Source organism: Lysinibacillus sp. NPDC093712, assembly GCF_050280025.1.
In the GTDB taxonomy this organism is placed as follows: Bacteria; Bacillota; Bacilli; order Bacillales_A; family Planococcaceae; genus Lysinibacillus.
The window spans coordinates 100185-157855 of the sequence record NZ_JBNNUU010000007.1; the positions used below are offsets into that span (position 1 = coordinate 100185).

Sequence of the window (57671 nt, forward strand, 5' to 3'; positions counted from 1 at the left end):
GACTGGTTTACTCGGACCTACTGGGCCTACCGGTGCGACTGGTTTACTCGGACCTACTGGGCCTACTGGTGCGACTGGTTTACTCGGACCTACTGGGCCTACTGGTGCGACTGGTTTACTCGGACCTACTGGACCTACTGGTGCGACTGGTTTACTCGGACCTACGGGATCTACCGGTGCTACCGGCGAACTTGGGCCTACGGGACCTACTGGCGATACTGGTTTACTCGGACCTACTGGGCCTACTGGTGCGACTGGTTTACTCGGACCTACTGGACCTACCGGCGATACTGGTGAACTCGGGCCTACGGGACCCACTGGCGCTACCGGCGAACTCGGACCTACTGGGGCAACAGGACTTCTTGGACCTATAGGACCTACTGGTGCTACCGGCGAACTCGGGCCTACGGGACCCACTGGCGCTACCGGCGAACTCGGGCCTACGGGACCTACTGGTGCGACTGGTTTACTCGGACCTACTGGACCTACCGGCGATACCGGTGAACTCGGGCCTACAGGACCTACCGGCGATACTGGTTTACTCGGACCTACAGGGTCTACCGGCGCTACCGGGGAACTCGGACCTACTGGGGCAACAGGACTTCTCGGACCTACGGGGCCAACAGGACCTGCGTTTACAGAAGGATTCTCTGCCTTCTTAAGTACTTTATCCGTTAGTACCTCAGCTACTTTAAGTAACTGGAGTGTAGCTTCACCATATTTCACAACACCAGCATTTAATCCAACAACAGGCATATTTACAGTTCCTACTACCGGAAGATATGCTTTTGAGGCAACGATCAACTATTCAACAGTAGCTGCCATTAGTCTTGGTATTGGTGCAGGTGTTAACCCTTCCTTTGCAATCCGTAGAAATACAACGACTAATTTAATTACCGGTTTATTCCCTATATTAAATTTATCAGTTACCCTCTTAACTATTAGAGCAATTCTTGGAAGTGGCACCGTAACATTGGCTGGAGAAGTTAATTTAACAGCTGGTGATACAATCGATTTATTTTACGAAGCAAATGGCTTAACGCTCGCCTTAACACTAGGAGGCGCTAACTCAGGTGGTATTGTATGGTCATGTCATAGAATTTCTTAAACGTTGGTCATCTTTACACAATTAATGAGTTCAAAATCTATGACTCCATACATTCTACTGTTGAGAAATAAGTAGTACAAAAATAAGTTTGTACTACTTCAGCTTGTCGACAAAAGGGATTAAGAATAGAATTCTTAATCCCTTTTGTTATTTTTTTATTATAAAAATGAGTTCTTACTTTCGTCTTGACCATACTGTCCGGACTCGATTTATATTGGCGATACCCTTCCTTCGTTTATAGTAGACTGCTAGCAATACATATAAAGTTGATTGGAGTGGAGGGCGGGCGACTCCTGCTCAGAACGCACGGTACGTAAGACACAACAGACCGCGCGTTAGCGAGGGTTGCGGCTTACGATGTGCCCGCGGAAAGCGCCCGCCCGTAGCGGAAATCAACGGCAGTAGACCTCTAAATTTATTTAAAGATTAAAGCAGGCGACTATCATATATAATTATAAGTGCGATAATTGTACTGTATTTTCATCTTTTTCCTTCGAAAGAGCATGTTGACACTAGTTGATTGGAGTGGAGGGCGGGCGACTCCTGCTCAGAACGCACAGTACGTAAGACGCAACAAACCGCGCGTTAGCGAGGGTTGCGGCTTACGATGTGCCCGCGGAAAGCGCCCGTCCGTAGCGGAAATCAACGGCAGTAGTCATCACCTCTATATTAATTTTAAATAAAAAAAGGACTATAGACAAACTAGAAAATCTTCGAGTTTGTCTATAGTCTGAGTAATACAAATATAAGTTTGTACTACTTTTTTAGTCTTCCTGTATAAACATTTCGCTTAAAACTTCATTTGCAACTTTGCACCCTTGCTCTACGCATTCAGGAATTGAAATTCCTTCAAAGGAGCTACCTGCAAGTTTTACTGTCGGGAAGTGTTCATAAAGTTCTTTCTTCACCCGTTCAATTTTTGCCTCATGTCCTACAGTATATTGTGGCATAGCATTTTTCCAACGAGAAACAACCGTCGTCATGGGTTCCCCTTCGATTCCTATTGTATTCTTTAAATCTTGTAATACAGTCTTTTCAATCTCTGAATCAGATAAGGCAACAATCGTTTCATCGCCTACACGACCAATATAGCTCCGTAATAATACATAGTCTTGAGGGGTAGTATTAGGCCATTTCCGATTAATCCATGTACAAGATGTTATTGAAAAATCACTATTTCTAGAGACAAAAAACGACAATGCATCCAAGTCACCTAGCTGCTCTTTTTTAAATGCCATCGTCACTGTTGCAATTGTTGCTGCTTTCATCGTATTTAACTCTGTTAAAAGTTGGTGATTACTAAACATCATTTGCGCAACATTATATGGTGTTGCAATGATAACCGCATCAGCAGTTATATGCGAAAAATTATTTAATACGACCTGCACAGTACCATCTTTGCTGTGATCAATTTGCTCTACTTTAACACCCTTCATAACGGTCCCTGGAAGTAGAGATTCTTCTAGTTTTTCGATAAGCGTCTCAAGACCATTTTCAAAAGTTTGAAAAATCCCCTTATCCTTCGCTATCCGATTGTAACTTAAAAAATTTGTCCCTGACTGTTTCATACCGAAAAGCAAACTACGATACTTTTGCTCTAATTCGTAGAGCTGTGGAAATGTAGATCTCATGCTTAGTTGCTCAATATCCCCTGCAAATGTACCTGCAAGTAAAGGTTCAACGAGATTTTCTACAACTTCCGCACCAAATCTTCTTCGAAAAAATTCACCTAATGGCTGGTCGTCATCACGTGCTGAACGCGGGAGGACAAAATCCCCCGCTGCACGAATTTTACCGCTGAGTGAAAATAAACCTGATGTAATGAATGACGAGATATGTGGCGTTGCTCCAGACATCAAATTGCTCGGAATTGGGTATAATTTACTTCCAACGGCAATATAGGTTGGCCCCGAATCTCCAGTTATCATCCTATGTTCAATATTTAAATCCTTCGCAAGCGCCTGGACATGATTTTCACGGTCGAAAAAGGATTCTGGCCCACGCTCGATAATAAAGCCGTCTTTTCTAAGAGTTTGGATTTTCCCGCCAAGACGTAATGACGACTCGACAAGTACGATATCTACCGGCAATCCTTTTGCGCGCGCTTGTTTTTGCATATAGAACGCAGCTGTGAGGCCTGTAATGCCGCCGCCAACAACAACTACCTTTCGTCTTTTTAGAGTCACCAACATCATCACTTTCTTTTCGCTTAGCTTAATTTTTTATGAATGGCATCTACCATAGCATCGATAAATAACGGATCTGTATTAGGCATTGCTGGACGATAATAGTTAGCACCTATTTCATCGCAAACAACTTTACATTCATAATCGTTATCGTAAAGCACCTCTAAATGTTCTGTTACAAAGCCTACCGGTGTGTATACAAATGAACGGTACCCATTCTGCTCATAAAGGTCACGTGTTAAATCTTGAACGTCAGGACCGAACCATGGCTCTGGTGTTTGTCCAGCTGATTGCCAGCCCACTTTTACATTTTTCACGCCCGTAGCTTCTTGAATTAATCGAGCTGTGTCAATTAGTTGGTCTTCGTACGGATCGCCCATTTCTTTAATTTTTACAGGAAGTGAGTGTGCTGAGACGATTAGGCAAGCCTTTTCTCGTTCTTCTTCAGTCATAGAATCGAACGTTTCATTCACTTTACCTTTCCAATAATCAATAAACTTTGGCTCATCATACCAAGATTCAACAGATGTAATTTTCAGGCGATCACCTGCTGTTTCTTCTGCACGGCCATTATATGATTTAATAGAGAAAGTCGAAAAATGTGGTGCTAGCACGATAGAAACCGCTTCTTTAATACCTGCTGCAACCATTTCCTCAACAGCATCCTCAATGAATGGTTGGATATGTTTTAAACCAATAAATAGTTTGTATTCTACATCATCTTGAACTTCATTTAAACGCGCACATAAAGCTTCAGCCTGTGCTTCTGTTGCAGCTGCCAGTGGCGATAAACCACCGATTGCCTCGTAGCGACCACGTAAATCTTCTAAATGCTCGTCAGATGGTCTACGTCCGTGACGAATATGAGTATAGTAGGTTTCAATATCTTCCTCTTTATAGGGTGTACCATATGCCATTACTAATAAACCTTTAACTTTTTTCATAAACCTTTTCACCTCTAAATAATAGTTATACTATATTTTTTGTATGATTTTGTACGTCAACAGCAATTACACAGAAAAGGAGTGTAATTGCGTCAATAGAATTTGCTCTTTTCTTACTTTAAGAACGGGCTTGAATTTGTTGTGCACTATATTCATGAATAAGTGTTGTTAAACGTTTCAATACTGCTGGATCAACCTCTGGGAATACGCCATGGCCTAAGTTAAAGATATGACCTGGCACCTCTAAGCCTTGATCGACAATATCTTTTGTTCGTTTTTCTATTACTGACCAATCAGCAAGTAATAATGAAGGGTCTAGGTTTCCTTGCACAGGCTTTGTAATACCTTTTGCACGTGCATCTTTAATTGGTAATCGCCAATCTAAGCCAACAACGTCAATCGGTAAATCATGCCACTCTTTCACTAAATGGCTTGCACCAACTCCAAATTGAATAAGCGGTACATTTTCTTTTTTTAACTCGCCAAAAATACGAGTCATAACAGGTTTAATGAACACACGATAATCTTCTACACTTAAGGCACCTACCCATGAGTCAAATACTTGAATCGCTTTTGCACCTGCTTCTACTTGCGCTGAAACGTCCGCAATAATCATGTCTGCCAATTTGTCCATTAATGCAAACCATGCTTTTGGTTCCGAAACCATAAATGATTTGGTTTTATTATAGTTTTTAGAAGGTCCGCCTTCAATCATATAGCTCGCTAATGTGAACGGTGCTCCTGCAAAACCTATTAATGGTACATTAAGCTGTTCTTCTGTTAGTAATTTTATTGTTTCTAAAACGAAAGGTGTATGTTCCTTTGCATTGAACTCACCTAATTTCTCTACATCTGAAACTGTGCGAATTGGGTTTGAAATAACTGGACCTACACCAGCTTTAATTTTTACATCGATGCCGATACCTGGTAGTGGCGTTACGATATCTTTATACAAAATCGCTGCATCCACATTGTAGTTTTCGACTGGTAAACGTGTTACATACGCACAAAGCTCAGGTTGATGTGTAATTTCCTCTAATGAATATTTTTCTTTAATTGCACGATATTCTGGCTGAGAACGACCTGCCTGTCGCATATACCAGACCGGTGTATGTTCAGTCCTTTCCCCGCGTGCAGCACGTAGAAGTGTATCATTAAAAAGTGTTGTCATTGATTATTTCCTTCCCCTCGATGAATTTCATATCATAAAAAATCACTTGTTTATTCCATTATTATTGATATCCGTTTTCAATAGTAAACGCTTCCTCTGCTATTGTATAGTTTTCCTAGTGAATTGTCATAAAATTGTTCTTTCTACATGCTTTCTTTTTTGACAAAGCGGGTAACTTACACTTAAATGGAGTTAATCACTGATTATTAGACATTTATAAGGAGGGCAAAATAATGAATATTTATTTAACTTCTGGCACAGGAGAGTTTATGGAACAGGTGAAAAATAAGTATCCTGACGAACATATGATTTTAATGCATGGTGAAGGTAATTCTGTGCTCATCCATGAAACTGAAGGGAAATCTGTATTTGCTACACCTCGTAAATTTGAAGTGTTAGATTCGGTAAACGAATTAGAAGAACGCGGCTTCTTCGTCTTCAATAATATTCCTGTGACAGATGAAGGTAAACCTGTATTTGAACATCGCTTTTTAAATCGCGCACGTGCAATTGAGAACGAGCCTGGTTTTGTAGCGTTCCGACTATTGCGTCCATTAAATGGCGACACGTACATTGTTATGACACAATGGAATGGGCCACACTCATTTGAAGCATGGAAAAGCTCAAAAGCGTATAATACTGCACATGCACAACGTGAAGAACCAACTGGTGTGCGACAACAAAATATTTTCTCTGCCGCATCCTATGTTACAACCTATAGCGTTGTCCCTAAAGAAGACGACGAGGCATAATTTTTTTTACTAAAGGAGCACTTACTTATGAATCAACAAATACTCGATAAAATTGATGCTCATTTTGATGAAATGGTGGCCATTCGCCGCCATCTACATATGCATCCAGAACTAAGCTTCCAAGAGAAAGAAACAGCAAACTATATTATGGAATACTATCAAAAGCTCGGTGTCCCCGTTGAACCAAATGTAAGTGGCTATGGACTGATTGCGCGTATTAAAGGTAGCAAGCCTGGTAAAAGGATTGCCTTGCGTGCCGATTTTGATGCACTCCCTATTCAAGACGAAAAAGATGTTTCTTACAAATCAAAAGTAGCTGGTGTAATGCATGCTTGTGGCCACGATGGTCATACTGCTACTTTATTAATAGTAGGGAAACTTTTATGGGAAATGAAAGATGAGTTAGCAGGTGAATATGTACTGATTCATCAACATGCCGAGGAAGCAGACCCAGGCGGTGCTATCGGTATGATACAGGCAGGTGCACTTAACGGTGTGGACGCTATATTTGGTACACATTTATCATCCAATCATCCGACGGGTATGATTGGCTACCGTGTTGGCCCACTTATGGCCGCAGTTGATAGTTTCGAACTGAAAATTCAAGGTAAAGGCGGACATGGCGCTCATCCACATCAAACGAAAGACGCTATTGTTATCGGCTCTCAGCTTGTCATGAACTTGCAACAACTTGTAGCGCGTCGAGTAGCTCCAACTGAATCAGCAGTTCTTACTGTTGGCTCATTCGTTGCGTCAAATGCAGATAATATTATTGCAGATACAGCCTATTTAAATGGCACTATCCGTTCGTTTGACAAAGATGTACGTGCAACGATGGAACGTGAATTTAAACGCGTTGTGCACGGAACTGAAATTGCACAAGATTGTACAATTGAGCTAGACTATCGCAAAGGCTATCCAGCAATTGTGAATCATGAAAAAGAAACACTATTTGTTCGCGATATCGCGCAAGACATTTGTGATGTTGTTGAAATTCCAGCAACGATGGGTGGCGAAGACTTCGCCTATTATTTAGAGGAAAAACCAGGTACATTCTTCTTCACAGGGGCCGCTCCTGATGAATATGCACCACATCACCATCCGAAATTCGATATTGATGAAAAAGGTATGCTAGTAGCAGCAAAAGTGATGGTAAGCGCCGCGCTAGAATATCAAATCGTGGAATAAAACAAAGAAAGCTCATTTCGCCTAATGTTCTTAGGCAAAATGAGCTTTCTTTTTTAAATAAAATTAGAGTTACCTATTTAAGATTTTGACACCTTTGCCGTTATTTCACTAACTACAAGGATAATTATCGTTGTGACATAAAACATCGGCTGTGTCACGCCGCATAGAGTGACAATAATAGCTTGAGCAATCATTGTCAGACGCACTACTTGCTTCACAGCAGCTTTACGCGCGCCCTCTGGCAATGGATAAAGCATGTCCATGCGAAACTCACCGCTAGCTAATAATGCTTGCTTTAGCTGGATCGTCGTTGCAAAGCTTAGAGCACCCGCAACAATCCATGTAACAACTGGAATATCTACAAAAGCTGCAATCACAGCGGAAATAGCAGTTAATCGGAGCCATAAATAAAAATGATCATCTGTACGAATAAACGTACGGAACACTAAGTACTTTTGAGCATTCCCCTTTTGATAGGGGATAAAATTATAAAACCAGTCAAGCCACGCTCTACGTCGAATACTTCCATGTAAATGTGGTACATCGGTAAAATAATTCGCGAAACGATAGAAGCTCATCATTCGATTTTGTTCTAGTTTTACAAAGTGCTCATATGGTACAGGCTCGTTCGCACACTTTTTGCGAAATACTAATACATAGACACAACCAATTATCACTGCAATTAATGCTAGAATAAGTTGCATTTGTAGTCCCATATATACGGTTACACCAAATACAATAGCTCGTATTAGTCTATCTACCCATACATAATGACCTCGTTCACTATAACGATAACTAAATTCCCCCTGCACACTAACAAACTTTAAGGCGATAACAAGGAAAAACAGTGACCAAATATTAGATGTTGTTAGTTCCGTTACTGCTTTTAATAAAGGAATACTAATGATATAAACGATTGCCACAATCCAAACTTGTGACCAAAACGTCCACGCTATTGCCTTTTTTAAATACAGCGACATTTTTGATTCTAATGGCAATAAATACACTTGGTCTGGCTCACGCAATAATGTCGTTGGACGGCTAAATGCAAGTAATACACCAATTATTAAGGCAATTAGCCCTTCAGCAGGAAAATCAGACTCAACGATTTTCAACCACTCACTATATTGATAGCCCCCAGCTCCAACAAGAAACACAAGTACAAGCGCTATATGTCCAGTGAAAACAAACTGCATATATTTTTGTACTTCACTTATATAGTGCATGAAGCGCGAGGACCATACATCACGCAAGTTCTTCATGGTCCCGCTCCTTTGTCATTGCAATATAAAGGTCATCCAATGTTGCATGTGGCATGCCAAACGCTTGTCGTAAATCTGCCATCGTTCCTTGCGCTCGAACACGACCTTCATGCAATAAAATAATTCGATCACAATGTTTTTCAGCTGTCGATAAAATATGCGTCGACATTAAAATGGATGCACCCTCTTTTTTCTTTGTATCCATCTGATCGAGCAATGATTGAATACCAAGTGGATCCAGTCCGACAAACGGTTCATCAATTATATACAGACTCGGGTTCACTAAAAAAGCACACATAATCATTACTTTCTGACGCATACCTTTTGAGAAATGCGATGGAAACCAATTTAGGCGTTTTTCCATACGAAATTCCTTCAATAATACTTCTGAACGAGCCGCTAGTGTAGCCTCATCTAAACCATAAGCCATTGCTGTTAATTCTAGATGTTCACGCAATGTTAACTCATCATATAAAACCGGTGTTTCAGGGATATATGAAAATGCTGTCCGATACTTGTCCGTGTTTTCTTTTAACGTCACACCATTTAGACGAATGTTGCCTTCTTTCGGAAGCATTGTTCCTATTATATGTTTAATGGTCGTACTTTTACCCGCACCATTTAAACCAATTAGCCCGACAAGTTCTCCTTTACCTATTGTAAATGACAATTCTTTAATAACAGGCTTCTTAGTATAACCGCCTGTCACATGCTGCACTTCTAATACCGACATACCCTCACTCCTCTTCTTGTTATTATTTTATCAAAAATTAGCAAATGATTCAGTTATGAGTATGATAGAATAAACTTACATATAAAAATTTAAGGGGGATTTTACGAATGAGCGATTGCCTATTTTGCAAAATCATTGATGGATCTATTCCTAGTACAAAAGTTTACGAAGACGAACATGTCTATGCATTCACGGACATTTCACCTGTTGCAAAAGGTCACACATTATTAATTCCAAAACACCATTGCCAGGACTTATTTGAAATGCCAGAAGATGTAGCGCGTAATTTATATGCAGTCGCACCAAAACTTGCCAATGCCATTAAAGCAGCATTTAACCCAATTGGTATGAATACAATTAATAACAATGGTGCTGCAGCTGGACAAACCGTTTTCCACTACCACTTACATTTTATTCCGCGTTACGATGAAAAAGAAGGCCTAGGCTTAATTTGGCAAACACAAACATATACACCAGAACAATTAACAGAAGTAGCCGACAGCATTAAAGCCAATTTATAGTGCCAGGCACTCAAACAATTTAGTACAAAACAGCTTATTAACTGGACATTGAACGCTATTGTCAAACGATCAATTTTAGCGTACAATCACAAATAAGTTTCGCTAACGGTCAGGAGGACACGTTAGGAAACAAATAGATTAGCATAGTTGAGGAGAGATTAGAAATGAATACAAAAAATCTAGTGTTAATGGCACTTTTAGTTGGTGTCGGTGCTGCCCTTTATGTGGTCACACCAGGTATGGTAAATGGAATGAAGCCTGACTTCATGTTAACGATGATGTTTATCGGCATTTTATTGTTCCCTTCAATAAAAGAAACTTTTTTACTTTCTTTATCAACAGGGGTGCTTTCAGGTTTATTTACAACTTTCCCAGCAGGCTTTATCCCAAATATTATTGATAAAGCTGTAACAGGTTTTGTGTTTTTAGCAATCCTTATCGTGCTGAAAAAAGTTACGAATCATTTTGCTGTATCCGCTGTATTAGTTGGATTAGGTACGATTTTATCAGGTACTGTCTTTTTATCTGTTGCCCTATTTGTATTTAACGCTAACGTAGGCGCAACATTTGCAATGCTGTTTGTTGGGGTTGTAATACCAGCTGTTGCATTTAACGTCGTAGCATTTGTTATTATTTATCCTATCGTTGCGAAACTAGTGAAGCGTTCTAAATTCAACACAGCAATTTCGCAAGCAATATAAAACAGCACTAACCGCACAGTACTACTATGTAGTCGCGGACGTAAGACGTTTTAAGCCTTAATATAAGGGAAGAAGCTAAACAGTGAGACAAAATCACTCGTTTAGCTTCTTTTTTCTTTTTTTATCGACTGATTTCATGGTTTAATAGAAGAAAGATAACAAATATAGAAATGAGGTATTTACTATGAAAGCACAACCATTTTTAATCGGATTAACTACAGGTATTATAGGAGGCGCAATTGCTGTCCTTTTCTCAACACCTAAATCGGGCCAACAATTACGTTCTACAATACTTTCCAATACTGATAGTGCAAAACTAAAACTTCAAGATGTAAAGCATCAAGTTAACAACGTTAAACAATCTGTGGGCACATTAACAAATGAAGCAAAAAATAATATACCGCAAATAATAAATGATCTAAAACATTCGATTACTATCTTTACGCAAGAAATCGAACCGACAAAGAATAATTTACAACAAGAAATAGAAGCATTACAGAATTCAATTAACGAAATCGAGAAAAACGTTGCACAATTCACAGATAAAAAGAAAAAACCACAAGAAAAAGTGCAGGCATAAAGTTTTACACAAGGATATCAAAACCTATTTTTTTACCAAAAATAATCATCAAAATGTTATTTTTTAACCACTTTTCAATTTTTTAATTTTTCTAACTTTAAACTTTTTTTCTTTATTGCTATAATAATTTTAAAACGTTAAAGAAAGCAGTAGGTGATGGCTTTGTCAGAGGAATTATACACTCAAAAAGAAGCAATGCTATACAGTCAAAGAATTGCACAATTATCAAAAGCTTTATGGAAAGCAGTTGAAAAAGATTGGCAACAATGGATTAAACCATACGATTTAAACATTAACGAGCACCATATATTGTGGATTTCATATCATTTAAAAGGGGCTTCCATTTCAGACGTAGCAAAATTTGGTGTAATGCACGTTTCAACAGCATTTAACTTTTCGAAAAAGTTAGAGGAACGTGGATTACTGAAGTTTTCAAAACGTGATGATGACAAGCGTAATACTTATGTAGAGCTAACTGAAACAGGGACAGACCTTATTATTGAAATGAATAGCAATTATCATAACACATATCATTCTGTGCTTGAGGGCTCGCTAGCTTTGAAAGATTTGTATGGTCGTTTCCCAGAATTTTTAGATGTGATGGCTGTTATTCGTAATATTTACGGTGAAGATTTTATCGATATTTTTGAACGTTCATTTCAACACTTCCGTGATTCCTTTGACACGTTAGAAGAACGTTCAACTGTAAAAGGATAATTTATGCTAAAAAAGGAGGCATTTCAGAAACATTTCTGAAATACCTCCTTTCTCTTGCAATCTTATAGAAATCAATTTACATTGAATAGGAACCTTCCCTATTATGGAGTTGATATTTAACGTGCACTGTTGGAAAATCTTAAACCTTGAACATCATTATGGAACAACACGTATTGTAATGATGGCTGTCATTGTTTTTCTCACTGTCTTTTCCGTGTCCTATGTGACATTTAATTTATTTAACGATGAGTATTATACTGATCATTTGTTCTGGCTATTTGTCATTGCCGTCCTTGCGCTTTATCCTATTCATAAATGTTTACACTTTCTAGCATTATATGACTTACGCCAGCATCTCAAATTACGTATAAAGAGACAGTTTTACTTTATTCCTGTACTGCACATGCGTATCCGTGAGCCATTATCTAAAAACCGATATATTTTCGCATTACTTGCACCATTTATCGTGTTAAATACAAGTATCGTTATTGCTACATGGCTACTACCTGCCTATACACATTACGGTACATTACTTTTAGCGTATCATTGTAGTTTATGTTTGATTGATATTCTTTACGTGAAATATTTGTTGAATTCACCTAAAGATGCCCAAATTGAAGAAACACCGAAGGGCTATGAAATTTTAGTACCACCTACAATTAACTGATTCGCTTGTACTTGTGTTTTATTGACGTTTTTTGATATGCTAATAATACTGAAAGAGGGGAGGAATAGACTTGCTATTAATGATTGTAGTTCTATTCTCGGTATTCTATTTATTTCAAATCAATCGCATGACCTACGCACTGTGCATGCGACGTGAAATTCCCGAAGAAAACCAACCAAAGATATTCCGAACTATCAATATACTTATCACAATTTTACTTGTTTCATTTTATGTTGAAATTTTATTCGCGGTCTAATGAAGATGCATCCGCGCCAGTCCGCACGCGGGTCATGTATTTAAAACATCCATGCAGCAATGGGAAATTAATTGACGCCAAATTTTTTGGCCTCGACCCTAGCGTGCGGAGCGAATGCCTAGATATTGATAAGAAAAGCTAAGGAACATCTCCTTAGCTTTTCGGCATTTTATTAATTAGTATAGGAACGCTGCACCAACAATAATTAATAAAATAAATAACACTACTAATAAAGCAAAGCCTGAGCCGTAGCCACCGCCACCACCGTATCCTCCGTTGCTCATAACTTCACCCCCTTTCTTTTCTATATCCTATGCGCTTTGAAATTTGAAATTTAGGCTATACTCAAGGGGGAACCATTTTGTTTTTAAAACGTTTATGTTATAGTAAAAAATGGACGAAATGAATTAAGGAGAGAATATCCATATGAAAAAGACTGTATTATCTTTAACATTAGCAGCCTCAATTTTAGCTCTTGGTGCTTGTAGTGGAGCTGATAGCAAAGCATTAGTTACATCTAAAGTAGGCGATATTTCAGTATCTGATTTTAACGAAAAAGCGAAAACTTTAACAGGTTCTTATGTATTACAACAGATGGTGACTGAAAAAGTATTAGCAGACAAATATGAAGTGACTGATAAAGAAATTAAAGAACAATATGATGCAACTGCATCTCAGTTCGGCGATAGCTTTGCACAAGCATTAGCAGAAAATGGCTTAACTGAACAAGGCTTTAAAGATTCTTTACGCGTACAACTACTTCAAGAAAAAGCTTTAAAAGACAAAGCAATTAAAGAAGAAGACGTAAAAAAATATTATGAGCAAATGAAAACAGAATTAAATGGTCGCCATATTCTTGTAGCAGATGAAAAAACTGCGAAAGAAGCGATTGAAAAAATTAAAGGTGGCGCTTCTTTTGCTGATGTTGCAAAAGAATACTCAACTGATACTGGTTCTGCAGCAAAAGGCGGAGAGTTAGGTTGGTTTACAGTTGGTTCTATGGTAGATGAATTCAATGATGCGGCTTATGCCCTTCCATTAAACACATTAAGTGAGCCAATTAAATCAAGCTATGGCTACCACGTAATTGAAATTACGGAAAAGCGCGATGTAAAAGATGTAGGCGCATTTAAAGATGAAGAAGAAAAAATTCGTACAACAATGTTAAACAAGCTTACACAAACTGGTGAAGCACAAACATTGTTAAAAGACATCATTGCTCAATTAGCAAAAGATGCAAACTTTAAAACTTCTGATAAAGAATTAAAAGAAGCATTAAAATCTTTTACAATAACAAGTGAAGAACAAGCAAAAGCAGATGAAGAAGCTGCTAAAAAAGCTGCAGATGAAAGTAAAGACAAAGAATCTAAATAGTAATTATTTTACTATATGAAAAAGGGTTACGCCAATACAGGCGTAACCCTTTTCGTTTTACTGAATATTCGGCTTGTAAAATGATCGATTATCGAGAGGAAATAGTCTCTCTGTAAATTCTCCAGGACCCGTTTTACCTAATGCGCGCGTAAGCATATTCATTTTTGCATCAATATTATCAATATAATGTAAGATTTCCGCTTCTTGAATCATTGGTTTTTTCGGGCTTCCCCATTCCTCTTTCCCATGATGCGATAACACTAGATGTTGTAAGAGCATTACTTCTTCGCCTTCGATTTCAAGTTCGCTTGCAATTTTAGCAATTTCATTGACCATAATTGTAATATGACCAAGTAAATTACCTTCTACAGTGTACATTGTCGCCACCGGACCAGATAATTCAACGACCTTACCAATATCATGTAAAATAATTCCTGAATATAATAGATCCCGATTTAGCGTTGGATATAAATCAGCAATGGCTTTCCCTAGCTTTAACATCGATACCATATGGTCTAATAAGCCTGATGCATAATCATGATGGTTTTTTGTTGCTGCAGGATATACTAAAATAGCATCCTGATGCTTTTTAATAGCTGCACGCGTGATACGTGAAATATTTGGATTTTTAATATCAAAGAAGAATTGTGTCAATTCCTCATAAAGCTCTTCTTTTGGAGTAGCAGCAGAAGGAACTAAATCATTAACGGCAATTCCCTCCTCCGGCTTTGCCACACGAATTGTTTTAATACGTAATTGGTTTTTCCCACGATAGTCATGAATTTCTCCACCTACATGCACTATCGCCTCTGCATGGTACATTTTCTCATGATCTTCGTTTGTATCCCATAGTTTCGCCTCAATGTCTCCACTTTTATCTTGTAGCAACAGTGACATAAATGGCTTCCCTACAGTGGTAACCCCTTTTGTCGATTGTTTAATTAATAAAAATTGATCAACTGATTCTCCAACTTGGAGCGTCGTAATACCTTTCATGTTGACGTCACTCCCCTTTCATTTGCTAGTGCTCCTAGATCGACAATTTGCTCTTTTTGCCAAAGTGCGAGCATCCCTTCATGGCAAGTAAAATATAAAATTTGACGTTCATATCCTACTTCTTTCATTAATTGTACCATTTTGTTTGTACGGTTTCGATCAAAATGGACAAAAGGATCATCCATTATAAACGGAAATGGCGCTGAAGTTGCAAGGGTTTTCGCTAATGCCATTCGCAATGAAATATAGACCTGCTCCTTTGTAGCTTGTGATAATTCTGCTACATGATAGCGTAAGCCAGAAACTGCTTGCGCCTCAAAATAGCCTTCCTCATGAATGAAAAGTTTATCGTAACGACCACCTGTTAACGAATGGAATAGAGCATTTACCTGTGTAAGTACATGTGGTAATTTTTCTTCACGTAAACGGAATAATGTTTCATGAATAGCTGTTGCTAACGCTTTTTTAGTAGCCCATTGCTCCATTAGCTGTTGCAACAATGCTTTTTCTTGCTCAAACTGTTGCAACAGTAGACCATATTGTTCGTCGTTAAGCAAATGTTCCTTTTCAATCTGCAAGGCAGCCCGCTCTTCTAAGCAATGTTCAATTTCTATTCGAACGGTATTGCGTACTTCTTCCAGTGCTTGTATTTTTTCATGAAGTTGTTCCGCACTTAAAAAGCTCTCATGCTGTTGCATATCTAATGAGGCTAATTGATATTGAATCGCTTGTAGTTCGGACTGAAGCTTTTGCTGATGTTGAAATTGTTCAAATGCCTCGTAAAATGCGTTTTCTGATTCTACATTCGCGTCATGAAATAATTGCGCTATTTCCGATTCATAATTTTCCAAAAGCGGTTGTACTTCTTGTTTCTTTGAATGTATTTGAGCGAGTTGTTCCTTTGTTTGCAACATCTGTTGTTGCTCCTGCTGAATTGCTAAATATGTTGAGCGTAGATGTACAAAAATTTCCTGCTCACTATACTCATTTTTTAAAACTTGCTGTAGTGTTTCATAAAGTTCGTTTTTTTCAGATTGTATAGCATGTAAAAGCTTATATATGCTTGTTTTTTTAACTACCAACTCTTGTACACCACGAATACGCATAAATAACTCTGGTAAAAGTGACCGCGGTACACTTCCCTCTAAGCGAAAACGTTCCAAAAAGCTTTGCAGCATATGTGTTGCCTCGGCGCTAACTTGTTCAGCTTGTTGAATTTTATGTTCGAGCTGTGCATACTGTCGTTCTTTATCAAGCTGTTGCTCGTTGGCTAGCATCCAACGATCTTCTAGCCGTTGTTTTTTCACAAGTAACACTTGAACAATATTCTCTTCTTGCTCTAGTTCTCTCAGTAATTGGCTATTATGCTCAGGAGGCCCATCATCAGCTTGTTTCGCTTGTTTTAAATACAATAAGAATACTAGCGATAAGATGGCACCAATAACCATTACCGCCCAATTCTTTTCTAAAACACCGTAAATAAGCGCAACAATACTTATAGCTAACACAAGGACAACAAAAAGTGTTGGCTGCTTCTGTTTTGAGCGTTGCGATTTAACATGACGCAATTGTTCTAAGCGCCTTTTTCTCTGGGGCCACTGTGCTAAAATATGTTCTTCCTCAGCTGTTAATGACTCCTGCTGAAGGTGCTTTTTCTGTCGAGAAATGCTATCTAGTTCCTCATGTATTCGCTCTAACGATTGTAGATAAAACTTTAGCTCTTCCTCAGCTTCATGTAAGACAGTCAACTGTCGCTGAAATTGTTCCTCTTGTTGCAAAGATACAGTTCCCTCTAAAAGGGTTGCTTGAGCTTCCAATTCCTGCACGCCTAATAAACGAAACTGTGCTTCAATGTCTTGCTCTAGCACAAACAGCTCGTCCTTCAAGTTCTGCTCTTTGACGAGGAGCTGATTCCAAGTTGCTTCTTTATTCATCAGCCTTGAAATCTCTTCAATTGCTTGTTCATCTGTTGTCAATTGAAGCTTCCTTTTTAAAGCTTGATATTGTTCTTCTAGTTGAGTCAGCTGTAATGTTTCGTGCGTCAGTCGATCTTTTAACTGTTCGTAACGTCTAATTCCTTCAGGTGGAAATTGAACATGTGCATAGCTTGTATATGATTGCTGTAGCGTTTCTTGCTGTTCAATAAGTGGCATTGCCTGTTTTATGACCGTAAGTTGCTGCCAATCTTGTTGCAGTGTCTTTTGTTGTTTATTTAAATCCTTCAGTCTTTGCTCAAGTTGCTGTAATTTGAGTGATTTCTCTTCGAATGTATGGATTGTAGCCTGTTCTTTCTTAATTGTCTTTTCAAGTTGCTTTAAATACTCGATTTTTTGATTGATGAGCGGAACTTTACCAGATTTTTTAAAAAGCTCTCCAGCGTCTTTTTCTAGTTTTTTTTCAAGCGCAGATAGCCGATGAATGCCAGTTGTCCCTGAAGCAAGCAATAGATGTGTCAATTCATCCTCTGACATTTTTTCGATACCTTGCAGTTCATGAATTGAAAATGAAAAAATCGCTTCAAATGATGCGCGTGAATAGCCATACAAAAGCTTGGCTAAAAGCTCGTCATGCCCCTTCATACCTTCTTCTGTATATACAGTAACATCACCAGTAGCCTTTCCTTTAACACGTTCAATTGTACATTGACCATAGATTGGGTGGAGAATCGTCAGCTGACCCCCAAATTTCGGTGATGTTTTTGGCTCGTATTTTCGCTGGCTTTGTTGCTTTGTCGGAAATCCAAAAAGCATCTGTAAAATAAACTGCTGTATGGTCGTTTTACCAGCTTCATTCATGCCATAAAAAATAGTTACACCGTCTTGCAAAGAGATTGTGACATTTTCATGCTTACCAAAGCCGTAAATGTGGATTTTCTGTATCGTTAGCAAAGTTTTCACGCCCTTTGAATTTCATCGGTTAATAACTCCTGCGCATCAAGCTTCAAATGTTCAATTTCTCGTTCTGTTAAAGGTTCTACAAATCTTGCCCCATTCGCATGCTGGTACAAATCCTTTAAAATATCTTTCCAATCAGAAATATCCCACTGCTCCATAACACTTATTACTGATTCAGTCATAGCAGTCGACTCATACGACGAAGAAACTTTATGCAAAATAAGTTTTTGCACCCAGCCCATCGGCTCAATCCCATCTTCTGACTCCCGAATTGTTTCAAGCCATTCTTCTACCGAAGCATGCTCAAATAATGCTGCAGCTTCTTCATCTATATTTTTCAAATGAAGCTCAATTACAGATGCTCCATATTCCATTCGATTATGAGCGATTGCCTCTTCACATTTTTGGAGTAACTCATTTGCATGAAGTACATTTGTACAATCCACCTCCACCATATTATAAACAACAGCAGAAGTCGGCATAAATGTTAAATCAGCAGATGTTTGCGATAAAGTTACATCATAAAAACCTTTCACTCCTTGTTCATTGCGGTGTCTACTTTGAATATTACCTGGATAAACAATCGGAGGTTCGTCGTGTAATAGCTGCCGTTTATGAATATGGCCAAGCGCCCAGTAATGGTATCTTTTTTCAAGAAGTTGCTCTTTTTTAAATGGTGCATATACCGCATGTGTAGAATCACTTGCTTCACTGCCATGCAGCATACCTATATGAATTGCATGTTGATCTTGCGCAACAGGATAACGATCAATCATCGATTCCTTAACATGACGCTCACCATAGCTAAAACCATAAATATTTACTTGCTGACCACGTATTTTTAATTGTACAACACTCGTATCAGCTGGTAATTCGTAAACATTACTTGGCAAAGCAAAACGTGTCCACGAACCATGTAAGTGGTCATGATTGCCATAGCTGATAATGACGGGGATGTTATGTTCAAATAGAGTCTCCATCGCTGCCTGAAAACGTCTTTGTGCCTGTAAACTGCGATTTTCGCCATCATAAAGATCCCCTACAATGAGTAGGAAATCTGGTCTTTCTTCAATTGTCTTCTGAATAATTTTATCAAATGCTTCAAAAGTACTTGCTCGAATTTTTTTTAGATTCTTTTCAGGTAATCCAAATAAGCCTTTAAAAGGACTATCTAAATGTAAATCTGCCATATGGAAAAAACGAATTGCGGACATCCAATCACCTCTACTAATTAATTAAACCTTTGTTCATCATTTCGTCTAGATTTTCATTGTGCTTGTATAAGGCTTGGTAGCTTTATGCCCTATACAAAAGGATCAATCGAAAGCGAATATTTGTTCTATTTTATCATACTTCATGTTAGTTGAGAAACGAAATCATAGAACTATTGATCTTCATGTTGTACTAAATTTTCCACATTTTTCGTAAATTATCGAAATATTCGCTAGATATACCGTGAAGTTTATATTTCTTCTATGTATAATAGATATATATTCAAGTAAAGGGTGGGGTTTGTTTATGAATAATTATCGTTTTACAGCTTTTGAAAAAACTGGGGAAACACTTTTTGATGAAACTTGGACTTTTGAAAGCGATGAAGCTGCAAAAGTAAATGGTCAACAGCAAATCGTAGAAAAGGGCGTTGCCGAAAAAACACATCGCCTTGTTAACTCTTCTGGAAAATTAATATTATTCCATGTTTAAACTATGAAATTAGAAAGACATGTAGAAAATGCTCTAGGCGTCTCACACAGTAACAAAGTTTGCAAATAGTTATATAATTGATAAATCGGCAAGCCCCACCACTTCACTTTTGTGGACGAGATCGAGCATCCGAAATGGAATCTCTCTTTTCTCGTAACAGAAGTCTATGTGATGGGGCTTGTGTCGTATTAAAATCCATTGGGATCAATATTTAATGTTTGTATTCAGCTTGTGGACAATGCTAAGTGCCTTAATGTCCGACAAAGACCGGCGTTCTTTTTTCAACAAATGCATGGATGCCTTCTAAATGATCAGCCGTTTTACGCATAGCAGATTGGCCTTGTGCTTCCATCGCTAAAACGCTCTCTAACTGCGGCAAGTTTTGTGCATGTAAAATCTTTTTAGTCATAATCATTGAAGCAATTGGTGATGCTAGCATTTTGCCAACTAATTGATCAGCCACTGCAAAAACCGACCCTTCAGGCGCAACATAATCGATTAAGCCTATATTGTGTGCTTCCTCGGCTGTTAGCACTTTGCCTTCCCAAATCATTTGTTTTGCTTTCACAGTGCCAAGTCTTTCCTTCATAAAGAAATGACCACCACCATCTGGAATTAACCCAATCCCTATAAAATTCATAGCAAGTTTACTATTTTCACAGGCAACTACGATATCAGCACCTAGTGTTAAACTAAAGCCTAACCCTGCTGATGCACCATGAACCGCAGCAATCACAATCATTGGTAGTTGGTAATAAGCTTTGACGATACGTGTTAAATATACCATTGCCTCATCGATATTTAGCGGCTTATTTGGATCAAGCATTGCTTTAATATCACCACCCGCAGAAAAGACCTTTCCTTCCCCACGAATAACTAAAACCTGTATTTCTTGCTCCTGCTGTAATGCTTCAAAACACTCTGCTAATTCACGCATCATCACATCATCCATCGCATTCATAGCATGTGGTCGATTTAGCGTTAAAGTAGCACGACGCTCTAATTTTTCTAATGTAATTGTTGAAAATTCCATGTCCTACACCCCCAAATATGAATAGTCATTCACTATGTACTATTCGTGCTATTTCTGAAAACTCCTTCTCTCCTACTCAAAATAGTCGTTGTTATGCTATATTTAATGTCGAATAATGAAATTAAAGGTGGGTATTTTTGTGACACAAAAGGGCTTTCGTGTATTACTTTATTATAAATATGTTGCTATTGAGGACCCAATAGCATTTGCCGAAGAGCATTTAGCATTTTGTAAAGGAATCGGTCTACTTGGTCGTATTTTAGTAGGATTAGAGGGCATAAATGGTACAGTTTCTGGTACGATCGAGCAAACTGAAAGCTACATGAATCATATGAAAGCGGACCCTCGTTTTAGCGATATTATGTGGAAAACCGATGAGGTAGTAGGGCATACTTTTAAAAAGATGCATGTACGACCTCGTACGGAGATTGTACACCTCGGCTTAGAAAATGATATTAATCCTTTAGAAATAACTGGGGATTATTTAACACCAATAGAATTTATGACTCGTATGCAAGGAGACAATACAGTTATTATCGATGCACGTAACGATTATGAATTTGATTTAGGACATTTCCGCAATGCGGTGCGCCCTGAAATTGAAAATTTCCGTGATCTTCCGGCTTGGATGGAGGAACATAAAGAAGACTTTACTGGTAAAAACATTTTAACTTATTGCACAGGCGGCATTCGCTGTGAAAAATTTTCTGGCTGGTTAAAACGTGAAGGCTACGGTGAAAGTGTCGGTCAACTACATGGTGGTATTGCAACGTATGCTAAAGACCCTGAAGTAAAGGGACAATTATGGGATGGCCAAATGTTTGTTTTTGATCGCCGCCGCAGTGTGCCTATTAATCAGGTCGAGCATGTGGTGATTGGTAAGGACTATTTCACAGGCGAACCAACAGAGCGCTATACAAACTGTGCTAATCCTGAGTGCCACAAATTAATGCTATGTGAGGAAAAGCACGAGGCATTTTATATGCGTAGCTGTTCAGACGATTGCCGTCGCGCAAAACATAATTTTTTCGTTGAAGAAAATGAATGGACAAAAGAGCAAGTAGAACAACAAATAGCAAAAATTGCACAAGTTCAAAAATAAAATTGTTTGAGTGCCTGGCACTTTCGCGCAGTATAAAGTAAGCCGCAACAAGGTCTGTTGCGGCTTACTTTGCGTGCCTTCCTACAGGTTCTTCGTGGATTCTGGCTATGCATAAGAATTCAGAATTGTTTGAGTGCCTGGCACTTAAGATTGTGCTAAAAAGCGGCCAACTTGTCGTCCGCTAAATAAACATCCTCCGACAAACGTTCCTTCCAATGCGCGGTAACCATGTACACCGCCCCCTCCGAAACCACTAACTTCTCCTGCTGCAAATAATCCTGGTACCGGTTGTCCATCCATGCCAAATACAGCTCCATCTAAATTCGTTTGTAATCCCCCTAATGTTTTGCGGGTTAAAATATTCAAACGTACTGCAATAAGGGGCCAATTTTTTGTATCTAAAATTTTATGTGGTTTTGCAACCCGAACTACTTTATCACCAATATAATTTCTTGCTCCATGTATTGCATTTACCTGTATATCTTTCGTAAATTTATTGTCCATTTCACGGTCTCGTGCTAATATTTGCTCTTTAATTTTAATAAAATCAAGCAATTCATTTCCTGCAAGCTTATTCATGCCATCTACTAGCTGCTTTAAATCGTTTGCAATAACAAAATCCTCACCATGATTTTTAAATGCTTGAATCGGTGCAGGTGGACCCGGCAAAATGCGTTTCATTAACTCTGATATGCTTTTATTCGTTAAGTCAGGATTTTGTTCTGAACCTGATAAAGCAAACTCTTTTTCTATGATTTTTTCCGTTAAAATAAACCATGAATAATCATAACCTGTTTTTTGTATGGCCTCTAACGTACTTAATGTATCAAACCCTGGAAAGTTCGGTGCTCCAAAGCGATTTCCCTCGGCATCAAACCATAAAGATGATGGACCTGGCAGAATACGAATACCGTGGTTTGGCCAAATTGGGTCCCAGTTTTTTAAACCCTCTGTATAATGCCACATCCGATCACGATTGACGATACGACCACCCGCATGTTCAGTAATTTCTAACATGCGACCATCTACATAAGCGGGTACGCCGCATACTATATTTTTTGGCGGAATGCCAAGACGAGCTGGCCAATTTTTGCGTACTAAATCTATATTTGCACCAATGCCCCCACTTGCGACAACGACTGCCTTTGCTTCATAGGAAAAAGCACCTACCCCAATGCGTGAACTTTGCTCTCCTCGTTGTGCAAAGCTTTCAGCTAAAATTGTGCCACTAATGCCAGTAATTCGACCATCCTGTTGTATAAATTCATCCACACGATGTCTCGGCTTAAAATCAATAATTCCTTCCTTTATCGCTTTTTTCACTTTATCTGCAAAAGGTTTTACAATCCCTGGCCCAGTTCCCCACACAATATGAAAGCGAGGAACAGAATTACCGTGACCTCCAGCTAATGAGCCACCCCGCTCAGCCCAACCAACAACAGGGAAAAACTTTATACCTAATGATTTAAGCCATGCATATTTTTCACCTGCAGCAAAATCTACATAAGCCCTCGCCCATTTGTAAGCCCATGAATCCTCATCTTCCAAACGATCGAAGCCAGCAGTCCCTAGCCAATCCTGCCATGCAAGCTCTTTACTATCTTTAATACCAAGCCTTTTTTGCTCTGGTGAATTGACTAAAAATAGCCCACCAAAAGACCAAAATGCCTGTCCTCCCATTGAATTTTCAGGCTCTTGGTCCACCAGTAGTACACGTTTCTTTGCATCTATTAATTCACAGGCTGCAACTAGTCCCGCTAAACCAGCTCCGACAATTGCTACATCATATTTCATCCCAACACCCCCGAAAAATCTAAATCTATCTTTCTTTACATACATTCTTCTCTTATTGGCACTTTACCTCCTTATCGTTTTATAATTTCGACAAATATATGGCATTAACGAAATGTTCGCATTCCGTCTTAAATCAAAGGAAGTTTTATGTAAATAATCTAGTTTAATATAATTATCCTCCAAAAACTTTTTATCTTTTTACACTCGCTAAACCCCTATATTCTCTGTCTTGACACATTCGTTAGCGCTTACATTGTCCTCTGTAAAAAGACGAACAATAAAAACGTCAAAAGCATAAATAGTTCGTATATAGGCAGTTTTCAGACTTTCGAAGGGAGTAATTTTAATCTTTTTTTGAATAATTGTTGACAAAGGTGAACAATAGGGATTATGATGTTAACAAATTTAATCACACAAAAATATAACGACGGAGACACGCTAGTCGAAAGAAAATCCAAAGAGAGCTGATGGTTGGTGTAAATCAGTGATTTCTACGATATAGTTCCACTCCCGAATAGACGAGCCGAAAACCAAAAGTAAGCCTGTCCGTCACATGCACGTTACGCATATAGCTAAGACTGCAACGAAAATCTTTCGAGCAGTAATTAAGGGTGGTACCGCGAACCTAAATTTTTCAGCCTTTCGCCCCTTACGACACAATACTTGTGTTCGTAAGGCGCGGAAGGCTTTTATATTTTTCGAAAAAGAAGATTGTTTGCATGATGTAGGAACCCACAATTTAACAAAATGCGGACTGCACATATAAACATCACTAATAATTTTAATTTAAAAGGAGCTAATTACAAATGACTACTGCAACAAAAACAATTAACGTATTTATCGCTGATCCACTAAGTGAAGATGGTATTTTCCCATTACGCCAAGAAAAAGATTTAGATTTAAACGTAATTATCGACACTGGACTAGCACCTGAGGAATTAATGGCAAAAATTGCTGATATTGATGTTTTACTCGTTCGTTCTCAAACAACAGTAACACGCGAAGTAATTCAAGCTGCGAAAAGCTTAAAATTAATCGGACGTGCTGGTGTAGGTGTAGACAACATTGACCTAGCTGCTGCAACAGAACACGGAATTATCGTTGTTAATGCACCAGATGGTAACACAAACTCTGCCGCTGAACATACAATCGCAATGATGACTTCTCTTGCTCGTCACATTCCACAAGCTTTCAATACATTGAAAAATGGTAAATGGGATCGTAAATCATATGTTGGGGTGGAGCTTAAAAATAAAACTCTTGGTGTTGTTGGCTTCGGTCGTATTGGCGTAGAAGTAGCTTACCGTGCAAAAGGTCAACGTATGAACATTATGGCGTACGATCCATTCTTAACTGATGAACGTGCAAATGAGCTAGGTGTTACAAAATCTACTGTCGAAGAAATTTGTGCCGCTGCGGATTTCATTACAGTACACACACCATTACTACCAGAAACACGTAACCTTATTAACAAAGAAAAGTTTGCGATGATGAAAGATGGCGTACGTATTATTAACTGTGCTCGTGGTGGTATCATTAATGAGGATGACCTATATGATGCTATTGTTGAAGGTAAAGTAGCAGGCGCAGCTCTTGACGTTTTTGTTTCTGAGCCAGCGACTGACCACAAATTACTAACGTTACCACAAGTAATTGCAACACCTCACTTAGGTGCTTCTACAATTGAGGCACAAGAATCTGTAGCAGTTGACGTATCAAACGATATCATTAAATTCTACAAAACAGGTACGGTGACAAACCCAGTAAATATGCCATCAATTCCGAAAGAACTACTTGCACAAGTAGAACCTTTCTTTGAATTAGCTGAAAAACTTGGTTCTTTCTTATCTCAAATAACAGCTGAGCCAGTTAAAGAAATTAACCTATCTTATGCTGGTGAAGTTGCAAACTATGACGTACGTCCATTAACTTCTAATGCTCTAAAAGGTTTATTAGCTAAAAACCATGGTAATCACGTTAATGACGTCAATGCTCGTTATTTATCTGAACGTATTGGTATGAAAATTAACGAACATAAAACGACTACTGCGAAAGGCTTCACAAGCTTAATTACAGTTGAAGTAAAAACGGCTAATGAAACACATACTGTTGCTGGAACATTATTAAATGGCCTTGGCGCACGTATCGTAAAAGTCGAAAACTACGTAGTAGACGTTGTACCAGAAGGTCACCTTCTTTACATTAAAAACACAGATAAACCAGGTGCGATTGGACGCGTAGCAACAAAACTAGCTGAAAAAGATATCAACATCGCAACAATGCAGGTTGGACGTGCTGAAGTTGGCGGAACAGCTGTGATGATGCTAACAGTCGATAATGTTGTTACGGAAGAAGATTTAACATACGTTTCACAACTGGAAAACATCGATGAAGTAAAAGCAATTGATCTTTAATCATTAAATTTCGTTAGCAGAGAGTTTCGCACTCTCTGCTTTTTTGCGCACTTAAAAGCTGGTGCTATTAGATACTTTTTATTTTTCATTTAAAAAAGTACCTCAGAAAGACAATTCTGAGGTACACACTTCTAAATTGGTCTGATAAATAGTTGATGTACATCATTTCAATGCAATACAAATATTTTTTGCTTCCGTGAAAAATTCTAAGCTATGGTGACCACCTTCTCGCCCTACACCACTCTTTTTAAAACCTCCAAACGGTGCACGTAAATCACGTACAAACCAGCAGTTGACCCAAATTGTTCCTGCACGAACATCGTGCGAAATACGGTGTGCTCTTTGTAAATTTTCTGTCCAAATTACAGCATTCAATCCGTATTCTGTGCCATTTGCAATGGCAAGTGCCTCTGCCTCTGTATCAAATGGAATGATCGTAACAATGGGACCGAAAATTTCCTCTTGGCAAATACGTGCTTGCGGGTTTTCCTGTAAATAAATAGTTGGTTGTAAGTAATAGCCCGTACTCAAATGTGCTGGTAATTCAGGGCGCTCCCCCCCGTAAATAAGCGTAGAGTTTTCATATTCAGCGATGCTTAAATAGCTCGTTACTTTGTTATAATGTGCTTGACTTACGACTGGCCCCATATTCGTCTTGGCATCTTGAGGATCGCCAACAACTAATGCTGATGCCGCTTCTTTAAAACGTCTAAGGAATTGATCTAAAATAGTACGCTGCACTAAAATGCGAGACCCAGCTAGACAAACTTGACCAGAATTCATAAATGCCGCCTGAATTGATACAGGAATGGCTTTGTCCAAATTCGCATCTTCAAAAATGATGTTCGCTGCCTTTCCGCCTAATTCAAACGACACCTTTTTCAATGAATCTGCCCCATTTTTCATTATGGCTTTACCTGTTGTTGTTTCCCCTGTAAAAGAAATTAAATCGACTTCAGGATGTGTAGTCATAAATTCGCCTGCTGACTGTACACCAAAGCCATGCACAACATTAACGACACCGTCCGGGATTCCAGCCTGTTGTGCAATCTCACCAAGTAACGATACAGTTAATGGTGTAATTTCTGCTGGTTTAATAACTGCTGTATTTCCTGAAGCTAGACATGGGCCAAGCTTCCATGTTGTGAGCATAAAAGGTAAATTCCACGGTGTAATTAATGCAGCAACCCCAACTGGCTCATAGCGCGTATAATTTAAATACGCATCGTCCATTGGGTATACTTCGCCACCTTGGTGCTCCATAAAATCTGCAAAAAATTTCAAGTTTTCCGCTGCCCTAGGAATTTCACGTTCTAATGCAACCTGGTAAGGCTTCCCTACATCTAATGCCTCTAAGCGTGCTAACTCCTCTTTACGTTCAACAATGATTTCTGCCATCCGCCGTATTTTTGCACAGCGCTCCGATAATGGCATTGTTCGCCAAGGCCCTTCTTCAAAAGCTTGACGCGCAGCTTCACAAGCACAATCTACATCCTCAAAACTTGCTTCGTGGACCTTTGCAATAATTTCCTGAGTAGCAGGATTTTTCACCTCGAACAATGTTTGAGAAGAAGATTCTACATATTCCCCATTAATAAATAGTTTCACTTCTTTCAATTTCGTTTGTGTATTCGCCATGATAGACCACTCCTTACTCTTCATTTTGTCGACGTTGGATGGACTTTCCTGAAATCCCCCAATGAGAACTTGGGATTTCATTTAAACATACACGAACCGTTTCAAGCGGTGAATCAAACACCGATGAAACAGTTTTACTGATTTCTTCAATTAACTGTTCCTTTTGTTCAGCTGTACGGCCCTCAATGAATGTTACTTGAATAAATGGCATATCGTCTCCTCCTTATCTATAGCTCGACTTGAACAGATAATGGTTCCATACCGTCAAAACTTACGCTAAAGCTATCGCCTGAACGCATTGTCGCAGAGCCTGTTAGTGCGCCACTTAGTACAACATCCCCTGCTCGAATGTGCTGGCCACGAGCAATTAATTTATTTGCCATCCACGCTATTGCTCTTGCTGGATGCCCCATAACAGATCCTGCCGTACTCGTTGCAATAATTTCATCATTTTGTGAAAAAATACACCCCATATTGACTAGATCAACTTCACTTACCGTATATTTTTGCGAACCCACTATGTAGCGAGAGGAAGAGGAGTTATCAGCAATTACATCCGGTAATGTAAAATTGAAGTTCAAATAGCGACTATCAATTATTTCCATGGCAGGAGCAATATACTCAGTCGCGGTCAGGACTTGTGCCACAGTAACTACCGGACCAATTAAATCCTCCTTAAACACAAAGGCAACCTCAGGTTCAATTTTCGGATGAATACATGATTTTAACGATATCGGTTGTTGTACATTTAACGCCATATTCGCTAATAGCACACCGTATGAAGGCTCATGAACCCCCATCATTTGCTGTTTAGCTTTACTTGTTAAGCCAAGCTTAAATCCTGAAATGGTTGTCTGCTCATGTTTACACTTTAGTTCAATTAGTTTAGCTTGAATTTCATAGGCAGTTTCTACAGTCAATTCTGGATATTGCTCAACAAACTTCGTAACCTCATAGACATCCCGCTCTGCTAGATATAGTTCATACGCAATTTGCTCTAGCGTATCGGTTTTCATCATTGCGAGTTCCTCCATTCTACTTAAACTGTCTGCTTAGCATTTGCTAAATTACGAGCTATTTCTGCTATTAAATCCTCTTGACCACCAACGGCTTTCATTTTGCCAAGCTCCACTAAAATTTCACGCTCATCTACGTTATATTTTTTCGCAGCTTCCTGAGTAAATAATAAAAAGCTTGAATAGACACCTGCATAGCCCATCATTAAGCTAGACCCTGTTATTTCCTGTGACCGTGGCATAAATGGCGCTACTACTTCATTCGCAACATCTATTGTTCTATATAAATCAATGCCAGTTTCATAACCTAGCCGATTAAAAACTGCCACCATTACTTCAGTTTGAGTATTGCCACTACCTGCTCCCAAACAGCGTAAACTACCATCCACATACGTAGCACCTGCTTCAACGGCAGCCATCGTATTTGCCATAGCTAGTGATAAATTATTATGCGCATGAAAGCCAATTTCACAAGAAACATGAGATTTTAGCGCAGCTACCCGCTCCTTCACTTCATGGGGTAGCATAGCACCTGCTGAGTCCGTTACATAAATAATTTCAGCCCCATAGCTCTCAAATAATTTCGCCTGCTCTACAATTACTGAAGTTGGAGCCATATGTGCCATCATTAAAAAGCCGACTGTTTTCAATCCTAACTCTCGACTTAAATAAATATGTTGACCAGCAACATTTGCCTCGGTTACATGAGTTGCAACACGCGCCATTTTAGCGCCCGCCTTCACTGCATTTTTTAAATCTTCCTTTAGCCCAATGCCAGGTAATATTAATACTGAAATCGCAGCATCGCCACATTCTTCTTTTGCTGCTTCAATTAGCTTCAGTTCATCCACTTTTGAAAAGCCATATTGCAAAGAAGAGCCACCTAATCCATCGCCATGGGAAACCTCAAAGTACTTCACTTTTGCTTCCCCTAAACCTCTAGCTACGTCTCTTACTTGCTGCTCTGTAAATGCATGCCGCATAGAATGACTGCCATCCCGCAATGTAACATCTAACACTGTTAGTTGTTTTGTCATCATGCTCACCTCCATTAGTTCGACTTAACTGTTTCATGTTGCTGCTTAGCCATATGATTACCAACTTGAACAGCTGCCGCCGTCATAATATCAAGATTCCCTGAATACGGTGGGAAGAAATCCCCCGCCCCCTCAACTTCTATAAAAATCGAAATTTGTTTACCGTCAAAAATTGGCGCACTTGTCATACGATAACCAGGTACATATTGTTGTACAGCGCGCACAATATCTTCAATCGCTTTTGTAATCTCTTCTTCCTTGCCTACTTCATTTACTAATACATGTACGGTGTCGCGCATCATCATTGGTGGCTCCGCAGGATTTAAAATAATAATAGCCTTGCCTTTTTTTGCTCCGCCTACTTCTTCTATTGCCCTTGCTGTTGTCCGTGTAAATTCATCAATATTAGCCCGTGTGCCCGGTCCTGCACTTTTACTTGCAACTGTTGCAACAATTTCTGCATAAGTGACATCCACCACTTCGTTAATCGCATAGACAATTGGAATCGTTGCTTGCCCCCCGCAAGTCACCATATTGACATTGTCAACGTCCATATATTTTTCTAAGTTTGCACAAGGCACAACAAATGGCCCGATAGCTGCTGGCGTCAAATCGACTATCTTTTTGCCAAGAGCGAGCACCTGCTCACTATGCAACGTATGCGCATTGGCAGTTGTCGCGTCGAACACAATATCAAAAAGCTCAGGACATGCAACTAAGCCCGAAATCCCATTTGTGATTGTATGATAACCACGATCCTTTGCCCGTTGAATGCCCTCCGATGTGGAATCTATTCCAACCATGACACTCATGGTTAAATACGCACTTCGCTCAATTTTATACATTAAATCTGTACCAATATTACCGGAGCCTAAAATTGCGACTTTCAATTTGACCATCTTTACTTTTCCTCCTTCCTTCTAAACGTAGCAGACACAGCCCCAAGGTGAGCGAACTCAGCTCTAAACGTATCTCCACCTTCTATCGTTACTGCCGATGTTAATGCGCCTGCCAAAACGATTTCACCAGCCTGCAGCCCGATATGATATTTGCTAAGCTTATTGGCAAGCCAAGCTACTGCACGCAGTGGATTTCCCATTACAGCCGCCGCAGCCGCACTATCAAAAAGCTCACCATTACGGTAAACATTCATACCTATATGAGGTAAATCCACCTGCGTCAATTTCGTTGGTGTTCCCCCAATAATGACCATAGCGGAGGAACCGTTATCTGCTACCGTATCTTCAAAGTTAATTTTCCAATCGATGATACGACTATCAATAACCTCTAGGGCTGGTACTATATAATCTGTCGCCTCGATGACATCATTCACAGTAATAGTTGGTCCATACAAATCTTTCTTCAGAACAAACGCAATTTCAAATTCCAATTTTGGCTGTATAAAATGATTGAGTAATATTGTTGCACCGTCCACCTCTACCATATCTGATAAAATATGACCGTAGTCTGGCTCTGTTACTTGAAATTGTTGCTGCATCGCCTTACTTGTTAAACCAATTTTTTTACCAATTATTCGCTTTCCCTGCTGTTGCTTTGAAGCAATTTGAAGTAATTGGATTGTATAAGCGTCATCTACAGTTATGTCTGGCACAGTGGATGTTAATGGCGCAATAGGTTGCTTTGTTTCCTCAGCTACTAATAATTTCTTTGCATACAGTTGTGTATCCATCGCCAACCTCCTAGACCTGCATTGTTGTTTCCGCTGCGAGTGTGCCATATCTTCCATTAAAGAATAGTAATGGCTCTCCTTCTTCTAATTGAATGTTCTTTACGCTGCCAATAAATAACGTATGGTCACCTTCAATGTATGTGCTTGCTACTTCACAGCTTATTTGCGCAATCGCACCATCAATTGTCGGTGCGCCCTGTAAATGGCTGAAATTCACATTGCGTTTTTCTTTGATTTGGCCGGCAAATAACATAGACAATTCTTGTTGTTGTGCCGATAAAATATTGACAATAAAAGTCCCACTTTGCTTGATATGCTCAAGCATTGAAGCCTTCTCACCTATAGAAATTACAACTAATTTTGGATCAAGTGAAACAGACATGAACGCATTCGCTGTCATGCCATGAATAGTACCATTTACATTTGTTGTAATTACCGTCACACCTGTTGCAAATTTCCCCAATGCATTTCTAAACAGACGATCCTCCATTACATAACCTCCTCATCATATAGTGCTGTCTCAAATTCTAGGAAAAAGCATTTAAGACAGCAGTTTAGACACGCTTACTTTATTAAAAGACGTTACTCGTAATCTATTTCACAGGAACTTTTACTGCACGATCCGGAGTACCATATAAAAAATACTCATTAGGCAGAGGAGAGCCGTACCAAATAATCGCTTCATCTAACTCATTCTCACGCCAAGTTATCGGCTTCCAGTCAGGATCAAAAATGAGATAACCTGAATCTCCGAATAATTCAACTCGGTTTCCGCCTGGCTCCATTACATACATGAAATAAGCTTGACTCACCCCATGTTTACCTGGTCCTGCTTCTATTTGAATTCCGTTTTCTACAAAAATATCTGCTGTATCCATTAGGTGCTGAGGATAACCATACCAAAACGCAATATGATGGAAGCGTCCACTATTGCCTGTTTGGTCGTTCATTAATGCTACTTCATGTACTAACGGGCTAACGCTCATCCATGCACCAATTTCTTCATTATTGTTCAATATAATTTGTTCTCGTAACTTAAAGCCTAAATGCTCAGACATAAACTCACGATTTTTTGCAACATCTCTACACATTAAGTTGATATGGTCTAAACGTCGTGCAGGAACACCCATTAACGGACGTTTTTGTGGACGGCTTTTTAATAATGTTTTTTGATCTTCTGCTGGCTGGAAATAATCCACTTCCCATAATATTTCTTGGTTATGTCCATCCGGTGTAACAAATTGATAAGCACGACCATGACCTAAATCTCCATCAATCCAGCCTTTCCCGTAGCCACTTTTTTCTAAAGATGCGACGCGGCGTTCTAACGCCTCAGGTGAACTTGCCCGCCATGCGGAATGTCCAAGACCCGCTTCTTTGCCTTCTGTAAGCTTTAATGTGTGATGATAAAAATCCTCGTATCCTCTTAAATATACTGATTGCCCTTCACGCGCTGTAATTTGTAAACCCATATAATCTGTAAAAAATTTTAAAGATTCCTCTGGTTTCGGTGTAAAAAGCTCCACGTGCGCTAATTGTGCTACATCAAAATTTGACATTCATCATTCCCCCTTAATGTTTTTATTTATTTGCAAAATAATTTACATCATCTGGATTTACCCATGTTGGATCTGTCCAGCCTGTTAAATCGTAATCTGCCATGCACTGCTCTGCAAAAGCTATAAACTCATCTGTTTTACCGCTTCCTTGTGCACCAAACAACGTTTGTAAGCGAATGTCTTCATGATTTCCAGCATAATTACGTTCATATAACTCGCTACGGCCACCAAATTCTGTTCCAATTGCATCCCACAATAACTTGATTGTTTTAATTTTTTCAAGTGCCTCAATACCGTTTGAACCACGATAAAGCTTATCTAATGTAGGGCGGAATTCTTCATTTAAAAAATCTCTTGCACTAGAAGGCTGAACAATCAAATTCCCTGCTACAATTTGTTGAATAATACCTTTAATCTTCGGCCAGCCTTCCTGTAAAAATACGCGATACGCTAATCCGCCATTTAAATTTGGAATGACGATGCCATTCTCTTTTTTCTCTGGGTTTAGCGCCATCGCATCACTTAATGACCAGAACATATGACGCCAAGCCATAATTTCACCTATATGCACCTGAACACCACGGAACTGATCAGTACCTGCTGTTTTTAATGCCTTTAGTAATACACCTATAATAAAATCTAATTTCACGGCTAAGCGTGTGACACCTTGGAACGTAAAACGATTAATGAAACCGCTTTCTACAAAGAACGAAGTCGTCTTTTGCATATCTTCATAAATTAAAATATTTTCCCATGGTATGAGTGCTTGTTCGAAAACAAGTACTGCATCATTTTCATCGAAGCGACTACTTAGTGGATAATCGAATGGACTTCCCATAATGGCCGATGTCATTTCATACGACGCACGGCTAATTAACTTCACTCCAGGAGCGTCCATAGGTGCAATAAAGACAACAGCAAACTTTTTATCTTTAATAGGTAAACCATACGTTCCTACAAAATTGTAGTTCGTAATAGCTGAACCTGTAGCTACCATTTTTGAGCCGCTAACGATTAGGCCCTTATCCGTTTCACGTTCTACTTGAATAAAAACATCACCTACTTCATGGACATCTTTATGACGATCTACCGGAGGATTCACAATGGCATGATTGAAAAACCAATTGCGTTCTTGCGATTCTTTGTACCAACGCTTTGCATTTTCTTGAAAAGGTGAATAGTATTCAGGATTCCCACCAAGTGTGGCAAGGAATGAGGCTTTATAGTCTGGTGTACGTCCCATTTGTCCGTACGTAAGACGTGCCCAAGCAACGATAGCATCTCGTCCTTGTATTAAATCATCTGCGCTCCGTGCTGCACGGAAGTATTTATGTGTATATCCCCCGCTACCCGTATCCGTTTCACAAGTTAAAATATCTTTGTATTGCGGGTCATGCATGGCATCATATAAACGTGATATCGATCGTGCTGAATTTCGAAAAGCTGGATGTATCGTGACATCCTTTACACGTTCACCATGTAACCAAATTTCTCGACTATCTTTTAAACTTTCTAAATATTCCTGCCCTGTCAATGGCTTCGTGCTTTGCTGAACAACCATTCCCTTCCCTCCTACAAATATTTTTTCTTGTTTGACATGTCTATTTTAATTTAATACTTTTTGAATTTTTAGATAATTAATAAAAAGTATAGTATTCTCTATTTTTTCTTTAAAATTTGAAAGGAATTTGCGCACAAAATAGAAAAAACCAGCGAAATCGCTGGTTTTTCTATTTTTTATGTTCTAGCGTTTTAAGTGCATAATAAATTTTTAAAGCTAAATGACATCGAAAACGTCCATCTCCTGTACGCATATCTTCTTGTAATAATGATTCAATCTTTTCCATACGATAACGAAAACCAGGAATCGATAAATTCAAAGCCTTTGCAGTTTGATTTACGTTGCCACTATGGTCTAAAAAAACTTCTAACGTATGGACAAGTGTTGCATTATTTTGCTCATCATATGTTAATAACTGACCAAGTACCTCTTTATAAAACTGCAATAGCTCCTTTGGATTTGTTGTTTTTAAAAATAACATGATGTGCTGAAAATTTTCATAAATTGCAGATTGTGTTTGTTGGGGTACTGCACAATGTAGAAAATGGCATATTAATTTTGCATCGTTATAGCTATTTCCGATTTCTTCTAATTTTTCAGCATTTTTTCCTACTCCAATTTGGAATGTTGCTTGTTTGAATCTCTCCTTTAGTCTTTTCGATAAGACAGTAAGGAAGTTTGACATATACTTAACATCTTTCTCACAATCTTCGAGAATTAGCAGTACTTCTTGATTTTTAATAAAGCACTCTACATTTAAATATTCCGTCACTAAAAAGCTGTGCACTATTTCTAGGTCTTCTTGTTCTGTTGTTATGACAATGACACGATTATTCTTACTCGGATCAAAATAAAATATATTTCGCGCTTTTTTAATAAGCTCCTCCGTGGAAGATTGGTGGCTCATAACTTCATCTAAAAAGTCAGATTTTTTCTTCCACTGAGATTGGGCAATTTGTATTTGTGTATATAAATAAATAGAAAAAACCGTTACAGCACGTTCAATAATCATCTCCTGTTCACGCGTTAATTCATGGTGGCTTAATATCACTAATATTCCCAATTGTTTTTTCATCGTCATAATCTCATATTCATGTCGAAATTCTTTTTTCTTACGACTAGCCTCTATATAAAGCTGCTCATCACTGTCATGCATAAAATAGTAACCAATTGGCTTCATTAAGTATCTACGTTCAACTGTTACACTGCATTGTAACGCATCACTTAAAAGATGTAACAGCTGATTTAATGTATATCCTTCCAGCATTGCATGAGTCATCTTCTTATGGATACTGTCTGAATGTACGATAGACTTATTGAGCCCTTTTAACTCATTAAAGGTTGCATCCAATTCATCTGCTAAAGATGTATCTTGAAAATATCGTAATATCTCCAACTGTTCTGCTGTAGCATGCTCCTTTGTGCGAACAACAAATTTACAATAATCATCGCATTTCCCACGACACTTTTCTTCAAAAACGACAATCTCTTTAGGATAGGTTTTTGCAAGAAAGCCTGCTACATAGCCGATTAATGTCCAACATACACTTTCATCGCTAAAACCAAAATGGCGGACATGTTCCTCCGCTTCATAAGAATGGAACCACTTGCCTTCCATTTCAAATTTATCATCACTTATTTCCAAAACATCAATCTGTACGCTTACAACACCCTCTAAAGTATGAATTGCTGCACCGGCTCTAATTAACTCCTTTAATTCTTTCCAATTGTACATTTTTTCAATAGATCCACCAGCACTATACCCGCATGCCCAACCATATCGTAATAAAAAACCTTTCGCACGCTCCATATTCAATGTTTGAATAATATCGCGCCTAAAAAAACCAAGCGCTTCTGCGGATTTTAAAATCATACGATTGCCATTAAACTTAATAATGCCTGAACGTGGATTAATATCTATAGCATTTTCAAACACTAAACGATTTGCTTTCATTAATATGCACCCCCATAAACATGCTAATTTCCCCAACATGTTACTAACTGTGTTCCTATCTTCCTTACTGCTACAAGCATTTTTTCTTAAGTAAATAAAGGAAGCGCTTTCTCTAAATAAAGCAAATAAGAGTACATAGAAATTATAGTAATGGCAAATAATCATAAGATTTTAAAGTGTTTAATTTACTATCAATCATAGTATATTTTTAGTTTTCAGACAATTTAAATTACTAGACGCGAAAATATATAATGTTCATGAAAAAAAGTACTGATAAATTAAATATCAGTACTTCCAGCTTGTCGACAGAAAGGATTAAGATTTCCATTCTTAATTCCTTTTGTTATTTTTATTGTAAAAAATGGGTTCTTACTTTCGTCTTGTTATACGCTTCAAGCATCCCCTCTCTATAAAGCTGTGTGCCATGTCCAAGAAGCAATTATAGTAAACTGCTAGCAATACATATAAAGTTGATTGGAGTGGAGGGTGGGCGACTCCTGCTCAGAACGCACAGAACGTAAGACGCAACAGACCGCGCGTTAGCGAGGGTTGCGGCTTACGATGTGCCCGCGGAAAGCGCCCGCCCGTAGCGGAAATTAACGGTAGTAGACCTCTAAATTTATTTAATGATTAAAGCAGACGACTATCCTATATAATCTTAAGTGCGATAATTGTACTGTATTTTCACTTTTTCCTTCGAAAAAGCGTGTTGACACTAGTTGATTGGAGTGGAGGGTGGGCGACTCCTGCTCAGAACGCACAGTACTTAAGACGCAACAGACCGCGCGTTAGCGAGGGTTGCGGCTTACGATGTGCCCGCGGAAAGCTACCGCCCGTAGCGGAAATCAACAGCAGTAGACCTCTAAATTTATTTAATGATTAAAGCAGACGACTATCATATATATTCATAAGTGCGATAATCGTACTGTATTTTCCTTTTACCTTCGAAAGAGCGTGTTGACACTAGTTGATTGGAGTGGAGGGCGGGCGACTCCTGCGGGAACAGCGCAAAACGTAAGACGCAACAGACCGCGCGTTAGCGAGGGTTGCGGCTTACGGTGTGCCCGCGGAAAGCGCCCGCCCGTAGCGGAAATCAACGGCAGTAGTCATCACCTATATTAGTTTTAAATAAAAAAGGGACTATAGATAAATTCGAAAAACTTCGATTTTACCTATAGTCCGAAAGTACTAATAAATTAAATATCAGTACTTCATCTTTAAAGCGCTATTAATTTTCTATATAGAAATATATCTTAAAGCTCTTTCACAAGTTTTAAAAAAGCTGTTAATGAATCTACCTCATATGTTGGTGTGACAACTCCTGTTGGAACATTGTTTTCACGGTTAATCCAAACATTACGCATGCCAACTCTAGATGAACCTAAAATATCTGTGTTTAAGTTATCGCCAACCATAATTGCCTCGTCGGCAGTAATGCCCGCCTTTTCCATCACATGCTCAAAGATAGAAGCATCTGGCTTCCCTTTTCCAAAATCCCCAGAAATAATAATATGGTCAAAATACGGCGCAATTTCCGGAGTAATTTCTAATTTTAAATTTTGTAAGCTTGGTGCACCATTTGTTAATAATATAAGTTGATATTTACCTTTCAGCTCATCTAAAACAGTAAACGTATCTTCATATAAAAGTGGTGACACTTTGCGTTCTGCTACAAAGCGTTCTCCTAGTTCGGCTCCAAACTTTGCATCGTCAATTCCAAGTGCCGCTAAGCCCTTTGTCCATGCTTCTGAGCGGTATCCAGGTACAATTTCTTTCATCTTTTGGAAAGAATCAGTTGGATCATCGAATGTTCCCCAAAGTCCTTCGAATGGGTTAATACCGATTAACACCGTATAGTCATATGTTTCATAGCTCTCATAAAGTGCACGTGCTTCTTTGCGCACAGCTTCCTCTAATTCAGCTGAATCTACCGTATGTATTGTTGCAGCATATTCACATGTTTTTTCAAATGCTGTTTTAACAGATTTTTTGTCCCATAACAACGTATCATCCAAATCAAAAATAATTGTACTTATTGACATTATGTCAGCTCCTAGCTTCTTTCTACTTGAACAAAAAGCATTCATATCGCTTATTTTAGCATATTTTCAAAATAGTTAGCATAGTTTTTGTGCATAGTTCCTGCTTTTAAAAGTATCGCTAATTACTAGGAAGTGATTTAAATGTCCTGATTTTTTAATGTTTACAGTTAGTGAATTGGGTGAAAATTGTTAATTATAGAGCCATTACACGCTAGCAAGAAGTGGTTTCCTTTGTTTCCTTTTCAAAATAAATTATGATATATTCAAGAAGAATACAAGTAAACGGAGGTGCGTATACTATGATTACCATACAAGAAATGGAACAAACGATAACAGTCGATGTAGATGATTATCAAATTCACGAAAAAGGCGAAATAAGCTACATCAAAGAAGTAACTGATATTATTGAAGAAAAAATAATAGAATATGTTCGTCGCGGGAAGAAAATTAAAATTGAAATCAAAGTTCAGCCAAAAGAGGACGTGGAGATAATGAAAGTAATTCCTATTCCTAAAAAAATTGGTGTTAGCGATGCTGCTAAGATTCTCGGTGTCAGTCCACAAATGATTAGACGACACTGTGCCAACGGTAAACTTAGCGCACAACAAACTTTTGAAGGTAGTGGGAAATGGACAATTAGTGTCGATGAAAAAATTACTACAGCTCCATATTGGAATGAATTTATCACTGCTCTAAGAGACCGACAATCACAATCTCTAGAACTTATAAAATCACTAAAAGAAGCGACAGAAGTGAGAATATCGGATCTCGAAGGCGAATCGGAGGCGTAATATTCACATGTTAATTTATTTATTAGATACTAATGTTATTCGTTATATTAGGAAAACTTCTGATAGTGATAAACAAAAAAGCAAAGAGTGGTTTCGAAAAACAAAACGCTTTTTGGATAAAGTAGAAGAAGATATTATTGACGGAAACGCTGATTTTCGCATAACTGATGTTACAAAATCAGAACTTGCGATTCAGCGTTTTTCAATTGGTGAGAAAAAATCATTGAAAGTTCAGAGTGAAATAAATAAACACGGTTCACCGCTAGATACTGAGTATTTAAATACGGCTATAATTAACGCAGCTAAAGAAATGATTGCCTATCTGGTAAGTACATACAATTCAAAGAAAGATGCATATGAAATGGATTATGTTTTTGCACGAGGTGGTACGGAAGATATCAAAATAATGTGTTGTGCTTTTGATTTAGAAGAATGTGTTATCACAACAGGGAATGTAAAGGATTTTTTAATTTATGTTGTTTTGTATAATAAAAATAATGTTTTATATGATATCGGCGCTGAGTGTTATGTAAAGCTTCCTGAAAATCTTATTCGAGATATTTATAACGATGAGCAATTTATTGAATTACGCGATAACTGGTTAAATCAAATGAACAATTTAGCAGAAAATGAACTAGATTAAGAGCAGAATACAGAAAAACTAACAAATTATAAAATTTGTTAGTTTTTCCATGGGAGCGGTGTAAGCCGCAGGAGTCTTCGTGGATTTTTACTTGGTGCCAGTCACTGAAACAATTCAGAATTGTTTCAGTGACTGGCACTTAATTTTTTCGGCGTAATTTGTCCATCAAACTTTGTACTTCGGCTTTTTTTTGCTCTGTTTCTTCTTTTATTATGTCGATTTGGTAGGTGTTATCGATTTCTTTAATTAAGACGCGATCACCAGCTTGTAACGATTGGTCAATAGTATTGATAGGTAGAATTAGTTGCTCAATTTCCTCTGGATATTTTAAAAAAATTGCATAGCCATCTTCAATGCGGTCTAATGTGTATTTAGTCGAGTTCACTTACAACTTCCCCTTTCGCATTAAGTAATTGTGCACTATCCCCGTCATTCAGCCAAATCTGTCTTGTTGTCCACTTTAAATAATTTTGCCCTTCACGCGCTGTCGTACCGCTTGTAACATAAATCGTTTTGCCAGGCTGTAACGATACATTTGGAAAATTAAAAACTTGATTACCTTCTATTGATACAAGTTGCCAATCTTTTAACGAAACCGTTTCTTGACCGTTATTTTTTATAGCAACTATTTCCCCTATTAAATCCTTGCTAATAATTTCAACATCTTGTTTCATTTTTGGCTTTTCGGCAATCGCTCCAGACCACTCTTTTGCACTTACATTATAGCTTACCCCATCTGTTGAAACGGTAACTGTACCAGCTTCGGCTGTTGCATAAATTTTACTGCCAATCGCCTGTAAACGCTCTACAACTTCAGCATGTGGGTGTCCGTATTTATTGTCCTTACCATAACTCAAAATGGTTACTTCTGGTTGCACTGCCTGTATAAAGCTTTGAGAGCTACTTGTATTGGAACCATGATGGCCTGCCTTTAAAACCGTCGCCTTCACATTTTGTTGTAGCATCTCTTTTTCTAAAGCTACACCTGCATCACCCGTTAATAAAAAAGAAATATTTCCATAGGTAACTTTTAACACAATCGATGCATCATTATTGTCTGAAGCATTTTCTTTCGCATTCAGCACCTTTACTTCAAGTTCATCATCTAAAGCAATACTATCACCTGTATTTGGCACGTTATACGGAATATTATTCGTATCAATAAGCGAAAGCATTTCTTCAAATGTTTGTGATGTATGTACTTTCCCAGAATCATAAAACTGTTCAATAGGAATCGAATTCAATACAGGGATTAAACCACCAATATGATCGGCATCAGGATGTGTCGCGACAACTACATCAAGCTTATCTATACCAAGTTCATTTATATGTGAAACGACCTGTTGCCCAGCCCCTTTCACACCTCCATCAACGAGCATCGTTTTACCATTCGGTGACTCAATTAAAATTGAATCGCCCTGTCCTACATCAAAAAAATGCACACGCATTTCATGACCTGCTGCCACTGGTATTTTTTCTGTTTCTAATGCTGATGTACAACCTGCTAATACAAAAATACAAAGGAGCACTGCGAGTAATTTTTTCATAGAATAACTTCCTTTCTATTTTCTATTATACAAAAAAAGAGAGCGAACCCGAAGGCTGCTCTCTGTTTCTACTCTAACTAATTGCGAAAACTTCTGCTCAAGCAAGTTAAACTAATATCCACCACAAAATCATCGTAATCACAATCGTTACAAGCCCCTGCAATAATGTCGCAACAGTTTGTGCTTTATAGGCTTGCGTAACTTCCATCCCACTGTATTGCGTAATAACCCAGAAAAAGCTATCATTCACGTGACTAACCGTCATTGCACCTGCACCAATTGCCATAACAACTAATGCTAGGGGAACAGCACCTTCAATGCCAAGCGTAATAAGCATCGGAGCTACTAGTGAGGACGTAATTACTAATGCTGTAGTTGACGAACCTTGTGCTGTTTTTAAGGCAGCTGCTACGATAAATGGTACAACTAGGAAAAGACCTCCAGTTGCAAACATACCTAAATCCATCTCTTGCAACATTTCACCAACGCCAGCATTTTTAATAACCGTTCCAAAAGAGCCGCCCGCTCCAGTAATTAATAAAATCGGAGCAGCCTCTTTTAAGCTGTCACCAATCCAACCAGTTAACGTTTTTTCACTGACTTCAGGTAATAATAACATCGCTGCCGCAACACCTAAAAATAAGGCAACTGTTGGTGACCCTAAAAAACGACAAATCATATTAAATGTAGCTTCACTATCCCCAACTAATGCTGCAATCGATCCTATACCGATTAACACAATTGGAAGCACAATCGGTAAAAATGATTTAAACGTCGAAGGCATTTTACCAAATGATTTAATAATTTCTTCATAATCCAATGCCTCTAAGTCATCTTCAGGCACACGAATTTTTGTCGCTACTTTAACTGACCATAAATAACCTACAAATGTCGCTGGAATCGCTACTAACAATCCAATAACAATCACAGTTCCTAAATAATCTGCCGCCCCTATATTACCAGCCGCTGCTATCGGCCCTGGTGTTGGCGGTACTAAAACGTGTGTAGCAAAGAGCCCTGTTGCCAACGCAACAGCCATCGAGGCAATCGTAACATTTGCGCGCTTTGCTAATGATTTTTGTAAACTCGATAAAATAATAAATCCTGAATCACAGAAAACTGGAATAGATACGATATAGCCGATTAAAGACATAGCTAATTGTGGACGCTTTGGACCAACGATTCGCAATACAACTTCTGCCATTCGATAGGCAGCCCCTGATTTCTCTAAAATTAACCCGATGATTGTTCCAGCTATAATGACTAAACCAATGCTTGTCATTAAGCCTCCAAATCCAGTATTTATACTTTCAACAACAGTTAATAATGGCATACCAGAAGCAATGCCTACAAAAAATGCACTAATTAATAGCGCTAGAAACGGATGAAGCTTTAGCTTTGCTGTTCCGACTACAACAAATAATACCCCTATTAAAATAATAACGAACAACATTTACTCATCCCCCATATTTACATAGTTCTCAATTATTTTTTTCGTTTTTAGACGAATCAAACGATAAGGCTCTTGCATTGCTTGCTGGACAGTAGTCGATTCATCTACTAATGATTCCACAATCGCAAAATAATTGAGTAAAACAGGCTTATCCTCTTCATCAATGGCTCCAGACAATAACACAGCCCGTGTGTTTGTTGTTTTTGCAGCCATTGCCACCCCCAATGGCGCCTTTCCATGTAACGTTTGACGATCCGATTTACCTTCACCAGTAAGAACAATTTGTGCGTCTATCAAATGTTTTTTTAACTGTACAGCATCTATAACAATATCTATGCCTGCATGAAAAGTGCCATTTAAAAAGGCAATTAATGCACCACCTACACCTCCAGCAGCACCTGCCCCTTTATAATCATGTAATCGAATGTGAAATTGCTTTTCCACAATATCTGCAAATTGCTTTAAGCAATTATCAAAAAAAGTAATTTCATGCTCTTTCACACCTTTTTGCGGGCCAAAAATGGCTGTAGCTCCGCGCTCTCCAATCAATGGATTATCCACGTCACATGCAATTGTAAATGTTGCTTCAGACAATCGTGCATCAAGTTGACTATTATCAATGGATGCTAAATCTAGCAATGCTGACACGCCATTCGCAATAGGAGTCCCATCATCTTTTCTAAATTGCAAGCCTAGTGCCCTTAATAGACCAATACCAGCATCGTTTGTTGCACTGCCACCTATTCCAATAATAAATTTACGAAACCCTTTATTAAGTGCTGCCTTTATTAACTGCCCTGTCCCATATGTCGATGCAAGCTCAGGGTTTTTTTCACTGTCCTGCAACAGCGTAATACCAGATGCCTGTGCCATCTCGATAACACATGTTTCATCATCCCCAAGCACCCCAAACTTTGCTTCGATTTTTCTGCCTAGCGGATCAAGTACATTTTCTGAAATATACTTCCCTCCTGTTGAAGCAATGAGTGATTCTAACGTACCTTCTCCACCGTCTGCCACTGGTAAAATAACTGTTTCAATCGATTGATCAGCGTCCAAGATTCCTTCCTGCATTGCATTCGCTACTTCAAATGCAGATAAAGTACCTTTATAAGAATCCGGACAAATTATGACTTTCATGTTATACCCCCACTTTACATCCATTCATATTTACGTTGGTGTTCAGCTGTCAGACGATATAGTTTTATCGCATACAAGAAATTTCTTCTACTCAAAGTTAAGCGCTTACAAATTATTATAATGACAATAAATTCAGAAAACATTATAATGAATGTACAAATTAACTGTCATATAACAGAGGTTTATTTATGCGAGGTGTATAAGCATGTTAACAAAAAAATTAGCAGAAGAAATAGTGCATCAAACAATGTTACGATTACGTCGCAACATTAATGTTATTAGTCCAAGCGGAGTTATTTTAGCTTCTGGCGATAAAATGAGAGTGGAAAATATTCATGAAGGCGCACTTTACGTGGCAAAAACGAAAGAGACACTCATCATTAATGGGGAAAATATTGATGCTTATCCAAATACAAAACCTGGCATCAATATGCCGATTATGTATCAGGATGAGGTCCTTGGAGTGATTGGTATTACAGGCGATTCTGAGGAAATTTTAGAAATTGCCAATCTCGTTCAACTAACAACTGAAATCATGACACATCAAGCTATTGTGGAATCGAAAAGTGAGTGGCAACGTAAAAATAACGATTACATATTCGAAGCGTTGGTGCATGGTAGTAAGATAGACGCTGCCTTACAAGAACGGATTCAAAAGCTTCCGTTCACTTTAGAAGCACCCTTTCAAATTATATTACTTAGCTTGGATGCACCGTCATCTGCAGAAAATAGCCTCCCTCTGTTTTTTGAGGATTTATTTTATAAGCAGGCTGTTCTTTCAGGTCATAGCCAGCTCCATGAATACTATATTTTATTAACAAACTATGATGAGCAGCAAAAGCAGCAAATGATGAAAGCATTACGTAAAAAAAAGCACAAGCTACCTTCATTACAAATAGGTGTGGGACCGACTGTACCCAATCTAGCGCAACTTCCACATTGCTATAACGGTGCTAAAACTGCACTTGAATTTGCCTTTATTAATAAAGAAATCACGTTTTTTGAAGATGTCGAGTTATTTTCTCTTTTTAAAAAGAGAGATTCCGAGGAAGTAAAAGCATTCCAAAATCGCGTTCTAAAAAATATGAATGCTAAACAACTCGAAACATTACAAACCTTTTTTGATTGTAATTTACAACTTAAACTTTGTGCACAACAACTAAATATTCACCGTCACACACTTACCTACCGATTAAATAAAATTCGAGAGCTTACAGGCTACGATCCACAATATTTTGAGGATGCTGTCATCTTAAAAATGGCCTGCACGTTACGGTAAATCATTTGCAGCAATGTGGACAAAGGTTTACCGGCGATTCGGCGATTTCGGATGGTGGTGACAGGCACTCAAACAATTATACGTGTTGATGGTAGCGGAGGCGGCGACTCCTGCGGGAACGCACGCAGCGTAAGACGCAACAAACCGCGCGTTAGCGAGGGTTGCGGCTTACGGTGTGCCCGCGGAAAGCATCCGCCGTAGCGGACATCAACGTCACACCAAAAAAGTGTCAGATTGATTTGCAATCAATCTAACACTTTACTCTTTTGCCCTTTAAGCATTATATAATCCATTTAATAGCTCTATTTTTTTACCAATTGCTTCTTCAAACGTCATGATGTAAGCTGCTGGATCTTTTGGATTATGGAATTGTGTAATCTTCCCTGTCTCAGGATGAACAAATTTTGAAGATGCTCCACAACCGATACCTAAAATCGTCTGCACTTCCTCCATGATCACAATATTATAAATGCTTTCTTCGCCCGCTTTACTGTAGCCTACATTTTCTAAATTACCTAAAATATTTTTTTGACGGTATAGATAGTAAGGAACATAATCATTTTCCTTCGTCCATACTTGCGCCATCTGCATCATTTGTGCAACCCTATCACGATCTGCCACCTTGTATTTATCTTTATTGCGCGTCATTTCAGATGCACGTTTAAAGGATAGTGTGTGGACTGTTAATGACTCTGGTTGCATTTTTGCAGATTCCTCTAATGAATGTTGGAACTCTTCCGTCCCTTCATTTGGCAAACCAATAATTAAATCCATATTAATGTTATTCATACCTGATTCGCGTGCTAGCCAAAACTTATCAATCGTTTCTTGCACCGTATGATGGCGTCCAATTGCCTTTAATGTTTCATCTGTATAAGATTGCGGATTGACACTAATACGATCAATGCCCCATTTTTTCAGTACAGCTAATTTCTCTGGTGTAATCGTATCTGGGCGACCTGCTTCAACCGTTACCTCACGAATCGTTTCTGGGTTCGGGAAGGAGTCATACATCGTTTGATACAATGCATCCATTTCATGTGCCTCGATTGAAGTTGGTGTACCACCACCCCAATAAATCGAAGTGATTTTCATATTATTTTCTGTCAGCCACTTACCCATCTCACGTAATTCAATGTGCAGTCCATCTAAAAATGTCTCTACACGACCTTGTTTACGGTTACTACCAATCGCATAAGCTGGGAAAGTACAATATGCACATTTAGTTGGACAGAAGGGAATGCCAATATAAACACTTATCTCTTTCCCAATATTATCCAAGTCAGGTATTGTGACTAGCTGACGTGCTACAATCTCCTTCAACAGGGCTACCTTTTCCTCTGACAATCGGAAGTCACGTACGAGCACTTCAGCAATTTCTATATCATCCATCCCTGCCTGGCGGAATTTATGATAGAGCTTCGTTGGGCGCACACCTGTTAAAATACCCCATTGCTGATGCATCCCAGTATGCTGCTCTAACACATCTAAAAACACGTGCGATAGTGCACGTTTCATGCGAATATTTTGCTCACGACCAACTGCCTCTATCTCATAATCAATATGGTAATCATTCGTATAACGTTTACCATCTACCTCTAGAACCGCTCTAGAATAGATAGAAAAATTTTCTTCAACTCGGTAGCTGAAAGCAACGGACATATCCGCTCCCTGCGCAGTCGTACTTAACTTCGAATCCTCAAAAAATAAATTCGCAATATGATTTAATACGCGAATCCAATCCTCAGGATATTTTTGATCTATCTGAATAATTTTCATTGTTTTCGCTCTCTTCTTTCAATATTCCAATGTACATTACTAAATTAATGATTGCCTCAATAGTTTAACAAATTTTTATAAGTTTAAGCAAAGCTACTATTAGCAAGCTATTATTAACAGAATATTTAGACTAATTATAGACAAATTATTTAATTATACTTATAATTTTTAATAAAGGTGGTGTTGATAGTGGTTGTAATAAAAGAAAACTCTCCTTCTGTTTCTAGCTTTATTCAGCAATTAGAAGTTGCCTTCCATCATTTTGATTTACAACGTTGTGACGAAAAGACATTGTATATCACCATATTTTTAAAATACCGCGGGCAAAAGGTTCTTTGCGATTTTATTTACATTATTAATCGCCAAGAAATGTATGGTGCTATCTCTATCAACGAGCATTATAAACATGCAAAAAACTTTATTCAACAGCATTTCCACCATATCCTTTTATACTCTGATGAATTACGATTAGCAGGAAACTTCATGAATACATTTCATTTCAAGCAAAGTTTACAGCAGTTTGCCAAAAAATATCCTATATTTATGGCTAATAAACAGCTTTTTGCATAGGACAAGTGTCAGTTATTTTCTAAAAGAAGGTAGGCGTCTGTAATATTCGACGCCTCCCCTTTCACTGTTATTCCTTTATCATTTCACTCAGCCCTGTAATATCAATTCCGTTTAATGCTTGTGTAGCCAGTCTATCTGCTTCTGCATTCTCTTTCCTCGAAATAAGTTTGTAGTCTGGTTGAAGGCTTAGCTCACTTAATTTCGCGTCAATTTTGTCCGCCCATCCTGCTAGATTCTTCTCCAATGCAGGCCATTGCCCATTTAGCTGATTAATCACTACTTGTGAATCCCCAATAATGCTTATCGGCAAATGATGAGCATTTAATAATTCAAGCTCCACTAAACCTAAATAAAGGGCTGCATATTCAGCCTCATTGTTCGATTTGAGCTCCGCGGAAAAGGCATTTTTTCTTAGCCTATAGGGTTTACCATTTTGCTCATAATAAATGGCACACCCAAGTCCTGATTGTGTAGTTGCACGATCAAAGCCTCCATCAAAATAGACAGTAATATTGTGTGGTTCTGTGTCAACTTCTTTTAGATATGCCTTTAACTCCTTGATAGACCAGTTCGTATCTTGTCGATCGATAAATTGGAGTGATTTGACACGTCCCGTACGTTCCATATCCTCCGCCAGTAATAATGCTTGAGCTGCTGGCATTTCTTCTGATCGTAAAACTGTCCCTGCACCCTTTGGTGTTTTATAAGTCCATTCAATCAACACATGCATGACATTCCCTCCATAAGTGAAAACGTGTCTCGAATAGCCGAGACACGTTTTCCTTCTTACTTTGTTATATGTGCAAATAATCGTTTATTTATTCCTTACAAAATATTATACGGTATATTGCCGATAAACATGCTTGCTTACATGCCCTCGTACAACGATTGAATAGGTTTTACTAAAATACGGTTTACTTCTTCGATAACGCCACTTAACTTCATCTCTGCTTCAAGCATAGCTACAATTTTCTCATTTTGTTGCGCGAGCTGTGCTGTTTTTTGAGCATAGAGTAATTCATCTTCTTGTAAATCTTCCCCAGCCATTTGTTTTTGCTGTAAATCTATTTGAATCTTACGGAAGTTTTGGAATAGCTTTATTGCATCCTCATCCGCTTTGACTACCGCTACTGCCTCTTCTAATGTTTTAAATTCCGCCGTTTTGCGGAAAGTTGCCTCCAAAGCATTAATTTCATTATAAATATTAACCATTATTTCTTTTTCCCCTTTCTAAATAAAGTAGACGATTAAACCTTGGACAATACCAATTAGTCCACCAAGAACTGCACCAAGCACAGTAATCATTTTAAATTCACGCTTTGAAATACCAAGGACAAGCTCTTCAAGTTTTGATACAGGAAACGAATCAACTTGTTCACGTACTATTTCTTGTAAATTTAAGCGTTTTAGCACATCTTCTAATTTATCTTCTGCTCTAACAAATGCTTTTTCGATCAGTTGAGGCACTACTGTTTCCCTCATCCAAGTACTACCGTTAGGCCAGTAATATGAGATAGGATGCTGTAAGCGTTCTGCAACTGCTAATTGCTCTTTTACATAGCTTTGTAAATTTGCTAATATCGGTTCAAAGTCAATATCCCCTATATAATCCATTGCGGGGCGATCTTTTAATTTTTCCCACTCCTGTGTGAAAATGTTCGTTAGTAGTGCTGTTGTTCCAGGAGCCTGTATAAACTTCACAAGCTCGCGTTGTACTTTGCCCATAAGTGACGAGGAATCACCTAAAAACATATTAATCATACCGCCAAGTGATCCTTTTGACGATAAAAAATCATCAATCATCGCCTTTATCGTCATTTCACCAGCTGGCGATAAAAAATAATCTTCACCTTTCTCTAAAATATGCCCGACTGCTACTGGAATTTTAGCATCAATCGTATTTTGAATGTCCTCCGATAACAGTGTACGAATTGATCTCGTGGATAATGTATTCTTAACTGATTCAAATTGTCCGGCTACAATTAGCTCTACCTTTTGTTCGATAGTAGCGGGCATATTGGAGAAACCAGCTAAAGATAACCAATCTTGAATCGTTTTAGCATCCGTAAAGAATGTTTCTTCTACCTTTGTTTGTACAAATTGCTCTACTTTATCTTGAATGTCCTTTGAAAAAAACTTTTTCCTAAAGGTCTCAGGTGTCAGTAGATAATTTACAACTGTTAGGCCAAGCTGTTTCGCTAATTCATCACGTCTTTTTGGTATAAGCCCCGGTGTAAATGGCACACGCCAATTTTTAATATAGATCGCTTCATGAGGTCGAAAAAGCATTTTAATTGCTAGATGATTAGTTATACCTCCAATTGCAGCACCGATGATTGCCATAAATAATAATGTCACTATAAAATTGTCCATTAGCATCCTCTCATTTCAATCGTATTCACATTTGGCGTATTTTGTCGCCTATTGGACTCATTATAGCAGAGCAATGAAATCCAACGAAAGAAATACCTCCATTTAATTACGACAAAGTATAATTGTACCTATCTTTAAATAATGACAAATTGTTTAGTTGCAAAATTACCGCTATCCTTGAATAATATTAAATACATATAATTAGAAATGGGGTTTGTATATGATTCAGCATTTTAGCTTTAAACCTTTATTTGAAAATACACAGCTTCCTGGATGGGCCATTTCATTTTTTTATCAACGTGAACGTTACGCTGCAGAATATTTAAAGGATGGCGTCATCCAATGGATTGGACCTATTCCTCCAGATGAAGAAGATGTTAAAAAAATGATTCACGAACTTATGCTTTTCCATATTTATGACTAAAAATATCAATACTTTTTTGCTTTTACCCACTTAAAAATGCCTAATATTTACTAGAAAAATCACTGCTATTATACGAAAAGTGCTTATTTATATTGATATTCCTGTATTTTTCTTATACATTTAATAAATGGATTTATTTCTAAATGTTTTTTATGCAGGAGGCTATTTCAATGAGTAAAGTCGCACTTTCTGATGACTTAAACAACTATAATTCAAAAGCATTAATTCGTGCAAAAGTAAAAGAACTTTTTTCTGAATTTTCGGCAAAGATTTTCGGGTTAGTCGATGAGGTAAGTACTATCGATAGTAAAAAATTTGAAGCACTATCTGGCTTTAGTAGTAATTTTTACAGTGAGTATTGCAGCCAATTAAAAGCTATTTTTGAATCCCCAACTGGAATCGGAAAACGTGCCAGTAAACAAATGTACTTAATTTATAATGGCAATCATTATACCCTTACACAACAAGGGTTGACAGAAAAAGCCCCTATCACCATCTCAACTTTTACAGACGCAATCCCTTTAAAGGAATCTGTGCATGATGTGGAAAAGGCTTGTCTTAAGTTACGCTTTCAACAATAATTTTTTCGATACATATTGACGCAAAAAAGAGGTTGTCTCCATAAATGAGACAACCTCTTTTTTGTTGCATATTAAAAATAATTCATTTAAAAAAATCCACAAGTAAAGCACTCTTGAGATTTTTGACGTGTCGTTTTATATGAGATGCAAATGCTTCTTTCTCTAAATAAACTATCCTTGCTCCATATAAAGTTAGCATAATGCATATTGATTTTCAATCATTTGTCATCTAGATAATGTCCATTTTTTTAAAAGCAAAGCCTTCTTAAAATAGTATAAAAAAGTCGTTGTCAATATTTGTGTTTTAGTTATAAATAACTTATGATTAAAACATCCAACAATTTTTTAAATCATAGGAGGTGTACACTTTGTTTACTTCCCTCATTCGGGCGGGGACAAAGGAATTATTTGGACGGAGACATATTGGAAATAACCATTAGGTTGGCGGCATTCGCCCTACTAATCATAATGACAGGATTTTTCGTTGCAACTGAATTTGCAATCGTAAAAGTAAGAACTACCCGCATTGATCAATTAGTCGCAGAAGGCCATAAAAAAGCGAAAAATGCAAAACGTGTTGTATCGGATTTAGACGAGTACTTATCCGCTTGTCAGTTAGGTATTACAATTACAGCACTTGGACTTGGGTGGTTAGGTGAACCAACGTTTGAAATCATTTTACATCCAGTGTTCGAGTTTCTAAATCTGAACGGTAGTATAACATCTATCCTTTCATTTATACTTGCATTCTCAATTGTAACGTTTATGCATGTAGTTATCGGGGAATTGGCGCCAAAAACTTTAGCCATCCAAAAAGCAGAATTTGTTACATTAAACTTGTCTGGTCCGTTAATTTTATTCCATAACATTACGTATCCAATCATTAAATTATTAAATGGCTCTGCTCGTGGTTTAACAGGTCTATTTGGTCTTAAAATGATGTCAGAATCAGAAGTTGCGCATACTGAAGAAGAATTGCGTATGATTTTGTCGGATAGTTTAAAAGGTGGAGAAATTAATAACGCAGAATATGAATATGTTAACAGTATCTTCGAGTTCTCAGATCGCCTTGCAAAAGAAATCATGGTACCACGTACTGAAATCGTCGGAATTGAGAAAGAGCTTACTATTAAAGAAGTTTTCGATTTAATGGGTGTTGAACAATATACTCGTTATCCAATTATCGACGGTGATAAAGACCATATTATTGGTTTAGTCAATATGAAGCATTTATTAACTGCTTACATTAAAGACCCAGCAAATGGTGATAAATTAGTGATTGACTATATGCAACCGATTATTCGCGTTATGGAAACAACGCAAATTAATGAATTATTACTCAAGATTCAACGAGAACGTATTCATATGGCTATTTTAATGGATGAGTATGGTGGAACATCAGGTCTTGTAACCATTGAAGATATTATCGAGGAAATTGTCGGGGACATTCAAGATGAGTTCGATGAAGATGAAATCCCAGAAGTACAAGAAGTTGCAGAAAATCATTTTATTTTAGATGCAAAAATGCTACTAGAAAACGTCAATGATATGCTAGGTACTGACATAGAAGATGATGATATCGATACAATTGGTGGTTGGTTCATGACGAAGCGTTTCGATGCTGTCGAAGGTGATAGTATTGAAGAGCAAGGTTTTGAATTCACAGCTAAAGAACTAGACGGTCACCACATATTATACTTAGAAGTTCTGAAGTTACCTGAACTTGATTTAGCAAATGACATCGAAGAATCGAAAGACTATAAATAACACAGCTAAGACGGCTCCCTTTCATATAAGGGGGTCGTTTTATAATGCCCGAAAGTTTTGCGAGGAGGAAACAAAATGGAGCTCTATACAAATTTACGTCAAGGGGAAAAAGGCGCTTGGTTATCTATAGCTACCTACTTAATACTGAGCTCAGTAAAGTTAACAATTGGCTATATTGGAACATCTGAAGCTTTAAAAGCAGATGGATTAAATAATACAACTGATATCATTGCATCTATTGCCGTTTTAATCGGCTTACGTATTGCCCAAAGACCACCAGATTCAAATCACCAATATGGCCATCTACGCGCTGAGACTGTTGCGTCACTTGTTGCATCTTTCATTATGCTTGTTGTCGGCTTACAAGTTTTGATTGCTTCTTTACAAGGACTGTGGGAGCCAACTGGCACAACCCCATCCATGTTAACAGCATTTGTTGCCATTGGGAGTGCTGTAGTAATGTATATTGTTTATCGCTACAATTTAGCTCTATCAAAAAAAATACGAAGTGCTGCTGTAAAAGCTGCCGCTTATGACAATCGTTCAGATGCACTTGTCAGCATTGGTACAGCTATCGGGATATTCGGTGCAATTTTCGGTTTCCCGATAATTGATACATTGACAGCACTTGTTGTAGCTTTTCTTATACTAAAAACTGCTGTAGAAATATTTTGGGAAGCTGTTCAAAGTCTTACAGATGCCTTTGATATTGATGAAGTAGAGACTTTGTCAGTACTAATTCGCAATGTAAACGGGGTTATTGAGCTTTTAGATTTCAAAGGACGTGCACATGGAAATATGTACTTTATAGATGTAACAGTGACTGTGAATCCTTATTTAAATGTCTTTGAAAGCCACCGTATTACAGAAGAAATTGAACGTACAATTATGCGGGAAAATCGCTTCTGTCAGGTGCTCGTGCATATAGAACCACATATCGAAGATTTGCCTCCTACAAACAAAAACCAGTCTCCTACCATTTAATGGTAAGAGACTGACTTATTGCGTTATGCCGCTTCGCTTCAAAATAAAAGCAATTGGCGTTTAACTATACTTACTTTATTGCAATATAAATATCGACCTGTGACTCATTAGGTTGGCATCGTTCATCATATATTTCAAAGTCGCCAGTATATGTTCGTTCTACATCTGAGTTTGCAAACCAAGCCCATATTTCTTGCCAAGCTTTGATGACAATCTCTGGCATTGACCCTTTTTCTGAAGTAAAAACTAAATATTTCGAGGCAGGAATTGTTTTGACGGACATCCCATTTGGCACTTCTTTGTCTGTTGATACTTCCACTCCAAGGGTAATTGAATAATCTCCATTAACATCTGTTTCATAATCCGAATATAGTCCATACATAACGCCCTCGTTCACTTGATTTAACAGTTGACCAGCTACATTTTGCTGAAAGTAACTTGTCCATAATTGGGGTATTTTCGCTGTTGGAGTAATTTCATTCGCATTATTTGTACGCGCTTCTATTCCTACTATTTGAAAGCTTTGTTTTTCTTGCACAACAGGAGGATTGACATCGCCTGCTCTCCATCTTTTTAAGCTAGGTAAAAACGAAGCTAACATTTGACGTGCCTCTTCTTCTGCCATGCCCTCTTCCTTTAAATGAGGTACACATATGTTAATCATTTCATTGACAGTTATATTTGGCTGTTTAAACTCTCCTAATTCGTAGCAATATGTGCAATAGTCCTGACACACTTGCCCATCTTTTTCTGTTGCTAATAGTTTTGCATCCACTAATGGCATTCCACAGCTTTGGCAATAAGTTTGCATAATTTATATCCACCCTTCGTTCATTTGTTTTCACTATACCAAAGCAAACTTGACAACTGTATGTCATCATTTGAGCGTAATATTTCACTCTTTGTTTTCTGCATATAATGCTACAATTTCCTGTGCCCGACTTTTCACAATATCAACTAAATAAGGAGGATCAATAAGCTTTATTCGCTTCCCAAAGCTCAGCAAAAATCCATATAGCCATTCATCTTCAGGCAATGAAACTTGCACGATAGATTTTTCATTATCAATATGTTCTGCTCCAAATGTTTCTTCCACTAATGTTCGAATAGTTTCATCAAATGACAGTGTGATTTCCACTAAGTTTTTCGGTTGCTGCCAAGCTTTATCCCAAGGCAGTTCTGCTAAATGAACGGTCTTCCGTTCAAAACATATTAACTCTTCTTTAATTTCCTTCATTCTTGAGATTTTAAATAACCGAAAACCTTCTCTTAATGTGCAATAACCATATATATACCATACTTTCCCCTTCTGTACTAAAGTATGCGGCTCTATCAAGCGCTTTGTCATCGTCCCATGCGCGGTTGAATACAAGAAGCTTACACAATACTCATCTTCAATTGCCCTTTTTAATAAGGTTATTTGTTCTTTTAATATAACGTTCTGTCCCCAAGGGCTTAGGTCAACAAATAAATGATCAATCGATTTTTTCACTTTTTCATCTGCTATCCCTGTTAGTTTTTCTAAAACAGCTGTGGCGTGAGCATCCTCATATGATGTTAAGGCACTTTTAAGAGCTATTGACAGAGAGGTTAGTTCCTCCTTCGTTAAAATTTGCTTATCCATTCTATAACCATCAATTAAACTAATCCCTCCGTTTACCCCTTGCTGACTCACAACAGGAACCCCTGCACAGCTAAGGGTTTCAACATCGCGATAAATTGTGCGAACTGATACGTCAAATAACTCTGCCAATTCTTGAGCTTTTACTTTTTTACGATTAATTAAAATCATGGTCATCGTTAGTAAACGATCTAATTTCATTTGTCTAATCCCTCAACTTTGTACATATTTTTAAAACACACACTACTTTTCCACAACAAAGTAATTTTCAATTACTTATATCCTATTATTTTTAAGTATTTTTTAAGTACCTTTTGAGTTTTCTTTAAGTCAAATGTACTATAATAACGGCTATTACATAATACATTCATTAGAATGTTTTACAAAATAAGAAAATAAAGAAACTTTAAATCCCTTCAGTCAATTTTCTAGTTTAACTATCGTTACTTTCTTTTTTCAAAATAGTTTAATAATAAACGCTTATACAATTATTTCAATTCTCTTAACACTACATAAAAAACTTTTATCCTCTATATAATGGGGAGACCTTTTCAAAAACAATGTACTAGAGTTTAATGGTTTTCAATTTAATTGTATAAAGGAGATTTTGATGTGATTCGAGCCGTTTTAATAGACAATGAACCTCTAGCTTTACACTATTTTCAAAATAAGCTACAAAACTTTCAACAAATAGAGGTTACCCAAACCTTCACTAGTGTAAAACTATTCTTAAATAGCCTTCCATCACTGGAATTTGAAGTAATATTTTTAGAAATAAAGCTTGATGAACTGAATGGACTTGAAGTAGCTGATATTATAAAAAGCAATCGCCCACATGTAATTGTTATATTTATAACTTCGTATTCAGAATTTGCAATCCAAGCATATGAAATTGGAGGACTTGATTATTTACTTAAACCGATTAGCCAAGCACGCTTAGAAAAAACAGTATCACGTATAGAACATGAATTTTCTATGCAACAGTTGGTACAACAAACTTCTAATACGATTTTAAACGTCCAATGCTTTAATCAATTTGCTACCTATAGCAACAATAGTCTCGTTTCCTTCAAAACTGAGAAAACGAAAGAGTTATTCGCTTATTTTATATTGCACCCCAACATGCCTATTCATCGGGATGTTTTAATCGAAATTCTTTGGCCAAATTTAGATTATGTTCGTGCTAAATCTAATCTTCATACAGCACTATCTTATTTAAGAAAAACATTAAATAATATGGGCTACGCCAACTGTATAATATTTTCAAACAAATATTATATTTTTGAGAAGCCTAATATTTTGTGTGATTTGTACGAATTCCAAGATTGTTTTAGTGATTTTAAGAAGTCTGATTTTCCTCCGATTTCCTTAATTAATCAATGTCTTGCTATTTATAAGGAAGGCTTACTCATATTTGATGATTATGAATGGGCTACCTCAAATAGAGATAAGCTTACTAAATCATACATAGAGTTATTAGAGAAAGGGTTTCAAACAAGCATTGGAACCGAAACGGAAAAAGCTATTGACTATCTCAATCGTTTATTAGAGTTTGATCCTTATAATGAACATAAGCTCGAACAATATTTACAACTGTTAATTGAGGCGGGGCTGCATACACAGGCATACATTATTTTTTTAACCTATGAGCAAAAACTAAAAGAAGACTTAGCACTCGCTCCGAGCTCCACTTTACTAGAAATGTCTAACAAATTATTTAGTCATAATCAATAATTTACATGGAAAGAGGCGACAAAAGAGAAAAAGTGTTAGATTGACTTCAATCAATCTAACACTTTTTACTATGCCGTTGTTGTCCGCTACGGAGGTTGCTTTCCGCGGGCACACCGTAAGCCGCAACCCTCGCTAACGCGCGGTCTGTTGCGTCTTACGCTGCATGCTGTTCCCGCAGGAGTCACCGCCTACGCTACCAACAAGTGCTATCTTCTAATTTTTTATTAAATAAAAAAGAAAGAATAGCTAAGTTTTCATTCATTTTACATAGCGGATAAACTAACACGTTTGTTCCTCTTTTTAAAATTTTAAAGTTTTGTCCCGGTCACGTTTATTTATTGCCTACTGGCCGCTGCCTTCTGTCAATCCATGCTTTACTGCATAGAGTGCG

54 protein-coding genes and 1 pseudogene (1 of these 55 only partly in view) are annotated in these 57671 nt (G+C 38.0%); 22 read left to right on the forward strand and 33 right to left on the reverse strand.

The features are described 5' to 3' along the window. A pseudogene (locus tag ACQKNX_RS20550) lies at positions 1-1108 on the forward strand (collagen-like protein); the annotation flags it as partial. A 764-nt stretch (positions 1109-1872) separates the two neighbouring features. On the opposite strand, the gene hemY reads toward ACQKNX_RS20550, so the two are convergent. From hemY to hemE, 3 genes are all read right to left on the reverse strand, one after another. Then, positions 1873-3303 carry a protoporphyrinogen oxidase gene (gene hemY / locus ACQKNX_RS20555; protein WP_427430461.1) on the reverse strand — a complete coding sequence of 477 codons (1431 nt, stop codon included), beginning with the start codon at positions 3301-3303 and terminating at the stop codon, positions 1873-1875. 14 nt (positions 3304-3317) lie between these two features. Next, positions 3318-4238, reverse strand: a complete 921-nt coding sequence (gene hemH, locus ACQKNX_RS20560; RefSeq protein ID WP_427430462.1) for a ferrochelatase — start codon at positions 4236-4238, stop codon at positions 3318-3320. A 118-nt stretch (positions 4239-4356) separates the two neighbouring features. After that, a complete protein-coding gene (hemE, locus tag ACQKNX_RS20565) occupies positions 4357-5409 on the reverse strand; it encodes a uroporphyrinogen decarboxylase (RefSeq protein ID WP_427430463.1) in 1053 nt (350 codons plus the stop codon). A gap of 233 nt (positions 5410-5642) precedes the next feature. Between hemE and ACQKNX_RS20570 the strand changes: the two genes are divergently transcribed. Both ACQKNX_RS20570 and ACQKNX_RS20575 read left to right on the forward strand, forming a co-directional pair. Then, positions 5643-6161, forward strand: coding sequence for an antibiotic biosynthesis monooxygenase family protein (locus tag ACQKNX_RS20570; RefSeq protein WP_401014456.1), 519 nt, complete (start codon positions 5643-5645; stop codon positions 6159-6161). 27 nt (positions 6162-6188) lie between these two features. Further along, positions 6189-7349 (forward strand): amidohydrolase, encoded by a 1161-nt coding sequence (locus ACQKNX_RS20575; RefSeq protein WP_427430464.1) that lies wholly within the window; start codon positions 6189-6191, stop codon positions 7347-7349. Positions 7350-7426: 77 nt separating this feature from the next. On the opposite strand, the gene ACQKNX_RS20580 is transcribed toward ACQKNX_RS20575, so the two are convergent. Beyond that, entirely contained in the window at positions 7427-8611 is a 1185-nt protein-coding gene (locus ACQKNX_RS20580) for an ABC transporter permease (protein WP_427430465.1), read from the reverse strand. Continuing rightward, complete coding sequence (locus ACQKNX_RS20585) at positions 8595-9344, reverse strand: ABC transporter ATP-binding protein (RefSeq protein WP_427430466.1); 750 nt, start codon at positions 9342-9344, stop codon at positions 8595-8597. The genes ACQKNX_RS20580 and ACQKNX_RS20585 overlap by 17 nt, the downstream gene beginning before the upstream one ends. 107 nt (positions 9345-9451) lie before the next feature. Between ACQKNX_RS20585 and ACQKNX_RS20590 the strand changes: the two genes are divergently transcribed. The 6 genes from ACQKNX_RS20590 (at position 9452) to ACQKNX_RS20615 (ending at position 12786) form a co-directional block, all read left to right on the forward strand. Next, on the forward strand, positions 9452-9865 hold the full coding sequence (locus tag ACQKNX_RS20590; RefSeq protein ID WP_340822456.1) for an HIT family protein: 414 nt from the start codon (positions 9452-9454) through the stop codon (positions 9863-9865). Positions 9866-10029: 164 nt separating this feature from the next. After that, a complete protein-coding gene (locus ACQKNX_RS20595) occupies positions 10030-10566 on the forward strand; it encodes a tryptophan transporter (RefSeq protein ID WP_427430467.1) in 537 nt (178 codons plus the stop codon). Positions 10567-10750: 184 nt separating this feature from the next. Further along, a complete protein-coding gene (locus ACQKNX_RS20600) occupies positions 10751-11146 on the forward strand; it encodes a YtxH domain-containing protein (protein WP_427430468.1) in 396 nt (131 codons plus the stop codon). 156 nt (positions 11147-11302) lie between these two features. After that, positions 11303-11863, forward strand: coding sequence for an HTH-type transcriptional regulator Hpr (locus ACQKNX_RS20605; RefSeq protein WP_029747195.1), 561 nt, complete (start codon positions 11303-11305; stop codon positions 11861-11863). A gap of 121 nt (positions 11864-11984) precedes the next feature. Continuing rightward, entirely contained in the window at positions 11985-12530 is a 546-nt protein-coding gene (locus ACQKNX_RS20610; RefSeq protein WP_427430469.1) for a DUF3267 domain-containing protein, read from the forward strand. 70 nt (positions 12531-12600) lie between these two features. Beyond that, the gene (locus ACQKNX_RS20615; protein ID WP_010857338.1) at positions 12601-12786 is read left to right on the forward strand and encodes a hypothetical protein; all 186 of its coding nucleotides are present in this window, start codon (positions 12601-12603) and stop codon (positions 12784-12786) included. Positions 12787-12962: 176 nt separating this feature from the next. Here ACQKNX_RS20615 and ACQKNX_RS20620 read toward each other — a convergent pair whose 3' ends face one another. Then, entirely contained in the window at positions 12963-13070 is a 108-nt protein-coding gene (locus ACQKNX_RS20620) for a YjcZ family sporulation protein (protein WP_080647610.1), read from the reverse strand. Between the two features lie 142 nt (positions 13071-13212). Between ACQKNX_RS20620 and ACQKNX_RS20625 the strand changes: the two genes are divergently transcribed. Then, a complete protein-coding gene (locus tag ACQKNX_RS20625) occupies positions 13213-14160 on the forward strand; it encodes a peptidylprolyl isomerase (RefSeq protein WP_427430470.1) in 948 nt (315 codons plus the stop codon). A gap of 57 nt (positions 14161-14217) precedes the next feature. On the opposite strand, the gene yhaM is transcribed toward ACQKNX_RS20625, so the two are convergent. The 3 genes from yhaM to ACQKNX_RS20640 are packed head-to-tail and all read right to left on the reverse strand — an operon-like array spanning position 14218 to position 19264. Further along, positions 14218-15156: a 3'-5' exoribonuclease YhaM gene (gene yhaM / locus ACQKNX_RS20630; protein WP_427430471.1), complete on the reverse strand. Its 939-nt coding sequence runs from the start codon at positions 15154-15156 to the stop codon at positions 14218-14220. Beyond that, complete coding sequence (locus tag ACQKNX_RS20635; RefSeq protein ID WP_427430472.1) at positions 15153-18053, reverse strand: AAA family ATPase; 2901 nt, start codon at positions 18051-18053, stop codon at positions 15153-15155. Before ACQKNX_RS20635 ends, yhaM begins: the two co-directional genes overlap by 4 nt. Next, positions 18050-19264, reverse strand: a complete 1215-nt coding sequence (locus tag ACQKNX_RS20640; protein ID WP_427430473.1) for a metallophosphoesterase family protein — start codon at positions 19262-19264, stop codon at positions 18050-18052. The genes ACQKNX_RS20635 and ACQKNX_RS20640 overlap by 4 nt, the downstream gene beginning before the upstream one ends. A 304-nt stretch (positions 19265-19568) precedes the next feature. Between ACQKNX_RS20640 and ACQKNX_RS20645 the strand changes: the two genes are divergently transcribed. Next, positions 19569-19754, forward strand: coding sequence for a YhzD family protein (locus tag ACQKNX_RS20645; RefSeq protein ID WP_173479813.1), 186 nt, complete (start codon positions 19569-19571; stop codon positions 19752-19754). 250 nt (positions 19755-20004) lie between these two features. On the opposite strand, the gene ACQKNX_RS20650 is transcribed toward ACQKNX_RS20645, so the two are convergent. Continuing rightward, positions 20005-20787 carry an enoyl-CoA hydratase gene (locus ACQKNX_RS20650; RefSeq protein ID WP_427430474.1) on the reverse strand — a complete coding sequence of 261 codons (783 nt, stop codon included), beginning with the start codon at positions 20785-20787 and terminating at the stop codon, positions 20005-20007. Positions 20788-20926: 139 nt separating this feature from the next. On the opposite strand from ACQKNX_RS20650, the gene ACQKNX_RS20655 reads away from it, so the two are divergent. Next, positions 20927-21889, forward strand: coding sequence for a rhodanese-related sulfurtransferase (locus tag ACQKNX_RS20655; RefSeq protein WP_427430475.1), 963 nt, complete (start codon positions 20927-20929; stop codon positions 21887-21889). Between the two features lie 144 nt (positions 21890-22033). On the opposite strand, the gene ACQKNX_RS20660 is transcribed toward ACQKNX_RS20655, so the two are convergent. Further along, entirely contained in the window at positions 22034-23683 is a 1650-nt protein-coding gene (locus ACQKNX_RS20660) for an FAD-binding dehydrogenase (protein WP_427430476.1), read from the reverse strand. A gap of 806 nt (positions 23684-24489) precedes the next feature. On the opposite strand from ACQKNX_RS20660, the gene serA reads away from it, so the two are divergent. After that, the gene (serA, locus tag ACQKNX_RS20665; protein WP_427430477.1) at positions 24490-26097 is read left to right on the forward strand and encodes a phosphoglycerate dehydrogenase; all 1608 of its coding nucleotides are present in this window, start codon (positions 24490-24492) and stop codon (positions 26095-26097) included. Positions 26098-26259: 162 nt separating this feature from the next. On the opposite strand, the gene ACQKNX_RS20670 is transcribed toward serA, so the two are convergent. The 11 genes from ACQKNX_RS20670 to ACQKNX_RS20720 all read right to left on the reverse strand — a co-directional run bounded on the left by ACQKNX_RS20670 (position 26260) and on the right by ACQKNX_RS20720 (position 38594). Then, the gene (locus ACQKNX_RS20670) at positions 26260-27735 is read right to left on the reverse strand and encodes an aldehyde dehydrogenase (RefSeq protein ID WP_427430478.1); all 1476 of its coding nucleotides are present in this window, start codon (positions 27733-27735) and stop codon (positions 26260-26262) included. A 13-nt stretch (positions 27736-27748) separates the two neighbouring features. Next, positions 27749-27946: a 2-hydroxymuconate tautomerase family protein gene (locus tag ACQKNX_RS20675; RefSeq protein ID WP_427430479.1), complete on the reverse strand. Its 198-nt coding sequence runs from the start codon at positions 27944-27946 to the stop codon at positions 27749-27751. Positions 27947-27962: 16 nt separating this feature from the next. After that, positions 27963-28754, reverse strand: coding sequence for a 2-keto-4-pentenoate hydratase (locus ACQKNX_RS20680; RefSeq protein WP_427430481.1), 792 nt, complete (start codon positions 28752-28754; stop codon positions 27963-27965). Between the two features lie 20 nt (positions 28755-28774). Beyond that, positions 28775-29788 (reverse strand): 4-hydroxy-2-oxovalerate aldolase, encoded by a 1014-nt coding sequence (dmpG, locus tag ACQKNX_RS20685; RefSeq protein WP_427430522.1) that lies wholly within the window; start codon positions 29786-29788, stop codon positions 28775-28777. A 14-nt stretch (positions 29789-29802) separates the two neighbouring features. After that, complete coding sequence (locus tag ACQKNX_RS20690) at positions 29803-30687, reverse strand: acetaldehyde dehydrogenase (acetylating) (RefSeq protein WP_427430482.1); 885 nt, start codon at positions 30685-30687, stop codon at positions 29803-29805. A gap of 2 nt (positions 30688-30689) precedes the next feature. After that, positions 30690-31478 carry a 2-keto-4-pentenoate hydratase gene (locus ACQKNX_RS20695; RefSeq protein WP_427430483.1) on the reverse strand — a complete coding sequence of 263 codons (789 nt, stop codon included), beginning with the start codon at positions 31476-31478 and terminating at the stop codon, positions 30690-30692. A 10-nt stretch (positions 31479-31488) separates the two neighbouring features. After that, a complete protein-coding gene (locus tag ACQKNX_RS20700) occupies positions 31489-31968 on the reverse strand; it encodes a flavin reductase family protein (protein WP_427430485.1) in 480 nt (159 codons plus the stop codon). Between the two features lie 103 nt (positions 31969-32071). Next, positions 32072-33037, reverse strand: a complete 966-nt coding sequence (locus ACQKNX_RS20705) for a catechol 2,3-dioxygenase (protein WP_340822431.1) — start codon at positions 33035-33037, stop codon at positions 32072-32074. Between the two features lie 22 nt (positions 33038-33059). After that, positions 33060-34598, reverse strand: coding sequence for a 4-hydroxyphenylacetate 3-hydroxylase N-terminal domain-containing protein (locus tag ACQKNX_RS20710; protein WP_427430486.1), 1539 nt, complete (start codon positions 34596-34598; stop codon positions 33060-33062). A gap of 169 nt (positions 34599-34767) precedes the next feature. Continuing rightward, on the reverse strand, positions 34768-36552 hold the full coding sequence (locus ACQKNX_RS20715; RefSeq protein ID WP_427430487.1) for a XylR N-terminal domain-containing protein: 1785 nt from the start codon (positions 36550-36552) through the stop codon (positions 34768-34770). Positions 36553-37805: 1253 nt separating this feature from the next. Continuing rightward, entirely contained in the window at positions 37806-38594 is a 789-nt protein-coding gene (locus ACQKNX_RS20720; protein WP_340822427.1) for an HAD family hydrolase, read from the reverse strand. 299 nt (positions 38595-38893) lie between these two features. On the opposite strand from ACQKNX_RS20720, the gene ACQKNX_RS20725 reads away from it, so the two are divergent. Together ACQKNX_RS20725 and ACQKNX_RS20730 are read left to right on the forward strand one after the other, a co-directional pair. After that, on the forward strand, positions 38894-39385 hold the full coding sequence (locus ACQKNX_RS20725) for a helix-turn-helix domain-containing protein (RefSeq protein ID WP_427430488.1): 492 nt from the start codon (positions 38894-38896) through the stop codon (positions 39383-39385). Between the two features lie 7 nt (positions 39386-39392). Then, a complete protein-coding gene (locus ACQKNX_RS20730) occupies positions 39393-40028 on the forward strand; it encodes a hypothetical protein (protein ID WP_427430489.1) in 636 nt (211 codons plus the stop codon). 139 nt (positions 40029-40167) lie between these two features. On the opposite strand, the gene ACQKNX_RS20735 is transcribed toward ACQKNX_RS20730, so the two are convergent. The 4 genes from ACQKNX_RS20735 to ACQKNX_RS20750 all read right to left on the reverse strand — a co-directional run bounded on the left by ACQKNX_RS20735 (position 40168) and on the right by ACQKNX_RS20750 (position 44168). Continuing rightward, on the reverse strand, positions 40168-40413 hold the full coding sequence (locus ACQKNX_RS20735; RefSeq protein ID WP_427430490.1) for a DUF3006 domain-containing protein: 246 nt from the start codon (positions 40411-40413) through the stop codon (positions 40168-40170). Continuing rightward, positions 40400-41575, reverse strand: coding sequence for an MBL fold metallo-hydrolase (locus ACQKNX_RS20740; protein ID WP_427430491.1), 1176 nt, complete (start codon positions 41573-41575; stop codon positions 40400-40402). Before ACQKNX_RS20740 ends, ACQKNX_RS20735 begins: the two co-directional genes overlap by 14 nt. 106 nt (positions 41576-41681) lie before the next feature. Then, complete coding sequence (locus ACQKNX_RS20745) at positions 41682-43028, reverse strand: GntP family permease (RefSeq protein WP_401020117.1); 1347 nt, start codon at positions 43026-43028, stop codon at positions 41682-41684. Then, a complete protein-coding gene (locus ACQKNX_RS20750; RefSeq protein WP_427430492.1) occupies positions 43029-44168 on the reverse strand; it encodes a glycerate kinase in 1140 nt (379 codons plus the stop codon). A 205-nt stretch (positions 44169-44373) separates the two neighbouring features. Here ACQKNX_RS20750 and ACQKNX_RS20755 point away from each other — a divergent pair, with 205 nt between their 5' ends. Beyond that, complete coding sequence (locus tag ACQKNX_RS20755) at positions 44374-45447, forward strand: CdaR family transcriptional regulator (protein WP_427430493.1); 1074 nt, start codon at positions 44374-44376, stop codon at positions 45445-45447. Positions 45448-45720: 273 nt separating this feature from the next. Here the strand turns inward: ACQKNX_RS20755 and ACQKNX_RS20760 are convergent, their stop codons facing one another. Continuing rightward, entirely contained in the window at positions 45721-47226 is a 1506-nt protein-coding gene (locus ACQKNX_RS20760) for a coproporphyrinogen III oxidase (RefSeq protein ID WP_427430494.1), read from the reverse strand. 189 nt (positions 47227-47415) lie between these two features. Between ACQKNX_RS20760 and ACQKNX_RS20765 the strand changes: the two genes are divergently transcribed. Beyond that, positions 47416-47796, forward strand: a complete 381-nt coding sequence (locus ACQKNX_RS20765) for a hypothetical protein (protein WP_427430495.1) — start codon at positions 47416-47418, stop codon at positions 47794-47796. Between the two features lie 67 nt (positions 47797-47863). Here ACQKNX_RS20765 and ACQKNX_RS20770 read toward each other — a convergent pair whose 3' ends face one another. From ACQKNX_RS20770 to ACQKNX_RS20780, 3 genes are all read right to left on the reverse strand, one after another. Then, the gene (locus ACQKNX_RS20770; protein ID WP_427430496.1) at positions 47864-48526 is read right to left on the reverse strand and encodes a ribonuclease H family protein; all 663 of its coding nucleotides are present in this window, start codon (positions 48524-48526) and stop codon (positions 47864-47866) included. A gap of 137 nt (positions 48527-48663) precedes the next feature. Further along, complete coding sequence (locus tag ACQKNX_RS20775) at positions 48664-49008, reverse strand: YlbF family regulator (protein ID WP_340822416.1); 345 nt, start codon at positions 49006-49008, stop codon at positions 48664-48666. 18 nt (positions 49009-49026) lie between these two features. Then, positions 49027-50169, reverse strand: a complete 1143-nt coding sequence (locus ACQKNX_RS20780; protein ID WP_427430497.1) for a DUF445 domain-containing protein — start codon at positions 50167-50169, stop codon at positions 49027-49029. 220 nt (positions 50170-50389) lie between these two features. On the opposite strand from ACQKNX_RS20780, the gene ACQKNX_RS20785 reads away from it, so the two are divergent. The 4 genes from ACQKNX_RS20785 (at position 50390) to ACQKNX_RS20800 (ending at position 53925) form a co-directional block, all read left to right on the forward strand. Next, on the forward strand, positions 50390-50593 hold the full coding sequence (locus ACQKNX_RS20785) for a YheE family protein (RefSeq protein WP_340822414.1): 204 nt from the start codon (positions 50390-50392) through the stop codon (positions 50591-50593). A gap of 170 nt (positions 50594-50763) precedes the next feature. Continuing rightward, positions 50764-51174, forward strand: coding sequence for a hypothetical protein (locus tag ACQKNX_RS20790; RefSeq protein WP_427430498.1), 411 nt, complete (start codon positions 50764-50766; stop codon positions 51172-51174). A 423-nt stretch (positions 51175-51597) separates the two neighbouring features. Continuing rightward, positions 51598-52941 (forward strand): hemolysin family protein, encoded by a 1344-nt coding sequence (locus ACQKNX_RS20795; RefSeq protein WP_401014366.1) that lies wholly within the window; start codon positions 51598-51600, stop codon positions 52939-52941. A gap of 75 nt (positions 52942-53016) precedes the next feature. Continuing rightward, the gene (locus ACQKNX_RS20800; RefSeq protein ID WP_427430499.1) at positions 53017-53925 is read left to right on the forward strand and encodes a cation diffusion facilitator family transporter; all 909 of its coding nucleotides are present in this window, start codon (positions 53017-53019) and stop codon (positions 53923-53925) included. 70 nt (positions 53926-53995) lie between these two features. Here ACQKNX_RS20800 and ACQKNX_RS20805 read toward each other — a convergent pair whose 3' ends face one another. Both ACQKNX_RS20805 and ACQKNX_RS20810 read right to left on the reverse strand, forming a co-directional pair. Then, entirely contained in the window at positions 53996-54736 is a 741-nt protein-coding gene (locus tag ACQKNX_RS20805; protein WP_427430500.1) for an effector binding domain-containing protein, read from the reverse strand. 84 nt (positions 54737-54820) lie between these two features. Then, on the reverse strand, positions 54821-55747 hold the full coding sequence (locus ACQKNX_RS20810) for a helix-turn-helix transcriptional regulator (protein WP_427430501.1): 927 nt from the start codon (positions 55745-55747) through the stop codon (positions 54821-54823). Positions 55748-56158: 411 nt separating this feature from the next. On the opposite strand from ACQKNX_RS20810, the gene ACQKNX_RS20815 reads away from it, so the two are divergent. Then, positions 56159-57280, forward strand: a complete 1122-nt coding sequence (locus ACQKNX_RS20815; RefSeq protein ID WP_427430502.1) for a response regulator — start codon at positions 56159-56161, stop codon at positions 57278-57280. A gap of 342 nt (positions 57281-57622) precedes the next feature. On the opposite strand, the gene ACQKNX_RS20820 is transcribed toward ACQKNX_RS20815, so the two are convergent. Further along, positions 57623-57671, reverse strand: the final stretch of a protein-coding gene (locus tag ACQKNX_RS20820) for a response regulator transcription factor (protein WP_340822407.1). It continues 599 nt past the right edge of the window; 49 of the gene's 648 nt are visible here — the last part of the coding sequence; its start codon lies beyond the right edge, outside the window; the stop codon is at positions 57623-57625.

Excerpts from the sequence above, each read along its gene's own strand:
- hemY (WP_427430461.1), bottom strand. The coding sequence starts at position 3,303 with ATGATGTTGGTGACTCTAAAAAGACGAAAGGTAGTTGTTGTTGGCGGC.
- hemH (WP_427430462.1), bottom strand. The coding sequence starts at position 4,238 with ATGAAAAAAGTTAAAGGTTTATTAGTAATGGCATATGGTACACCCTAT.
- hemE (WP_427430463.1), bottom strand. The coding sequence starts at position 5,409 with ATGACAACACTTTTTAATGATACACTTCTACGTGCTGCACGCGGGGAA.
- ACQKNX_RS20570 (WP_401014456.1), top strand. The coding sequence starts at position 5,643 with ATGAATATTTATTTAACTTCTGGCACAGGAGAGTTTATGGAACAGGTG.
- ACQKNX_RS20575 (WP_427430464.1), top strand. The coding sequence starts at position 6,189 with ATGAATCAACAAATACTCGATAAAATTGATGCTCATTTTGATGAAATG.
- ACQKNX_RS20580 (WP_427430465.1), bottom strand. The coding sequence starts at position 8,611 with ATGAAGAACTTGCGTGATGTATGGTCCTCGCGCTTCATGCACTATATA.
- ACQKNX_RS20585 (WP_427430466.1), bottom strand. The coding sequence starts at position 9,344 with ATGTCGGTATTAGAAGTGCAGCATGTGACAGGCGGTTATACTAAGAAG.
- ACQKNX_RS20590 (WP_340822456.1), top strand. The coding sequence starts at position 9,452 with ATGAGCGATTGCCTATTTTGCAAAATCATTGATGGATCTATTCCTAGT.
- ACQKNX_RS20595 (WP_427430467.1), top strand. The coding sequence starts at position 10,030 with ATGAATACAAAAAATCTAGTGTTAATGGCACTTTTAGTTGGTGTCGGT.
- ACQKNX_RS20600 (WP_427430468.1), top strand. The coding sequence starts at position 10,751 with ATGAAAGCACAACCATTTTTAATCGGATTAACTACAGGTATTATAGGA.
- ACQKNX_RS20605 (WP_029747195.1), top strand. The coding sequence starts at position 11,303 with ATGGCTTTGTCAGAGGAATTATACACTCAAAAAGAAGCAATGCTATAC.
- ACQKNX_RS20620 (WP_080647610.1), bottom strand. The coding sequence starts at position 13,070 with ATGAGCAACGGAGGATACGGTGGTGGCGGTGGCTACGGCTCAGGCTTT.
- ACQKNX_RS20625 (WP_427430470.1), top strand. The coding sequence starts at position 13,213 with ATGAAAAAGACTGTATTATCTTTAACATTAGCAGCCTCAATTTTAGCT.
- yhaM (WP_427430471.1), bottom strand. The coding sequence starts at position 15,156 with ATGAAAGGTATTACGACGCTCCAAGTTGGAGAATCAGTTGATCAATTT.
- ACQKNX_RS20640 (WP_427430473.1), bottom strand. The coding sequence starts at position 19,264 with ATGTCCGCAATTCGTTTTTTCCATATGGCAGATTTACATTTAGATAGT.
- ACQKNX_RS20645 (WP_173479813.1), top strand. The coding sequence starts at position 19,569 with ATGAATAATTATCGTTTTACAGCTTTTGAAAAAACTGGGGAAACACTT.
- ACQKNX_RS20650 (WP_427430474.1), bottom strand. The coding sequence starts at position 20,787 with ATGGAATTTTCAACAATTACATTAGAAAAATTAGAGCGTCGTGCTACT.
- ACQKNX_RS20660 (WP_427430476.1), bottom strand. The coding sequence starts at position 23,683 with ATGAAATATGATGTAGCAATTGTCGGAGCTGGTTTAGCGGGACTAGTT.
- serA (WP_427430477.1), top strand. The coding sequence starts at position 24,490 with ATGACTACTGCAACAAAAACAATTAACGTATTTATCGCTGATCCACTA.
- ACQKNX_RS20670 (WP_427430478.1), bottom strand. The coding sequence starts at position 27,735 with ATGGCGAATACACAAACGAAATTGAAAGAAGTGAAACTATTTATTAAT.
- ACQKNX_RS20675 (WP_427430479.1), bottom strand. The coding sequence starts at position 27,946 with ATGCCATTTATTCAAGTAACATTCATTGAGGGCCGTACAGCTGAACAA.
- ACQKNX_RS20680 (WP_427430481.1), bottom strand. The coding sequence starts at position 28,754 with ATGATGAAAACCGATACGCTAGAGCAAATTGCGTATGAACTATATCTA.
- dmpG (WP_427430522.1), bottom strand. The coding sequence starts at position 29,788 with ATGACAAAACAACTAACAGTGTTAGATGTTACATTGCGGGATGGCAGT.
- ACQKNX_RS20690 (WP_427430482.1), bottom strand. The coding sequence starts at position 30,687 with ATGGTCAAATTGAAAGTCGCAATTTTAGGCTCCGGTAATATTGGTACA.
- ACQKNX_RS20695 (WP_427430483.1), bottom strand. The coding sequence starts at position 31,478 with ATGGATACACAACTGTATGCAAAGAAATTATTAGTAGCTGAGGAAACA.
- ACQKNX_RS20700 (WP_427430485.1), bottom strand. The coding sequence starts at position 31,968 with ATGGAGGATCGTCTGTTTAGAAATGCATTGGGGAAATTTGCAACAGGT.
- ACQKNX_RS20705 (WP_340822431.1), bottom strand. The coding sequence starts at position 33,037 with ATGTCAAATTTTGATGTAGCACAATTAGCGCACGTGGAGCTTTTTACA.
- ACQKNX_RS20710 (WP_427430486.1), bottom strand. The coding sequence starts at position 34,598 with ATGGTTGTTCAGCAAAGCACGAAGCCATTGACAGGGCAGGAATATTTA.
- ACQKNX_RS20715 (WP_427430487.1), bottom strand. The coding sequence starts at position 36,552 with ATGAAAGCAAATCGTTTAGTGTTTGAAAATGCTATAGATATTAATCCA.
- ACQKNX_RS20720 (WP_340822427.1), bottom strand. The coding sequence starts at position 38,594 with ATGTCAATAAGTACAATTATTTTTGATTTGGATGATACGTTGTTATGG.
- ACQKNX_RS20725 (WP_427430488.1), top strand. The coding sequence starts at position 38,894 with ATGATTACCATACAAGAAATGGAACAAACGATAACAGTCGATGTAGAT.
- ACQKNX_RS20730 (WP_427430489.1), top strand. The coding sequence starts at position 39,393 with ATGTTAATTTATTTATTAGATACTAATGTTATTCGTTATATTAGGAAA.
- ACQKNX_RS20740 (WP_427430491.1), bottom strand. The coding sequence starts at position 41,575 with ATGAAAAAATTACTCGCAGTGCTCCTTTGTATTTTTGTATTAGCAGGT.
- ACQKNX_RS20745 (WP_401020117.1), bottom strand. The coding sequence starts at position 43,028 with ATGTTGTTCGTTATTATTTTAATAGGGGTATTATTTGTTGTAGTCGGA.
- ACQKNX_RS20750 (WP_427430492.1), bottom strand. The coding sequence starts at position 44,168 with ATGAAAGTCATAATTTGTCCGGATTCTTATAAAGGTACTTTATCTGCA.
- ACQKNX_RS20755 (WP_427430493.1), top strand. The coding sequence starts at position 44,374 with ATGTTAACAAAAAAATTAGCAGAAGAAATAGTGCATCAAACAATGTTA.
- ACQKNX_RS20760 (WP_427430494.1), bottom strand. The coding sequence starts at position 47,226 with ATGAAAATTATTCAGATAGATCAAAAATATCCTGAGGATTGGATTCGC.
- ACQKNX_RS20770 (WP_427430496.1), bottom strand. The coding sequence starts at position 48,526 with ATGCATGTGTTGATTGAATGGACTTATAAAACACCAAAGGGTGCAGGG.
- ACQKNX_RS20775 (WP_340822416.1), bottom strand. The coding sequence starts at position 49,008 with ATGGTTAATATTTATAATGAAATTAATGCTTTGGAGGCAACTTTCCGC.
- ACQKNX_RS20780 (WP_427430497.1), bottom strand. The coding sequence starts at position 50,169 with ATGGACAATTTTATAGTGACATTATTATTTATGGCAATCATCGGTGCT.
- ACQKNX_RS20785 (WP_340822414.1), top strand. The coding sequence starts at position 50,390 with ATGATTCAGCATTTTAGCTTTAAACCTTTATTTGAAAATACACAGCTT.
- ACQKNX_RS20790 (WP_427430498.1), top strand. The coding sequence starts at position 50,764 with ATGAGTAAAGTCGCACTTTCTGATGACTTAAACAACTATAATTCAAAA.
- ACQKNX_RS20800 (WP_427430499.1), top strand. The coding sequence starts at position 53,017 with ATGGAGCTCTATACAAATTTACGTCAAGGGGAAAAAGGCGCTTGGTTA.
- ACQKNX_RS20805 (WP_427430500.1), bottom strand. The coding sequence starts at position 54,736 with ATGCAAACTTATTGCCAAAGCTGTGGAATGCCATTAGTGGATGCAAAA.
- ACQKNX_RS20810 (WP_427430501.1), bottom strand. The coding sequence starts at position 55,747 with ATGAAATTAGATCGTTTACTAACGATGACCATGATTTTAATTAATCGT.